General features: G+C 55.7%; 49 protein-coding genes, 1 other RNA gene, 2 pseudogenes and 1 riboswitch. Of the genes and pseudogenes, 26 read left to right on the top strand and 26 right to left on the bottom strand.

Annotation, left to right across the window (positions count from 1 at the left end; all coding sequences use genetic code 11):
* Positions 1 to 22 precede the first annotated feature (22 nt).
* The 9 genes from minC to EDC27_RS00215 form a co-directional block, all read right to left on the bottom strand.
* A complete protein-coding gene (gene minC / locus EDC27_RS00255) occupies positions 23 to 745 on the bottom strand; it encodes a septum site-determining protein MinC (RefSeq protein WP_123288622.1) in 723 nt (240 codons plus the stop codon).
* A gap of 44 nt (positions 746 to 789) precedes the next feature.
* Positions 790 to 1,446 carry a 5' nucleotidase, NT5C type gene (locus tag EDC27_RS00250; protein ID WP_123288621.1) on the bottom strand — a complete coding sequence of 219 codons (657 nt, stop codon included), beginning with the start codon at positions 1,444 to 1,446 and terminating at the stop codon, positions 790 to 792.
* The gene (locus EDC27_RS00245) at positions 1,443 to 3,374 is read right to left on the bottom strand and encodes a GNAT family N-acetyltransferase (protein ID WP_123288620.1); all 1,932 of its coding nucleotides are present in this window, start codon (positions 3,372 to 3,374) and stop codon (positions 1,443 to 1,445) included. The genes EDC27_RS00250 and EDC27_RS00245 overlap by 4 nt, the downstream gene beginning before the upstream one ends.
* Before the next feature lie 93 nt (positions 3,375 to 3,467).
* Entirely contained in the window at positions 3,468 to 4,373 is a 906-nt protein-coding gene (locus EDC27_RS00240; protein WP_123288619.1) for a formate dehydrogenase accessory protein FdhE, read from the bottom strand.
* 96 nt (positions 4,374 to 4,469) lie between these two features.
* The gene (locus tag EDC27_RS00235) at positions 4,470 to 5,201 is read right to left on the bottom strand and encodes a 4Fe-4S dicluster domain-containing protein (RefSeq protein ID WP_123288618.1); all 732 of its coding nucleotides are present in this window, start codon (positions 5,199 to 5,201) and stop codon (positions 4,470 to 4,472) included.
* A gap of 3 nt (positions 5,202 to 5,204) precedes the next feature.
* Entirely contained in the window at positions 5,205 to 8,288 is a 3,084-nt protein-coding gene (gene fdnG, locus EDC27_RS00230; RefSeq protein ID WP_123288617.1) for a formate dehydrogenase-N subunit alpha, read from the bottom strand.
* A gap of 499 nt (positions 8,289 to 8,787) precedes the next feature.
* Positions 8,788 to 10,089: an adenylosuccinate synthase gene (locus EDC27_RS00225; RefSeq protein ID WP_123288616.1), complete on the bottom strand. Its 1,302-nt coding sequence runs from the start codon at positions 10,087 to 10,089 to the stop codon at positions 8,788 to 8,790.
* 195 nt (positions 10,090 to 10,284) lie between these two features.
* The gene (gene htpX, locus EDC27_RS00220) at positions 10,285 to 11,142 is read right to left on the bottom strand and encodes a zinc metalloprotease HtpX (RefSeq protein ID WP_123288615.1); all 858 of its coding nucleotides are present in this window, start codon (positions 11,140 to 11,142) and stop codon (positions 10,285 to 10,287) included.
* Positions 11,143 to 11,166: 24 nt separating this feature from the next.
* Positions 11,167 to 11,616: an Hsp20/alpha crystallin family protein gene (locus EDC27_RS00215; protein ID WP_170161479.1), complete on the bottom strand. Its 450-nt coding sequence runs from the start codon at positions 11,614 to 11,616 to the stop codon at positions 11,167 to 11,169.
* 138 nt (positions 11,617 to 11,754) lie between these two features.
* Here EDC27_RS00215 and EDC27_RS00210 point away from each other — a divergent pair, with 138 nt between their 5' ends.
* Entirely contained in the window at positions 11,755 to 12,636 is an 882-nt protein-coding gene (locus tag EDC27_RS00210; protein ID WP_123288613.1) for a DUF3786 domain-containing protein, read from the top strand.
* A 40-nt stretch (positions 12,637 to 12,676) separates the two neighbouring features.
* Here the strand turns inward: EDC27_RS00210 and EDC27_RS15730 are convergent, their stop codons facing one another.
* A complete protein-coding gene (locus EDC27_RS15730) occupies positions 12,677 to 13,219 on the bottom strand; it encodes a hypothetical protein (RefSeq protein WP_148045613.1) in 543 nt (180 codons plus the stop codon).
* Positions 13,220 to 13,678: 459 nt separating this feature from the next.
* Between EDC27_RS15730 and EDC27_RS00200 the strand changes: the two genes are divergently transcribed.
* A complete protein-coding gene (locus EDC27_RS00200; protein WP_123288611.1) occupies positions 13,679 to 13,930 on the top strand; it encodes an FmdB family zinc ribbon protein in 252 nt (83 codons plus the stop codon).
* Positions 13,931 to 13,976: 46 nt separating this feature from the next.
* Here EDC27_RS00200 and EDC27_RS00195 read toward each other — a convergent pair whose 3' ends face one another.
* The 3 genes from EDC27_RS00195 to ftsY all read right to left on the bottom strand — a co-directional run bounded on the left by EDC27_RS00195 (position 13,977) and on the right by ftsY (position 16,491).
* Positions 13,977 to 15,155 carry a CaiB/BaiF CoA transferase family protein gene (locus EDC27_RS00195; RefSeq protein ID WP_123288610.1) on the bottom strand — a complete coding sequence of 393 codons (1,179 nt, stop codon included), beginning with the start codon at positions 15,153 to 15,155 and terminating at the stop codon, positions 13,977 to 13,979.
* A complete protein-coding gene (locus EDC27_RS00190; protein WP_123288609.1) occupies positions 15,139 to 15,327 on the bottom strand; it encodes a hypothetical protein in 189 nt (62 codons plus the stop codon). The genes EDC27_RS00195 and EDC27_RS00190 overlap by 17 nt, the downstream gene beginning before the upstream one ends.
* Before the next feature lie 126 nt (positions 15,328 to 15,453).
* Positions 15,454 to 16,491 carry a signal recognition particle-docking protein FtsY gene (gene ftsY, locus EDC27_RS00185; RefSeq protein ID WP_123288608.1) on the bottom strand — a complete coding sequence of 346 codons (1,038 nt, stop codon included), beginning with the start codon at positions 16,489 to 16,491 and terminating at the stop codon, positions 15,454 to 15,456.
* 162 nt (positions 16,492 to 16,653) lie between these two features.
* Here ftsY and EDC27_RS00180 point away from each other — a divergent pair, with 162 nt between their 5' ends.
* Positions 16,654 to 17,292 carry a class II aldolase/adducin family protein gene (locus EDC27_RS00180; RefSeq protein ID WP_245994112.1) on the top strand — a complete coding sequence of 213 codons (639 nt, stop codon included), beginning with the start codon at positions 16,654 to 16,656 and terminating at the stop codon, positions 17,290 to 17,292.
* On the opposite strand, the gene EDC27_RS00175 is transcribed toward EDC27_RS00180, so the two are convergent.
* Both EDC27_RS00175 and EDC27_RS00170 read right to left on the bottom strand, forming a co-directional pair.
* Complete coding sequence (locus EDC27_RS00175) at positions 17,287 to 19,302, bottom strand: acetate--CoA ligase family protein (protein ID WP_123288607.1); 2,016 nt, start codon at positions 19,300 to 19,302, stop codon at positions 17,287 to 17,289. The genes EDC27_RS00180 and EDC27_RS00175 overlap by 6 nt on opposite strands.
* A 17-nt stretch (positions 19,303 to 19,319) precedes the next feature.
* Positions 19,320 to 19,730, bottom strand: a complete 411-nt coding sequence (locus EDC27_RS00170) for a thioesterase family protein (RefSeq protein ID WP_123288606.1) — start codon at positions 19,728 to 19,730, stop codon at positions 19,320 to 19,322.
* Positions 19,731 to 20,130: 400 nt separating this feature from the next.
* Here EDC27_RS00170 and EDC27_RS00165 point away from each other — a divergent pair, with 400 nt between their 5' ends.
* Entirely contained in the window at positions 20,131 to 20,625 is a 495-nt protein-coding gene (locus EDC27_RS00165; protein ID WP_123288605.1) for a rubrerythrin family protein, read from the top strand.
* A gap of 318 nt (positions 20,626 to 20,943) precedes the next feature.
* Here EDC27_RS00165 and EDC27_RS00160 read toward each other — a convergent pair whose 3' ends face one another.
* The 10 genes and pseudogenes from EDC27_RS00160 to EDC27_RS00120 all read right to left on the bottom strand — a co-directional run bounded on the left by EDC27_RS00160 (position 20,944) and on the right by EDC27_RS00120 (position 31,675).
* Positions 20,944 to 21,408, bottom strand: coding sequence for a beta-1,6-N-acetylglucosaminyltransferase (locus tag EDC27_RS00160; protein WP_281273091.1), 465 nt, complete (start codon positions 21,406 to 21,408; stop codon positions 20,944 to 20,946).
* Between the two features lie 39 nt (positions 21,409 to 21,447).
* Complete coding sequence (locus EDC27_RS16975; protein ID WP_407923337.1) at positions 21,448 to 21,735, bottom strand: beta-1,6-N-acetylglucosaminyltransferase; 288 nt, start codon at positions 21,733 to 21,735, stop codon at positions 21,448 to 21,450.
* On the bottom strand, positions 21,642 to 21,845 hold the full coding sequence (locus tag EDC27_RS16370; protein WP_245994110.1) for a hypothetical protein: 204 nt from the start codon (positions 21,843 to 21,845) through the stop codon (positions 21,642 to 21,644). Before EDC27_RS16370 ends, EDC27_RS16975 begins: the two co-directional genes overlap by 94 nt.
* A 262-nt stretch (positions 21,846 to 22,107) precedes the next feature.
* Positions 22,108 to 22,912 (bottom strand): annotated as a pseudogene (locus EDC27_RS00150) (CoA-transferase subunit beta).
* A 13-nt stretch (positions 22,913 to 22,925) separates the two neighbouring features.
* Positions 22,926 to 23,804, bottom strand: a pseudogene (locus EDC27_RS16830) (CoA transferase subunit A).
* Between the two features lie 175 nt (positions 23,805 to 23,979).
* Positions 23,980 to 24,423 carry a DUF4442 domain-containing protein gene (locus EDC27_RS00140; protein ID WP_123288659.1) on the bottom strand — a complete coding sequence of 148 codons (444 nt, stop codon included), beginning with the start codon at positions 24,421 to 24,423 and terminating at the stop codon, positions 23,980 to 23,982.
* A gap of 93 nt (positions 24,424 to 24,516) precedes the next feature.
* Complete coding sequence (locus EDC27_RS00135; protein ID WP_123288602.1) at positions 24,517 to 25,488, bottom strand: universal stress protein; 972 nt, start codon at positions 25,486 to 25,488, stop codon at positions 24,517 to 24,519.
* A gap of 152 nt (positions 25,489 to 25,640) precedes the next feature.
* Positions 25,641 to 27,626, bottom strand: coding sequence for an ATP-dependent DNA helicase (locus tag EDC27_RS00130; RefSeq protein ID WP_123288601.1), 1,986 nt, complete (start codon positions 27,624 to 27,626; stop codon positions 25,641 to 25,643).
* Between the two features lie 8 nt (positions 27,627 to 27,634).
* Complete coding sequence (locus tag EDC27_RS00125) at positions 27,635 to 30,043, bottom strand: penicillin-binding protein 1A (protein ID WP_123288600.1); 2,409 nt, start codon at positions 30,041 to 30,043, stop codon at positions 27,635 to 27,637.
* Positions 30,044 to 30,145: 102 nt separating this feature from the next.
* A complete protein-coding gene (locus EDC27_RS00120) occupies positions 30,146 to 31,675 on the bottom strand; it encodes a YifB family Mg chelatase-like AAA ATPase (protein ID WP_123288599.1) in 1,530 nt (509 codons plus the stop codon).
* 138 nt (positions 31,676 to 31,813) lie between these two features.
* Between EDC27_RS00120 and EDC27_RS00115 the strand changes: the two genes are divergently transcribed.
* The 6 genes from EDC27_RS00115 (at position 31,814) to EDC27_RS00090 (ending at position 37,863) form a co-directional block, all read left to right on the top strand.
* Entirely contained in the window at positions 31,814 to 32,458 is a 645-nt protein-coding gene (locus EDC27_RS00115) for a DnaJ domain-containing protein (protein ID WP_123288598.1), read from the top strand.
* Positions 32,459 to 32,529: 71 nt separating this feature from the next.
* Entirely contained in the window at positions 32,530 to 33,102 is a 573-nt protein-coding gene (locus EDC27_RS00110) for an NUDIX hydrolase (RefSeq protein ID WP_123288597.1), read from the top strand.
* A gap of 8 nt (positions 33,103 to 33,110) precedes the next feature.
* Positions 33,111 to 34,832 carry a glutamine--tRNA ligase/YqeY domain fusion protein gene (locus EDC27_RS00105; protein ID WP_123288596.1) on the top strand — a complete coding sequence of 574 codons (1,722 nt, stop codon included), beginning with the start codon at positions 33,111 to 33,113 and terminating at the stop codon, positions 34,830 to 34,832.
* Complete coding sequence (gene dfsP / locus EDC27_RS00100; RefSeq protein WP_123288595.1) at positions 34,829 to 35,521, top strand: DUF166 family (seleno)protein DfsP; 693 nt, start codon at positions 34,829 to 34,831, stop codon at positions 35,519 to 35,521. The genes EDC27_RS00105 and dfsP overlap by 4 nt, the downstream gene beginning before the upstream one ends.
* 30 nt (positions 35,522 to 35,551) lie before the next feature.
* A riboswitch (TPP riboswitch) is annotated at positions 35,552 to 35,653 on the top strand.
* Positions 35,654 to 35,761: 108 nt separating this feature from the next.
* On the top strand, positions 35,762 to 37,039 hold the full coding sequence (thiC, locus tag EDC27_RS00095; RefSeq protein WP_123288658.1) for a phosphomethylpyrimidine synthase ThiC: 1,278 nt from the start codon (positions 35,762 to 35,764) through the stop codon (positions 37,037 to 37,039).
* Positions 37,040 to 37,065: 26 nt separating this feature from the next.
* Complete coding sequence (locus EDC27_RS00090) at positions 37,066 to 37,863, top strand: sulfide-dependent adenosine diphosphate thiazole synthase (protein WP_123288594.1); 798 nt, start codon at positions 37,066 to 37,068, stop codon at positions 37,861 to 37,863.
* 173 nt (positions 37,864 to 38,036) lie between these two features.
* Here the strand turns inward: EDC27_RS00090 and EDC27_RS00085 are convergent, their stop codons facing one another.
* A complete protein-coding gene (locus tag EDC27_RS00085) occupies positions 38,037 to 39,941 on the bottom strand; it encodes a B12-binding domain-containing radical SAM protein (protein ID WP_123288593.1) in 1,905 nt (634 codons plus the stop codon).
* Between the two features lie 100 nt (positions 39,942 to 40,041).
* On the opposite strand from EDC27_RS00085, the gene EDC27_RS00080 reads away from it, so the two are divergent.
* The 16 genes from EDC27_RS00080 to tyrS all read left to right on the top strand — a co-directional run bounded on the left by EDC27_RS00080 (position 40,042) and on the right by tyrS (position 57,464).
* The gene (locus tag EDC27_RS00080) at positions 40,042 to 41,073 is read left to right on the top strand and encodes a rod shape-determining protein (protein ID WP_123288592.1); all 1,032 of its coding nucleotides are present in this window, start codon (positions 40,042 to 40,044) and stop codon (positions 41,071 to 41,073) included.
* A gap of 90 nt (positions 41,074 to 41,163) precedes the next feature.
* Positions 41,164 to 42,021 (top strand): rod shape-determining protein MreC, encoded by an 858-nt coding sequence (gene mreC / locus EDC27_RS00075; protein ID WP_123288591.1) that lies wholly within the window; start codon positions 41,164 to 41,166, stop codon positions 42,019 to 42,021.
* Between the two features lie 3 nt (positions 42,022 to 42,024).
* On the top strand, positions 42,025 to 42,543 hold the full coding sequence (gene mreD / locus EDC27_RS00070) for a rod shape-determining protein MreD (protein ID WP_123288590.1): 519 nt from the start codon (positions 42,025 to 42,027) through the stop codon (positions 42,541 to 42,543).
* A gap of 15 nt (positions 42,544 to 42,558) precedes the next feature.
* The gene (gene mrdA, locus EDC27_RS00065) at positions 42,559 to 44,529 is read left to right on the top strand and encodes a penicillin-binding protein 2 (RefSeq protein ID WP_123288589.1); all 1,971 of its coding nucleotides are present in this window, start codon (positions 42,559 to 42,561) and stop codon (positions 44,527 to 44,529) included.
* A gap of 4 nt (positions 44,530 to 44,533) precedes the next feature.
* Positions 44,534 to 45,649 carry a rod shape-determining protein RodA gene (rodA, locus tag EDC27_RS00060; protein ID WP_170161478.1) on the top strand — a complete coding sequence of 372 codons (1,116 nt, stop codon included), beginning with the start codon at positions 44,534 to 44,536 and terminating at the stop codon, positions 45,647 to 45,649.
* A gap of 238 nt (positions 45,650 to 45,887) precedes the next feature.
* Entirely contained in the window at positions 45,888 to 46,313 is a 426-nt protein-coding gene (locus tag EDC27_RS00055; RefSeq protein ID WP_123288587.1) for an ATP synthase F0 subunit B, read from the top strand.
* Positions 46,314 to 46,357: 44 nt separating this feature from the next.
* On the top strand, positions 46,358 to 46,939 hold the full coding sequence (gene atpF / locus EDC27_RS00050; RefSeq protein ID WP_123288586.1) for a F0F1 ATP synthase subunit B: 582 nt from the start codon (positions 46,358 to 46,360) through the stop codon (positions 46,937 to 46,939).
* Positions 46,936 to 47,487, top strand: a complete 552-nt coding sequence (gene atpH / locus EDC27_RS00045; RefSeq protein ID WP_170161477.1) for an ATP synthase F1 subunit delta — start codon at positions 46,936 to 46,938, stop codon at positions 47,485 to 47,487. The genes atpF and atpH overlap by 4 nt, the downstream gene beginning before the upstream one ends.
* Positions 47,487 to 49,004, top strand: a complete 1,518-nt coding sequence (atpA, locus tag EDC27_RS00040; protein ID WP_123288584.1) for a F0F1 ATP synthase subunit alpha — start codon at positions 47,487 to 47,489, stop codon at positions 49,002 to 49,004. Before atpH ends, atpA begins: the two co-directional genes overlap by 1 nt.
* A gap of 34 nt (positions 49,005 to 49,038) precedes the next feature.
* Positions 49,039 to 49,908: an ATP synthase F1 subunit gamma gene (gene atpG / locus EDC27_RS00035; RefSeq protein WP_123288583.1), complete on the top strand. Its 870-nt coding sequence runs from the start codon at positions 49,039 to 49,041 to the stop codon at positions 49,906 to 49,908.
* 39 nt (positions 49,909 to 49,947) lie between these two features.
* Positions 49,948 to 51,357 (top strand): F0F1 ATP synthase subunit beta, encoded by a 1,410-nt coding sequence (gene atpD, locus EDC27_RS00030; RefSeq protein WP_123288582.1) that lies wholly within the window; start codon positions 49,948 to 49,950, stop codon positions 51,355 to 51,357.
* Between the two features lie 25 nt (positions 51,358 to 51,382).
* Complete coding sequence (locus EDC27_RS00025) at positions 51,383 to 51,787, top strand: F0F1 ATP synthase subunit epsilon (RefSeq protein ID WP_123288581.1); 405 nt, start codon at positions 51,383 to 51,385, stop codon at positions 51,785 to 51,787.
* Positions 51,788 to 51,922: 135 nt separating this feature from the next.
* On the top strand, positions 51,923 to 53,755 hold the full coding sequence (gene glmS / locus EDC27_RS00020; RefSeq protein WP_123288580.1) for a glutamine--fructose-6-phosphate transaminase (isomerizing): 1,833 nt from the start codon (positions 51,923 to 51,925) through the stop codon (positions 53,753 to 53,755).
* 402 nt (positions 53,756 to 54,157) lie between these two features.
* Positions 54,158 to 54,336: non-coding RNA, 6S RNA (ssrS, locus tag EDC27_RS00015), on the top strand.
* A 256-nt stretch (positions 54,337 to 54,592) separates the two neighbouring features.
* The gene (gene rny / locus EDC27_RS00010) at positions 54,593 to 56,140 is read left to right on the top strand and encodes a ribonuclease Y (protein ID WP_407923336.1); all 1,548 of its coding nucleotides are present in this window, start codon (positions 54,593 to 54,595) and stop codon (positions 56,138 to 56,140) included.
* Positions 56,141 to 56,177: 37 nt separating this feature from the next.
* Positions 56,178 to 57,464, top strand: coding sequence for a tyrosine--tRNA ligase (gene tyrS / locus EDC27_RS00005; RefSeq protein ID WP_245994104.1), 1,287 nt, complete (start codon positions 56,178 to 56,180; stop codon positions 57,462 to 57,464).
* Positions 57,465 to 57,671: the final 207 nt, after the last annotated feature.

The following is a 57,671-nucleotide window of genomic DNA, read 5'->3' as shown; positions in this document are numbered from 1 at the left end:
CTTGACCGTGCTTTTGATGATGCTAAAAACGGGTCACCTGAATGCGATCACCCTGAATTTCCGCCACTTCGTAGCGCTTGGGCTTCATGGTGCGTTCTCGAGGAGGGACCGCCACGACATCGGCGATACGCAACTGCTGAGGTTCAATGTGAAGCCCCCAGATCTTGGCGGATCGATCCCCGTAAATTCCGGCATGGGCAATGCCCCGCAATGTCCCAAATACAATGATGTCTCGGGCTGCTAAAATTTCGGCCCCTGGGTTGACATCGCCCAGGATGATCAGTTCGGCAGGCGATTCGATGCGCGTACCCGACCGACATGTCTGACGCACCACCAGAGGAGCGTCCCCAGCGTCAGTCTCCTCCCGCACCTTTACTCCCTTTTCGCGAAAACGCTCTGCGTTTCCTCCATGGCCTTCCATGATCTTGATGGGTATACCCAGCAGTCCCGATGCCCACATGAGAAACGATTGCAGGTTCTTGCCAAGGCGGATTTCATGAAGCTGAATGCCGCCCACATCTTCCAACAGGGTTCGAATGACCTGCACTTCGTCCACATGAAAATCCCGCTCCCGCAAGTCTAAAATCATGCGAGCTTTTTGAAAAAAACCTCGGGATTCTATCACCTTTTTTCGCAATTCGGCGAGCAAATGCTCTAGGGAAACGTGGGCAGGGACGAGCAGCACAAAACCGTCGCGGTCTGCCTTGATCTGAAAAGAGGGCTGGCGAGGGATGCGGTTGAGCATGGCATTCACCCTTCAAGCAGGCGTGCATGGGATGCGTCAAAGGCTTAAGGTTCATGGGGCTTGAGGTTAAGAAGGAGGCTTAGATCCTTCCAGGTGAAGACCCTGGGAAAAGGAGCCGGCGTGCGGTTCCACGGCTGATCAAACAGGATGGGCTGAATGCCGTTTTGCGCCAGAAGATGGCAGGTTTCCAGGCGGTCTTCGACGAAATAGTGCACCTTGAGTTCATGCAGAATGGCGTGTTTGCGTTCGGGATTTCCCGTGGCGATCACGGTGATAGCGCGGCAATCGATGCGCGGAAGCAGAGCGTGCAACCAACGTTCAATGGACTCAGGCCACACGCGGGCCGTTACGAACCGCAAGGGTCCCCACTGCGCCAGGTGTTCCAGCACTTCAGCAGCACCCTCCATGGCGGGAATCTTGGCCGTGTGTTCGTCATCCAATGTCAGGCAGATGAGTTCGTCAATGACGTGGGGAGGCGCCGGCACACAGCGGCGCAGATCGTAGCACGTAAGATGTTCTTTGGTGAGATGGGACAGTCCGAAACGCTCCCGAGCCAAGTCCACAAAGACTTTCATGGTATCCGCCACGACGCCGTCAATATCAAAGGCCAGGTGTCGAGGGTCCACGGGTCCTTTCCAGGGCGTGGATAGCTTCGGGGGCGGTAGTGTGGATAATCCCGAGGCGACATGCAACCCACTCATGGATCTCTGGATTCCTCCGATGGAGATTCTTGACTTTCCGTCAAACAGACTTGGGACGGCTCATCAAAGCGAAAAGAAATTTCATAGATGCCGTCTTCCAAAGAGCTATGCACCACATAGCCGACTTTATGAAAAACCGAGAGCATCTTTCTGTTGGACGCCAACACGTAGGCCGTAAAACCCTTAATGCCTTTGGCTTTGGCTATTTCGCTCAGATAGTGAAGCAGAAAGGTGCCGATACCTTTGCGCTGCCATTCCGCGCGCACGGCAAAGTCCACTTCAGCCATATTGGTCTTTTGGTCGAGGATATAACGGCCCAAAGCGATGATTGTCTCGGCACCGATTTCTCCGATGACCCCCACGATGGCCATTTCTTGTTCGTAATCGATGTTACACATGGCCTGCGTGTCCCGGTGAGGAAAGACGCGCATAGCCGAAAGAAACCGGTAATAGATATCCTGGTCTGGAAGGGAGTAGAAAAATTCTTGAAGAGCCCGTTCATCGGTGGGCTTGATGGGTCGGAAAAAGACCTTTTCGTTTTCTGGAAAAATTTGGTGTGTCTCCCACTGCCCGGGATAGAGAGGCTCAAAGACGGGTGGCAGAATCTGATCCTGATACACGTAGCGAAGTTGCTTGGCTTCTTCTAAAAGCCTCTCTCGGAATTTGGGATGGGCGATATTGATTAAGGCCAAGGCTCTTTCGCGAATGGTCTTCCCATGAAGAGAGGCGATGCCGAATTCGGTGACCACGTATTGAACGACGCTGCGGGAAATGACCACACCGGCACCATCGGTTAAGCGACTGACAATGCGTGATTTTTTGCCGTCGGGGCTGGTGGAAGGCAAAACAATGATGGTTTTTCCGTGGGGCGCGCTGGATGCTCCCAGCATGAAATCCACGTAGCCTCCAATGCCGCTGTAGATCCTTTGACCAATAGAGTCGGCGCAAACTTGCCCGGTGAGATCGATTTCCAGTGCGGAGTTGATGGCCGTCATGCGTTCATTTTGGCTGATTACGCGGCTGTCGTTGACATAGTCGATGGGATGGAATTCCACCTGAGGGTTATTGTGGACGAAATCATAGAGCTGGCGCGAACCCACACAGAAACTGGTAATCACCTTGCCTCGGTGAAGAGTTTTTCGGCGCCCCGTGATGATGCCTTGGTGGATAAGCTCCAAATGGGCGTCGGTGATCATTTCCGAATGCACGCCCAAGTCGTTTTTGTCCGCAAGAAGCCGAAGCACTGCGTTGGTGATGCGTCCCAAGCCCACTTGCAGAGTGGCCCCGTCTTCGATCAGGCTGGAGACATAACGGGCCATGCGTTCCTCCATGGCGCTCTTTTCCCCGTAGCTCATCTCCAGAAGAGGTTCCTCATATTCCACGAAGTGATGAATGCGACTTACATGCACAAAGCTGTCCCCGAGGGTTCGAGGCATGCGCGGGTTCACCTGGCCGATGACCACATGGGAGTGTTCGACGGCAATCTTGGCGATGTCCACACCGATGCCTAAGGAACAGAAGCCGTGATCGTCGGGAGGCGACACCTGCACGAGGCTTACGTCCCGCCCCAGAGCGGTCTCTTCCCTAAACAGTTTGGGGACCTGACTGAAGTAAAGGGGAATATAGTCCGCTAGACCCGAGTTGGCCGCCTTGCGGCTTTTGGGCCCGAGGAAAAAGGTGCGCAATCGAGCATGCTTGGAAAGCTCCGACCATTCTTCCGGAAGGGCTCCCATGGAAAGGGCCTGAAAGATTTCCACGTCATGGTAGTGGGGCAGCACCTCCAGCATGGCTCGAACCAAGTGCTGGGGTTCGGCGGCCGCCGATCCCACGAAGATACGACACCCGTCCTGCAAAACTTGAGAAAGGATCTTTGAAGCGTGCCCGACCCGTTGACGATACAGAGTCAGCCATTGGCGCGTCCAGACCATTCGATCGCCATTCCTTGAACGATGTACGCTTCTCGTGGTGCTCGCCTAAGTACTTCCTTCAAGAAGGCATAATGAAGTCCAGGTTCTGATGAGTCAAGACGGAACGGCGAAACCGTCGGTCTCGTAAACAGCCGGAGCCGGCGAAGGCGGCGTTTTCCAACCTTCCCGTTGGGCCACCAAATCCAGGTGCAGCGTGGTCCATTCTTCCAAAGGAATCCACAAGGGCCAAAGCCTTTCGCGAGCATCGATGGTTTTGAAATAATGTCGGCATTCCATGCAGTAGTCGATGCGGTAGCCTGGCTCTTGTTCCGCATAGAGGTAACCCAAGGAGGCATGGCGGCGATTGTCACACACGGGGCATTGAAACCGAGCCAGGCGCCAGGGTGTGCCGCACCATGAGCAATGGGCCCGTCGCTGTCCTTCCCCTTCCAGGCTGATGAGAGAAGGCAGCGAACCACATACCGGACAGAAACCCGCTTTCCAGTGATCATCGGGGCAGGCCCTTTGCAGCCGTTCTTCTGCCGTTCGTTCGATGCTGGGCCGCAGGCAACTGCGCGCCACGTAAAGCAGGGAAGGAAGATCTACCCCGGCGGTGTCCAGCCATTCCTCCCATGGATTCCAGTCATGATGCAAAAAGCTTTCCCAAATGGCATCCTTGGCCGAAGGGTTTTGGGCTAAGGCTTTGAAGATGGCCGAACAGGCACCGGAAAGTTCGCGATTGTGTTCTGGCACCGCCCGCGTCACAGCCTCCAACACCTCATGCGCGGCCTTCAAGTCCACCGGAAAGTCCCATCGACGCATGAGAGGCAAGCCCGCGGTCCATCGAGCCTTGATGGCTTCCCCATCCATGGGATTCAGGGAAAGCCGGCATCGGGGTTTGACCTGGATTTGCGCTGCGAAGACGCGCTCCAGGAAATCATACAGCTCGTGGTACGCCGGTTTTGAACTGCGGGCAAGGGCCACGGCCTTTCGCATGATGGTTTCCGCATCAGAAAGCATGGAAAAGTCCTTTGCATAGCAAAAGAGGGACGGGGTGCCCGTCCCTCAGCCAAAAGTTTATGTGGAAAAGCTGTACCGTGACGTCATGAGCTTTTTTTAACCCAAAGTGAGCGCCCGGGCCATGGTCTTGGCCGGCTTAAACAGGCGCCGCAGGGCCAACTTGCGGTCAATGCCTGAGCCCAGGCTGGCCACGGCATGGCTGTGATACTTGGTCGGATCGTCCACCACGAGATAAATGACGCGTACCTCCTGGGGATTAAGAAGCTGCGCCTTGGGGTATTTTGCTTTAAGATCCGCAAGGCGCTTCTGAGCCAGTTCCAGCATGCTCTCGCGCGTGCCAAAGTTCATGGCCTGAGTCGGACAGACCTTGACGCATGCGGGAATCAAGCCGTTTTTGACTCGATCTAGGCACATGGTGCATTTGACAATGCGGCCGTCTTCGCGAGCCCGAGGAATGTCGTACGGGCAGGCTTCACGCACATCGTCAATGGGTGCTTCCTTGCTCTTGTCCGTGTAAACCACCGCGCCGGTTTCCTCGTCATGAATCACCCCACCGTCCACGTACCCGGCGATGGCATCCATGCAAGGAGGCTCCAGACAGTGGCGGCATTGGTCAGCAAAGAAATACCAAACCGGTTTACCGTTCACTTCCGATTCGCTGAACCGCACCAGTTTGAAGGTGTTTGCATCCAAATCCGGAGGGTTCTGATGGCTTCCCAGGTTTTTTGTCATGCTGGCGCCGTTTTGGTTCCAGTTCTTGCAAGCGATCTGGCACCCACGGCAGGCCGTACATCGGGTCGTGTCGATGAAAAAGCTCATTCCCGCCATGGCCTAGGCTCCCTTCTTGCGCACATTAACCATAAATGCCTTGGTTTCCGGAATCCGGGTGTTGGGATCCCCCGTGGACGGTGTGAGCAGGTTGGCGCTCTCACCCCCCTGCGGTGGCCAGATCCAACCATAACACCACGGGAGCCCCACTTGATGAATTTCCTGGCCATGGATTAGGAAAGGCCGAAACCGTTTGGTCACTATAGCTACCGCTTCCACAGCACCTCGAGCCGATTCCACAATGACCGTCTCGCCATTCTTGATCCCTCGAAGTTTGGCCAGCTGCTCGCTCATTTCCACAAACACCTGGGGTTCCGCTTCCAGGAGCCACGGCTGCCATCGGGTGAGAACGCCCGTCTGCCAGTGTTCCGTCACACGGTAAGTGGTCCCCACAAAGGGGAATCGAGGATCGCAGGTTTTGTAAATATCCTTATCCGTGCCGTACAAAGGCGCCACCGGGTTGGTGAACTGGGAGCTAAACAGGTTCTTCTCCACTGGACACTCAATGGGTTCATAGTGTTCCGGCAGAGGGCCGTCCGCAAGTCCCGGACCAAAGATGGCCCCGAATCCATCCGGTTTCATGATAAACGGGTACTTAGTGTCCGATCGCGCTGTGCCGTCCGGATTCATCATGGGATACCATCCACCGTCCGGTACATCGCCGAGCCATTTGGAGGACACGTATTTGCCTTCTTTCACTTCACCGGCGAAGCTGATGACCGGCCGCTGCGGATTCCATGGGCGACCCATGAGATCCACCGAAGCGCGATTGTAAAGGATGCGTCGATTCAGCGGCCAACACCACGCCCAGTTGGCATAAAGGCCAATGGCACTGGTGTCCTTGTTGTCCCGGCGGGCCATGTTATTGCCGGCATCCGTGTAGCTTTGGCAATACAGCCAGTTGCCGCTGGTGGTGGACCCGTCCGCCTGAAGGAACGCAAAAGAGGGGACGAGTTGGCCCTTCTTGTACGTCTTTCCCTGGATGGTCACGTCTTTGGTGAATTCCCCGTTGATGGTTCGAGCCACCTTGTGGGGGTCAAAACGACCGTTGGTGGCATAATCCCATTTGAGGTTGAGGATTGGGTCAGGCAGCGCTCCTCCATCCTTGGCGTACAGTTTTCGTATCTCCTCGAACAATTCAACTATAATGTCTCCGTCGGGCTTGGCATCGCCCGGAGGATTCTGCGCCTTGTAGCGCCACTGAGCCCATCGGCCGGAGTTCGTTATGGACCCTTCCTTTTCCATGAAGGCGGCGCATGGCAAGAAAAACACCTCCGTCTTGATCTTTTTGGGATCCATGCCGGGAGCTTGCCAAAAAGAAGCCGTCTCGTTATGGAAAAGGTTCACATTGACCATCCAGTCCAGCCTGCTCAAGGCTAGCCTTGTCTTGACGGCATTGGCCCCGCCGCATGCCGGGTTTTGTCCCCAGGCAAAAAAGCCGCTGAATTGGCCGCGATACATGGCGTCGAAAAGATCCAGCCAGCTGTAAGCCTTGCCGTCATCCAATTTGGGCAGCCATCCATAGCCGAAGTCGTTGGAGGCTTCTGCGGCGTCACCGAACATGGCCTTAAGGAAACTGACCATGTACTTGGGCCGATTTTGCCACCAGTTGGCGCTCAAAGGATCTTTGGACACCGGCGTCAATTTCTTCAGATAATCGGCAAGGGTCGAATGAGAAGCCCTCGGCGTAGGGTTGTAGCCGGGTAAGATGTGAAACAGCAGGGCATGGTCCGTGGATCCTTGAACGTTGGATTCGCCGCGCAGCGCATTCACCCCGCCGCCGGCTACCCCGATGTTGCCCAAAAGAAGCTGAATGATGGACATGGCTCGAATGTTCTGAACGCCCACGGTGTGTTGGGTCCAACCCATGGCGTAAAGGATCGTTCCGGCCTTGTCCGGTTTTCCCGTCGCGCTGTAAAGCTCATAGACTTTCTTGAGATCCTCTTTGGGTGTTCCGGTGACCTTGGAAACTTTGTCCAGAGTATATCGAGCATAGTGTTTCTTCAACAGTTGAAAGACACAGCGGGGATGCTTCAGAGATGGATCTCTCTTTGGGACGCCGTTTCCGTCGACTTCGTAAGCCCAGGTGCTCTTGTCGTACTTTCGCGTCGCGGGATCAAAACCGGAAAACAATCCGTCTTTGAAATGGTACTTGGGCCCAACAATAAAACTGGCGTTGGTGTAATGAACGACATAGTCTCTAAAGAAAAGATTATTGGAAAGAATATAGTTGATCATGCCGCCCAAAAAGGCAATGTCCGTTCCTGAACGCAGAGCAGTATAGAAATCCGCTTTGGCGGAAGTGCGGGTAAAGCGAGGATCCACATGAATAAGGATGGCGCCTTGATCCTTGGCCTTCATAATCCAGCGGAAAGAAATGGGATGGTTTTCCGCCGCGTTGCTTCCCATAATGAGAATGCAATCGCTGTTCTTGAGGTCGATCCAATGATTCGTCATGGCGCCGCGTCCGAACGACTCTGCCAGAGCCGCTACCGTGGCGCTGTGTCAAATACGGGCCTGGTGTTCGATGTAGACCAGTCCGAGGGCACGCAGCATGGCTTGGTAGACCCAGCATTCTTCATTGTCCAAAGCGGCGCTGCCCACCGAAGCGATGCCTTCACACCGGTTCACCACTTGCCCCATGGCATTCTTAACCGTAAAAGACTTGTCCCGGCTGGCCTTGACTCGAGCGGCGATTTCCTTGAGCGCCCAGTCCCAGGATTTTTCTTCCCACTTATCGCTGTAGGGAGCTCGATAAAGAACCTTGGTCACCCTCTTGTCATTGATGGCCAACTGATATGCAGATGCTCCCTTGGCGCACAAGGAGCCTTGATTGATGGGGTGGTCGGCGTCGCCTTCCGTGTAGATGACTTTTCCGGTTTGCCGGTCGGTGTGACAAATAATGCCGCAACCGACGGCGCAATAGCAACAAATGGACGGCGTCTCTTGGGCGTTTTGAGTCCTGATCTTCCAGGCCTGCTCTTCCACGGGTTTCTTTTGAAATCCCATGGTCGTGCAGCCACTCAGAGCCAACCCCGCCGTCGCCGCTCCTGAAATCTTCAAGAAATCCCGACGCGACAGCTTCATCCTTGACCTCCTCTTGCAAAAGACACATGGCTCGGAACGGTCCATCGCTTGCCACGATCTCTGGGCAGCCCAGGGATCTTGTCCAAGAACCCTCGATGGGTGTATCTGGCCGGAGATCGCCTAACAGATTTCCATGGACGACCACCTCCCTTCGCGACCTTTCAGGTTTAAAGGATTTCGTGGTTCGCGGCGTTTTGTGAATTCAGGAAATGGTATGGGGGGGTTATAGCCCTGAATGCGAGATGCATGAGGATGGCGCGTTTGGAGATTCGTAACAGCGGTGCTCAGGACGGACCTCTGGATAACACCAAACCCACCCTTCCTTGCGGTGAGCCCCTCCATCGACATCCTCCCCGCCGTGTTTCTTCTAGCGCAAGGCGTGAGTCCAAAACTTTGAAACAATAATACTTAATGCAAACAAACTCTGTCAACCCTTCCTTCCGGCGCCGTCCCTTTGGGCCACGCCCCAAGATCAGCGTGTTGGATGCCAAAGAGCCTTCTAAGATGCCCGACTAAAGGGGTCCTGAAGCACAATCGTTTGTTCCCGGCCCGGCCCGACGGAAATGATGGAAAAAGGAATGCCCAAGTAATCTTGAGCGGCTTCCAGATAACGGCGCGCGGCGATAGGAAGATCTTCAAATCGGCGCACCTGGCCCAAATCCTCCTCCCAGCCTCCAAAATCTTCATACACCGGTTCGCATTGTTCCATGCGATCCATTTCCGGTGGAAGTCGATCAATCACCGTGCCCTGGCAGCGGTATCCGACAGCCATACGCAGTCGGGGAAGGCCTGTGAGCACATCCAGCTTGGTCACCGCCAGGCTAGCCAAACCGTTCAATCGCACAGCATGCTTGACCACGGACAAATCCAGCCAGCCGCAGCGCCGAGGGCGACCCGTGGTGGATCCGAATTCGCCGCCACAGGTGCGAATGTGTTCCCCGATCTGGTCCGAAAGTTCCGTGGGAAAGGGACCTCCACCCACCCGGGTCGTGTAGGCCTTCATGATACCCAGGACGTGACGAATGGCCGTCGGGCCGATCCCTGCGCCGCAGCAGGCGTTGCCCGCCACGGTATTGGAAGAGGTCACGAAAGGATACGTGCCGTGATCTACGTCCAGGTGCGTGCCTTGAGCCCCTTCAAAAAGAACAGCCTTGTGGGATTTGAGTGCCTCTTCAAGGCGGGTGGAGACGTCGGACACAAAGGGAGCCAATCGTCGGCCATAGTCCGTGTATTCCCTCAGGATGTCCTCAAGGACCACGGGAGCTTGGCCGTAATAGTGGCTTAGCAGAAAGTTTTTTTCCTCCAAGATCTCTTCCAGGCGACGCCGCAAGGCCGCTTCGTTCAGAAGATGGTGCATGCGCACGCCCGTACGGGCCACCTTATCTTCATAGCACGGGCCGATGCCGCGCCCCGTGGTGCCGATTCGGCCCTGCCCTTTGCGATTTTCCCGCGCCGAATCCAAGAGGCGATGATAGGGCATGATCACATGGGCGTAGGCGCTGACCACCAGCCGTTCAGGCGTGACAACCACGCCGAAATCCTTTAAGCGCTCCAGTTCCTCCAGAAGCACTTTCGGGTCCACCACCACGCCGTTGCCGATCAAACAGACGGTGCCGGGGTGCAAAATGCCCGAGGGGGTCAAATGCAAAATGATCTTTCGCCCACCCACTACCAGAGTGTGGCCCGCATTGTTTCCCCCTTGAAAGCGTACCACATAATCGGCACGCGCCGTCAAAAGATCCACCACCTTACCTTTGCCTTCGTCCCCCCATTGGGTTCCAATCACCACTACCGTGCTCATGGCCATATCCTTGGATGACGCCCTGACCGCGCAAGGCGCCGTGATGGGCGTTGAAGATGTGAAACGTGGCACATACCCCGTCGGGAAGCTTTAGTGAAAAAGGTGGGTTCTGTCAAAACGAAAAAAAGGACCTGCAGTAAAACGGGGTCCCGAAGGCCACGATGGGAGACCTTCGGGACCGAAAAATTTCGCCGATTACCAAGTCATGGCGCGCAGTCGCCGAATGCGCTCCTCAATGGGTGGGTGGGTGCTGAATAAATTGACCAAGCCCCCACCTGAGAGGGGATTCACAATGAAAAGATGGGCCGTGGCCGGTTTCGCTTCGACCATGGGAAGGCGTTGGGAAGCGATGGCCAGTTTTTCCAAAGCCCCGGCAAGTCCCAATGGGTCTTGGGAAATCCTGGCTCCAGTTTCATCGGCCAGGTATTCACGAGACCTGGAAATGGCCATTTGAATCAACATTGCTGCCAAGGGTGCCACAATGGACAGAGCCATGGCCCCCAAAAGGCCTACACCCCCGCCTTCCTCATCGTCGCCGCCTCTAAAGCCTCCAAACAGCGCGCCCCATCGCAGCATGTTCGCAATAAACATGATGGCGCCGGCAAGAGAGGCGGCCACGGTGCCCACCAGAATGTCGCGGTTTTTGATGTGAGCCAATTCGTGGGCCAAGACCCCACGCAGCTCATTGGCAGTGAGCAGGCGTAGAATGCCTTCCGTGACGGCGACCACGGCGTTATTGGGGTTTCGGCCCGTGGCAAAGGCATTGGGGGTCTCCGACGGAATGATGGCCACCTTGGGCATGGGAAGTCCCGCTTGCATGGCCAGTTCACGAACCATGCGGTACAGTTCCGGTGCTTCATGCTCGGCGACCCGTTGCGCTCGGTACATGGCCAAAACGATCTTGTCCGAGAACCAGTAGCTTCCGAAGTTCAGCGCCAAGGCAAAGATGAGCGCGACGAGCATGCCGTGGCTACCGCCCAAGAGCTTTCCCAAGAAGACAATGAGCAGAGTCAGGGCTGTGAGAAGTATAAAGGTACGAAACTGATTTCCCATGAATCATCCTCCTTTGAGATGGCCTCATGTTTCGGCGCGCACAGGCACTTTACGTGAGGCGACAGCGTTCTTGGGCACCACGATGGTGAGAACACCGTGTCGGTAGTCTGCCACGACCTTTTCCGGCACGATGTTTTCGGGAAGCGTCCACTGCCTTCTAAAAGGTCCCCAAGGCCTTTCGCAAAGGACGGCTTCGTGGCTCCTGGACGCTCCGTTCGACCTCGTTCCGGAAAGGATCAGGATGTTCTGCACAAGCTCTACGGACAGATCCGCCTTCGAGACTCCGGGAAGATCCACAACTGCCTTCCATTCTTCCTCATTTTCGAAAACATCCGCTGCCGGATTCCACTCTGCCAAAGCGTTTTCCGCATCGGGATCGGATTGCACCGCATGGACGGTCTCCCGATATAAGTCGTCGATGCGTTCTTTCATGGAAAGAAGCTCGTTGACCAGTGTTTCACTTCCTACACTCACTTGATTCCGCCTCCTGTTTTTCCATCGCCGCCAGTGCGCTGAGCGCGCCATACGGCTGGTCATTCCAGCACGGAAAAGTTAAAAAAGCCCGAACGGTCCGTCAAGATAAACCGGTATGCGGCACAGAAAGGATGCATCGTGCAAGAGAAAAGAGAGCTTCTCAAGAATCGCCTCGTCCCTTTGGACATTTACAAGGTGACCCCCAAGACCAACTGCGGACAATGCAGCTACCCCACCTGTTTGGCCTTTGCCACACAGGCCGTTGTTGGAGAAGTGGCCTTGGCGGGTTGCCCGCACCTGGACGACGAGGTGCGGCGAGAATTTGAAGACCGGCTGGCCCGCCAGCTGGATCAAGGGATTGGACGGAAACGGGAAAGTTTTGAGAAAACATTGGAATTTCTTCGTGAATCACTGACCCCGTGGCTCAGCCCCGAAAACGCGGCCGCATTGGGAGCATCATGGATCTTGAAGGCTGAAGGGAACCCCTCACTACGATTCCCCTATCTGGACGATGAAGTGGTGGTCAATGAGGACGATGTGCACTCGGCCAAGGGGCGCGACTTGAGCCCGTGGGAAAAGATCTTTCTTTACAACTACGTCATCGGTGGCGCTGTGGAGCCGTTGGGGCGATGGGTCGGCATGGAAAGCCTGCCCAACGCGGTGTCCAAGATCAAGAGCCTTCGGGCTCATTGCGAAGAACCGTTGGCCAAGGCCTTTCCTCAAGATCTGCAATTGTTGCGTCATTGTGTGGCCCCGTTCTTTGAGGAATTGCCCACCGATATGGGCCATGCCGGCTGGGCCGGAGAATGTCGGCTGTTGCCCAAGGTCCGCCTTCGGTTGCTGTGGTGGCCGGGGGATGATGATGAGGGCTTTGCCCCTCGCGTGAAATTTCTTTTTGACGCACGGGTTTTGGAAACCCTGGATCTGGAATCTTTGGTTTTCGCCTGCGAACAGATCACGGAAAGAGTCCTGGAGGCTCGGCGCCGAGTGCTCTCCCGCAACGGGACACGGGCTTCTTGAACCCTCATGAAGGATGCTCAAGAAGGAGGCGTGCGCGGCCTCATGGCGCCATGGATGCGAGGCTTTTGGCCCTTTGAAGAGCTTTTTCCTTAATACGCTTCAGTTTTTCGGGGTTGCCTCGACGAAGGCCGTGAATGAGACGCAGATAGTTCGCAAAGGCCTCTCCCAAGCCCATCTGGTGCACATAGAGCCCGTCAGAGCCGTGTGGGCCGAATTTCCAATGGTTCAGTTCGGCGCAGACGGTTTCATGAATTTCTTGGGCCATTGCCTCGATCTGTGGATTGTTCCAGAGCTTTCGCTCATGGCCATGCCGAAGCACCGATTCCACCAGAAATCGGTGCCCTCGAGGGACCCATTCCTTCCGGGTTAAGAAGGGATAGGCATAGACGATTTCCGTCACGGAATAGCCTCGAGCCAAGCCGAACTTGGCCAATTTCTCCAAAACAGGTGCACCCCATAGCAGCACGTGAAAGAGAGGGTTTGCTCGAGGGCTTGAATAGTAAAACGAATTCAGCCCCGACGCGAGGCCCAACCAAAAGGCCTGAAACGATGGTGAAAGGCGTTGGAATTGTCTTGCCGGCAAACAAAATTCCCTGGAACATTTTTTTTGATAGCCGGTGCGGTGCCGAAGATCCCGGCCCGCGTGCCGTGCTGGGTGTAGCAAACAGCCGATGGTGCGCCCTTGCGCGTCCAGGTATCCCAAGGCCCAGCAAGAGAACCCGATGATGGGTTTCGGCGAGCCAACATTTCCGGAAAAGGCTTTCCGGTGTTCCCTAAATTCCCGCTTTAGGGAAGAGACCCAGTCCAAGGGGTCATAGCCATGGGGGCGGATCGGAGGGCAGCAGCTAAAACAGCTTTGGTCGGCCTCGGGAGCGCACAGACTTCTTGGGTTTATGGAAAAAACGGGCTGGGCGTTTTCGTGCGGCGTTCCACCAAGATCCATTCCATGAAGCAGAGCGTTCGAAGGATGCATTGACTTGCCCTGTGAGCTTTGCTAGGTTTCCCGAGCGGTTCGCCATCAATTTTTTTGCAAGAGGGGAAAATGCCGATCTACGAATTTCGCTGCGTTCGCTGTGGTCATATTCAAGAAGTTCTGACGTCCAGCTCCCAAAGCCAGGTGACCCTCGTCTGTGAACAATGTCAGGGTGAGGTCATGGAGCGGGTGCTGAGCCGGGTGAGCTACGTCATGGGTCATTCCTCCTCTGCCCGCCACGACGGGCCCAGGGTGACGTCCAAGAGCTGCTCTCCGGGTAGCAGCTGTTCGACCATAGAGCTTCCGGGCCACACGCGCTGACATCAAGGGCTGTCGGTGGTTCTTGGGAGCCGCCAAAGCCATGGCCTCACACCACGCCCTGAGAGTGCAAATGCCGGATCGTTTCCGGAGTGTATCCCAACTCCGCCAGCACATCCGTGGTGTGCTCCCCCAGTTCCGGAGCGTGACGGTGCAGGTCTGGGCGGCTACCAGAAAATTTGGGAGCGCAGCCCAACTGTCGATAGGTTCCCCAAATTTCATGGTGCAGTTCCACCACCATGTGTCGAGCCTTCATGGCCGGGTCGGCCATCACTTCCTCCAGATTTAACACCGGCTCGCAGCAACAGTCTGTTTTTTCAAAAACGGCGATCCATTCCCCCTGTGTTTTCTCTTCAAAGGCTCGTGCAATTTCCTCGTACAGTGGGCGCTGATGAGGACCAGGCTCGAAATAATCCGGCCGATCCCAATCGGGGCGGTTCATGGCCACGCAAAAGGCCTTCCAGAATTGCGGTTCCAGAGCCCCCAAGCTCATAAATCGTCCATCCTTGGTGCGGTAGATGTTGTAGCAGGCAAGGCCGTGGTTCAGGAGATCGTCACCGGGTTCGGGAACTCTGCCGTCGGCCAGGAATTTTCCCCAGCGCAGGCAATTCCACATGGCGGCTCCGTCGGTCATGGAGATGTCGATCATTTGCCCATGGCCGGAGCGTTCTCGAGCAAAAAGGGCTGCCGCGATACTGAAGGCCGCCATGAGGGCTCCACCTCCGAGATCCCCGATTTGGACACCGGGCAAGGATGGCGCCGGCCCTTGGCCGCAATAGGACAAGACACCACTTAAAGCCAAGTAATTGATGTCATGCCCGGCCCGCAGCGCCCTTTTTCCCTCTTGGCCGTAGCCCGTGATGGCACAGTAGATAATTTCGGGGCGAATTTTTTGAAGAGCGGCATAACCCAGCCCAAGCCGCTCCATGACACCAGGGCGAAACCCTTCCAGCACCACGTCCGCCGTCTTAACCAGGCGTCGGAAAATGTTTTGGCCCTGAGGATCCTTGAGGTTAAGGGTCACGGACCGTTTGTTGCGGTTGAGGACCACGTGAAAGCCACTATTGCGGCCGATGCGAGGCGGCCACCATCGAATGTAGTCGCCCACTTTGGGATCCTCGATCTTGATAACGTCGGCGCCGAGATCGGCCAAGAGCATGGAACAAAAGGGTCCGGGAAGCAGCCGTGAAAGATCCAAAACTCTCACACCGTCAAAAGGTCCCGCCATGTGCATCTCCTGGGGTCACATCTTGATTTATGCCATAAGGCTCAAGCTGCGAGTCACCACTTGGGCTTTTGATGGTCAGGTAAAGTATTACCTCATGTTCCCCTTCGCCAGCAGGCTGGCCAACGGCCAACGGGGTCAGATCTGGGTTGATGCCACTAACGTCAAATTCCATGCTCTCGAACCGGTTCCTCAGAGAAAAGGACTTACCGCGGCCTTTGGGTTTCATGGTTTTGAAGCACAGCGGGAGCTGCCCTGGTCTCAAGCCGTTTCGTCGCAGGTGGTCTTTTCAAGAGCGCTGCTAGAGCACGGCTCGAGCAAACGCCGCGGCATCAAAGGGGCGAAGATCGTCCAAGGCTTCCCCAAGGCCAATGTATCGTACAGGCAACCGCAATTCCTGGCAAATGGGGACGATGACTCCACCTTTGGCGGTTCCATCCAATTTGGTCAATATTAAGCCCGTGATTCCCAGGGCGTCCTGAAAGAGACGGGCTTGGTTCACAGCATTTTGACCCGTGGTAGCGTCCAGCACGAGAAGAATTTCATGGGGCGCTTCGGGCAGTTTTCTTCGAATGACGCGGTGCAGCTTTTTCAATTCTTCCATGAGATTCACTTTGGTGTGCATGCGCCCTGCCGTGTCGATGAGAACCACGTCCACATGGCGCGCCATGGCTGCATCCAGTGCGTCAAAGACGACCGCGCTGGGATCGGCGCCACTTTGCTGGCGAACGATGGGCACCTGGATACGCTCCGCCCACCGTTCTAACTGTTCAGCGGCGGCGGCTCGAAAGGTGTCGGCGGCGACCAGCATGGGGGTGAGGCCGTCTTGGCGAAAGCGATGGGCCAGCTTGCCAATGGTGGTCGTCTTCCCGACCCCATTGACGCCGATCATCATGATCACAAAAGGCTTGGCTCGGGATGGATCCATTGGCGGGGCCTGGACCGAAAGGATCGCTTCCATTTCTTCTCGAAGCGCCTGGCGAAGTCTTTCGGGATCTTGCAATTCCTTTCTCTTGACCTTTTCGCGCACGCGATCGAGAAGAAACTGGGTTGTGTGCACGCCAAGATCGGCCGTCACCAGAATTTCCTCAAGATCTTCAATCAATTCGGCGTCGATGTGTTTTTTCCCCAAAACCAGTCGATCCACCCGGTCGGCCAAGCGTTCGCGGCTTTTGGCCAAACGGTTCTTGAGGCGAGCCAAGAAGGCGGCGTGAGTTTCTTGAGGCTCCTCCGTGCCGACCTCTGATTCGGTTTGTGAAGGCGATTCCTGTCGGGCTTCCACCTCCACCGCGGTCTCTGTCGTTGCTTCACCGTCTTTCTTGCGAAACCATTTGAGCATAGAGTGCCTTTCTGTGCCCTTTAAAGAGGGTCGATTGGATCGTTTTTCAACGGCCTGTGCCGGTGGCTTCCCTTTGAATGTTGCGCAAACCGACACGACAACGTAGCATAGGCTTGCGAAAAATTGAAGGATATGCGGCACAGTTCTCTGAGGAGGCGCGACATGGAATCACGGGAAGCAATGGCGCGGGAAGAGATCGTTTGGGCGTGTCAAAAGCTGGCCGCAGCCGGTCTTATTGCCGCCAGTGACGGCAACGTGAGTTGCCGCCTGGGCCGTGGAGTCTACCTCATCACCCCGAGCGGTTTTCCCAAGGCTGAGGTAAAGCCTAAGGATTTGCTGGTCATCGATACCGCGGGGTCCGTGCTTTCTGGCAATGGAAAACCTTCCAGCGAATGGCGGTTGCATTCTCTCGTTTACGAAAAGCGAGCCGATGTGGGCGCGGTGGTTCATGCGCACCCTGCGTTGCTCACCGCCATGACATTGGCCGGCGTGCCATTTTCTTCCGAAGTGTTTCCGGAAGTATGGGTCGCGGTTGGACCTGTGCCAACGGCTCCATACGCGATGCCGTCCACGGATGAAGTTCCCCGGTCCCTTTTGCCCTTTGTGGAAAATCACCACGCGGTCCTGCTCTCCCGTCACGGATCGCTCACCATGGGCCGTGATGTGCGCCAAGCCTATTACCGACTGGAAAAAATGGAACACGCCGCCCGAAGTTTGTTGGCGGCGTGTGTTTTTGGAGGGCGCATGCCCGATTCCTTGTCGGCTGTTCAACTGGAACAGCTGGCCCGTCTGTTTTCATGATTTCCAGACGATGCGCGCGTCGGCGATCAGCACGCCTTCAGAATAGGCGAAGACGGGATTGAGGTCGATTTCCAACAGGTTTTCATGCGTTTCGGCCAGATGCGCCAGTTTCAAAATGACTTCCACCAAGGCGTGCTTGTCCACGGGAGGCATGCCGCGAAAGCCGTTTAGAAGCGGGGCCGCCTGGATTTCTTCCAACATGGCAGAGGCGTCATCGCGGGTGATGGGAAGGATCTTCATGGTGACGTCTCGAAACAATTCCACCGTCACGCCACCCAAACCGAATAAGAGAATGGGGCCGAACTGGGGATCTCGATTCATGCCCAGAATGAGCTCCACGCCCGTAGCCGCCATGCTGGTGACCACCACGCCGCGAATGTGAGCCTGAGGCATCACCTGGCTGGCTCGACTCATCATGCTTTCGTAGGCCGCGCGCACCTCTTGTCCCGATCGAAGGTTCAACCGAACCCCGCCGACGTCGGACTTGTGCAAAATGTCGGGCGAATCAATTTTCAACGCCACGGGAAAACCCAGCTGATGCGCCACATGAACAGCTTTGCCGGGACTTTCCGCAAAGCGGTGACAAATGCATTCAAATCCATGATTTTCCAAAAAGGCCAGGCATTCGCTGAGGCTTGCTGCCCTACCCTGAGTATGACCTTCCACAAAGGTGGTGCGCGCGGGCTTGGTGCGCTTCGCTTTAGAAAGGCGCTGCGCAAGGGCTCGAACTCCCCTTTCCGGCGTGGGAAAAACCGGAACACCTTTTTGATGCATCTTTCGGCGTTCCACTTTTTCGACGTCCGCACCTCCCAGGAAAATGACCAGCTCGTTCGCCTGCGGCGTCACCACCTCGGCGGCTTTGTCCACGGGATCCCCGAAAATGACGCCCAGAACGTCGTAGTAGGGCCGCGCCCGCTCCATCACCGCCTGGTACATGGCGGCGGTGGCATCCCCGGTGAGATCCAAGGGGTTAGCGCGGATGGCATGGGCCGGAATCACCCCCTCAAGGGCTTCGGCCAGCTCCGGTGGCAGCGGCGCTACATCGAGCCCCTCCTTTTCCGCACAATCCGTCGCCAGAATGCCTGCGCCTCCCGAGGTGGTGATAAAGAGAATGCGGTTTCCCGGCGGCTCCTTCAGATAGGCATAGGCTTTGGCCACATCGTAGAATTCTTGAATGGTTTCCGCCCGGACCACACCATGACTTTGAAAAAGAGCTCCATAGACTGCATCGGCTCCAGCCAAAGACCTGGTGTGCGACTCCGCGGCCACCCTTCCTTTGGGGGTCCTTCCCGCCTTCAAAACCACGATAGGCTTTGTGGCTGCGCGGATCGCCTCTCGAAATTCCCGAGGTCTTTTGATACCTTCCACATAAAGGGCGATGACTCGTGTGTGAGTGTCATTTTCAAAGTAGCCGAGCAAATCCGTTTCATCCACGTCGGCCCGGTTTCCGAGGCTCACAAAACACGAAACGCCCAGCTCCTCATCGGAAAACCAGTCCATCATGGCGGCACCCACCGTGCCGCTTTGACTGATCACGGCCACATGCCCTTGCTTTGTTAACAAAGGCCATGAGGCGCACAGGGGATGGTAGGGATTGTTCACCCCTTGACAGTTAGGGCCGATGAGGCGCAGGTTTCCATGTCGAGCGATCTCTGCCACCTGCCGTTGCAAAGATTCCCCCTCCGAACCCGCCTCACTGAATCCTCCCGTGATGATCACCGCCCCCTTAACGCCCTTTTCCACGCATTCGGTGATGGCCTGAGGCACCAGACGGGCCGGAATGATGACCACGGCCAAATCCACCGCATCGGGAATGTCTTTGATACTGCGAAAACACGGCAGCCCTAAAATGGTGTCACTTTTTGGGTTGATGGGATACACGGCCCCTCGAAAGCCGCCGTCAAGAATGTTGCGCAAAATGATGTTGCCGTATTTTTCGGGGCTCTCAGAAGCTCCGATGACCGCCACACTGCGCGGCCGAAAAAAAGCGTCCATTTGGTGGAATCCCATTGATGCCCTCCGTTTTTTCATGAGGGTGAGATTTTCTTGGCCTTTTCCAAGACGTGTGCGTTGAACTTGTCGGCTTTAATAAGGAATCGTTCGTGGGTGGCTTCGCCGACTTTTTCAACCTCATCAAAGGCTTCCAGCTTAAAAGTCACTTTGCGACCTTCGATGGCCGTCACTTCACACACCACCTTGATTTCCATGCCCAGAGGGGTCGGGGCTATGTGTTTGAGATTCATGGACATGCCCACCGATTGCATGCCCGGTTCCAAGTGTTCATCGATCAGCGAGGCGCAGACTTGTTCCATGAACCCTCCCAAAAAAGGGGTGGCAAACACATTCGGCAGGTTTTGAAAGAAGCGTTGCGCGGAGTGTTCCGGAAGAGTTTTTAACGTCAATTCCTTGCTCATGCCAACGGTCAGATTTTTTCCCATGGATTCCTCCTCCCCTTGTAAACATGCAGGTTTTTTGTCTGGCAGCGTTTTAAGGAACCAACGTTGCGCTTCCGCACCTTGTTGAAGATGATGTCGCCAAGGATGAATGCACTGGAATGGGCATCGTGCGAGATCGGCAAAGAACCGGCGCTGCAAAAAGAGGCAATCTTATCTTTTCAGATCTTCAAGCCTCTGTCAAGAAAGCTCCAAAGGCCTTCAAGGCAGAGCCCCATTGACGCAACTGGGTTTCGTTCATCAAACCATTATGTGCCCCAATCTTGTAGACGAGTCGCGCATTGACACGCCTGAAAGCGGTTTTTACATTTATTTTCGATTTTTGATTTTTCATTAAGAGGCGTGTCCAGGAGACGATTTCAGAAGAACTCAAAAGGAGGTTCCCATGTCCAAGACTCAAAGCCATCTCAAAGAAGCTTTTGCCGGCGAATCCCAAGCCAACCGCAAGTACTTGGCTTTTGCCGAAAAAGCTCGCGAGGAAGGTTACCCGGGAGTGGCCAAGCTCTTTGAAGCGGCGGCTGCGGCGGAAACCGTTCACGCGCACAAGCACCTGAGGGTGCTCAAGGGCATTCGAAGCACGCGTGAAAATCTTCAAGAAGCCATCGCCGGAGAAACCCACGAATTCAAGAGCATGTATCCTCAAATGATAGAAGACGCCAAGGCCGAAGGAGAGCGCCAGGCCGAGATCAGCTTCACTTACGCTAACGAGGTGGAAAAGATTCATGCCCAGCTTTACGAAGACGCTCTGAAGGATCCGGAAAACTTTCCGGTCAAGGACTGGTTTGTCTGCCGCATTTGCGGCTACACCATTGCCGAGGAACCTCCGGAAAAATGCCCGGTGTGCGGCGCCAACAAGAAAAACTTCTTCAAAGTGGAATAATCGGCGGATTCTTGAGGTCTTTTCGGATGAATCTCCAGGTTCTTGACCTAGAGTGAGGTGTCGTCTTTGGCTTCATGGTGAAAGGGAGCCTTTTTTCAACACGCGAAAACGCCGCGCGGCGCGATGATTTTTGAGCCTCGCGCCGCTTATCCATGGTGCCTTGACGAATAAACTTCCAGAAGTCTTAAGCGGGAACGGGGCGAGGATTCCTGACTTTTCCAGGGCGGATCGAGAAGGAAGTCTTCACGGGCTTTTTCCCCTTCCCCGTCATCGCCTTGCGTCCAAAAAGTACCCTTTGGAACTCCATCACGGTGTCGTCTAGTCGGTTTCTCTTTCCGCGATGATGCGGTCCAGTTGCCTCACCAGATCGTCCGCATCTTCGGAAAACTTTCGTGCAAAAACAATCTCACCGGGTCCGTATGGATCGTCCGTGGAAAATCGTGTCGTGGGCTTAAAAAACTCGAGATGTCTTCGTTGAATCCATTCCGGGCTGCGCCGCCGAGCGCTCCAGTCGGCATAGGGGAGGTTTCTTTGAATCCTGCAGGCCAACGCCGAATTGCCCAAGATCGTTTGCAACATCATCTCGTCTAGGCCATGGGTATGCCGGTAAAATGCCACAAAGTCCGGACGCCGATCGCAGAAGTCGATGAGAAGCTGCGCAGCTTGGCGTGTCAAAGCCCAGAACATGGAGCCGCCGTAAGGTTGAAAATCCCCAAGGACTTTTTTGTCATTGCGCCGTGTCCACAGGCCGACCTTCTTGAGCTCCTTGGCTGCTAACAGCAACCAGGATGGATTGGCGGGGTGTGGATGATCGTCGATCAGTCAGCTCAGAGGTTTCCCGAGCGCATTGGAGGGCATGGGCACCATGTTCATGTACTCGGTATCCGGGTGTTCCGCCAAGAACTGTTCAATCCACTGCGCAGAGCGGATGGGATCATCGGAGCTGCTCAGGAGCACAAACCGTTGGAATCCTATGGAGCGTTGAAAGGCTTCTCGAAGAATGATGAGAATAGCTTCTACGACGCTGAAGTGGCCCCCGTAGACCGGAACCCGATGTTGGGAAAAGAAGAGGTTGGGCTTTGAGAGCGCGGTATAGGGGGGATGTTGTATTTTCTGTCGATGTGCACGAAAAAGGCGCAGTTGGGCGTCTCCAGTGCCCTGATAAGACGAGGAAAATGTCGAGGCTTGTTATAGGCCACGATCAGGTAGGCAATTTTCATGGCAGCCTTCCTTTTTGCACCAAGGGCTGTGTTGAAAGCACCCACTTGCCCATCTCACCGCCCTGCCCCTCATTATCCACCATCAAGCATGGGGCTCTAGAGGTGTCTTCTTTGATATGAAGGCGACTAAAGCAAAAAGGAAGGCACGGCTCAAGAAAAGCGAGGCCCTTTTCATCTTTCGGCCGAGCCGCGGGTCCCTCTTTTTTCCACTCCTTATTGGCTTTCCATTGAATCTTCGAAGGCTAGTCCTTTCGAGGTTTAGTTAGAAAGATCTGTCCGGATCCAAGACCCCATGGATGAGGTGAATCACTTCATAGGTCGGGGGTACCGTCTCGCCGCTTACCCGCGAGATATCCAAATCAAATTCGCACATCTGTTGAATTTTATCGGGGCTCATTCCCGAATGGTAGGTGTCCAGATACATGCGACCCGTTTCTGCATCAAAACGAAAGACGCCGGCTGTGCTGATGACGGCGCTGGGCCCACCACGAAAAGCCGCGCCACAGAGCTCTCGGCGATGAATCCATTGGCCGGATGGCCAGTTTTTGACGCTCTATCCTGGACTTGTGATGTAGCTGACATTTTTGGGAAAATGCCTTTTCGTGCACCATGATATAGACGGTGCGTTTGGCAAAGGAGTTGGTATCGGGATTGCCGCCGCTTCCCGTGAGCCGAAGTAGCGGGTTTAAGTAATCGTCGATGGCGGTGGTGTTCACGTTGCCGTACTCGTCGATTTCGGCGCCACCTAAAAATCCCAAGTCCACGTCGCCTCTTTGAACGATGCTTAAGGCTTCGTAGAGTCCTGAGGCCACGGAAGCCCCCACTTCGCAGCGCGGGTCCCTTACGGAAGTGGGCAGCTCTTTGGCGCGTCCATCCAGGGTTCCGGCCTCAAAGATGAGCTTGAGGCGCGGGGCATGGGTCCTTTGAGCCAACATAATGGCGATCATGGGCATCCCGCTGCCGGCAGTAACCATTTCATTGTCCCGCACTTCGCGGGCCGCCGCCAGCGTCATGAGATCCCTGAGACTGTATTCGCCAGGCTGTGCTGGAGGCTTCATGTCTTTCATGGCAGATACCCTCTTACGAACGTCCCCGATCGACGCGCGTGCTGTAGTTCAAGAACGTGTTGGCGTTCAGGCGGGTGAGCCGAGGCACGCCGAGCTTGTTCAGGTAGCCGTCGTGGTTCAAGCCAAAGATCCATTCCTTGGCGAATTCGTTGAACCCTTCCTGGTTTCGCGTCTGGACGTAAAAGTTGCGAAGAAACTCGCCGTCCAGGTCGTAGAACCATTACACGCCTGTTAAGTGGGCGCACCGGGGGCATTCCACAATGTAGTCCAATTGAAAGCTGGGGATCTTGTTCAGACTTGTTCAGATGGGATTCATGACGCAGGTACTCTTCGGGAACGATTTCCTCAGCGATGACAATGGTGATGTCCGCCGCACGAGCCACCTCAGGGTCCGTAAAGAATTGCCCTGCGATGCGCGCCGTGCCCTCATCGCCCACCTGTTGGACGGCCAGCACGGCCACGTCCACCTTGGCTGCGGGGACGAGGATTTGTCAGCCGTCGCCAAAAAACGGGTCGTCGATGACGTGGTACTTTTTACGGGGAATCTCGGGGTTTTTGCCGTTTCTCAGTCCTGCTCGCCCCAGCATGTCGTCGTCTGGGTTGTAAATATCCGTTCCCAGGGAGGTCTGCGTGGCCATGAAGGGCATGCCAGAAGCGGCCGCATGAAATCGGAAAGCCAGCTCGCATGGCTGTAGTCTTCGTAGAGGAATTCCGAGTGAGGGCCGCTGTTGACTTCGATCTAGTGAAGATGCCGACGCTTTTGTCGGATGAGTTCATAGACCAGCGCGCAGGGGCGACGCCTTATGGTAAAACCTGAGAAGGTGAGTAGTGTGCCGTCCTTAATGATTTCGGCGGCTTCGCTAAGACGGATTCTCTTGGTTCTGCTTGTCAGGAGTGATTCACTCCATTCCGCACAGGAGCTGTCGCACGGGAGTCTCCTCCCGTTGGGAGAACGAATCGCCGCTTCCTTACGAGTCTCTGCTGAAACCACCAATCGAGGCTTTTTCCTCCTTCCGTTCACTGGTGACATCATCAGCCGTGAGGACGTGACGCCGGCTTGGCGCGCCTCACTTTTTTCTCCTCACATACAAAACCTTTTCCACTCGAGCCACCACCTCACCCTGAGTGTCCCGAACTTCGACGGTGAAGGTGGGCAGAAACTTTCCCCGTTCTTGGACTCTTTCCTTGATCTCTTGAAGCACCTTTTCTTCGAGTTGAAAGTGGGCCCGTACGGTTCCCTTGCCGGGCTTGACGAAGTCGATGGTGGCGGCTTTGTCCCAGACGATGTAATCGGGGCCCAAATTCTTGATGAGCATGAGCATGTAAAAGGGATCGACCATGGCGTAGAGGCTGCCACCGAAATGGGTGCCCACGTAATTGCGGTTGAAGAACCGAAGGGGCATTTCCACAAGAATTTCCCGAAAATCTGGGGAAACGCGGCGCACGCGAATGCCGGCTCCGAGGTATGGGGGATAGAGATTGAGCAGCCAATGGAACATGCGATGGTTCATGAGACAACCTCCGACGAGAGCGCGATAGGTCGCGGAAATCGAAGCCATTATGGTGGTCGAAGCCTCGTTGTCAAGGACCGATCTGGAAAACCTTCAGCACGCTCTGCCCACAAGGCACAAGTGGACCTTGCGAGCGTGCTGCAGGACCTTGTTGGCATGGCTTCCCACAAGAAAGGGTTTTTTCTCGCGAAGACTGCGTTTGCCCATGACGACCGCTTCGTAGTTGCCGCTTTCCATGTGTGCCAGCAGGTCGCGAGCCACCCCCTTTTGCAGGGGAAGGATGCGGCATTCAATGGCGCTGTCGGGAATACCTTGTGAGCCCAGGACTTCACGAGCCTCGTCCATGAACTGATCCACCTGGCGCCGCTTTTCCTCCTCCCAGTGGCGTTTCCATGAGTGCCGTGCCGCGCGCTCCTGTTCATCCAAGATATGGCCGTCATCCCACAGAGCCGGCGGAACGGGGGGCAAAATGTGGAGGAAAGTGTAGCGTTTTCCAGGCGTCGGACCAATCCATTCATTGGCATAGTAAGTCAAAGCGCGACATTCGGGATGCGATTCCACCGCAATGAGCACATGGCCTGTGGGCGGTGCGTCCGGGTCCATGATCCACACCGTTCGGTATTGTTCGTACTGCACCACGCGCGAGGAGACGCTGCCAATGAGAATGTTTTCCGCAGGGGAAAGGCCCCGGCGGCCGACGGCGATACTGGCAATCTTGCGTTCTTCGGCCACCTTGAGAATGTCTTGGCCGGGGTCCCAGGAATCCAACCGGCACACGGTGTCGATGGAATCCTCGTCAAAGCCCAGTTCCATGAAGACTTCACGGTATCGGTTCGTAATGCTGTGGCAGATTTTTTCCTGAGTCGTCTTGGCGACGCGCAGGGACGTGTCCGCATCCCAGAGCTCGCCGGGGTACAACATGAGGTGCTGCTGCACGCAGTGAAGAATCGTCCAATGGCAATCCCTGCGATCCTTGAAAAATTGTCCGAAACGCTTGGCCGCTTCAAGACAGCGCTCGGAGCCGTCCGCGGCCACAAGGAAACACTTGTGATTGGATGGCACCATCGCGTCCCCTCCTTTTCAATCGTGGTTGCCTTGGCCGTCAATGAGCCAGAAGAATCCAACGAATCCTTGGGTCTGCCTTGATGAATTATAACCAATCTTTAAAAGCAAAACCCAGGCGCACTTCTTTTTTGGCAAGATTTTAGGGAGTTGGTTTATGAATTCGAACTGTTAAGATCCTTCAAAGATAGAAGATGCTCCGGTATGGCGTCCAGGCGATGGACGATGGGCATTGCGGGAAGGCTCTCCAAGAAGATACGCCCGTAGGGCTTGGTCAGAACCCGCGTGTCAAAGAGCACCAGCACGCCCTTGTCCTGCCTAGATCGAATCAGACGGCCGAAGCCCTGTTTGAGCTGCAGAACGGCTCGAGGCACTTGATAGCGATAGAAGGCATTGTGTCCAGCCTGGGAAAGTCTTTCCACCCGTGAAGCAGTGATGGGATCATTAGGAACGTCAAAGGGGAGTTTGTCGATGAGCACGCAGCTTAGGCTGTGTCCTGGCACGTCGATACCTTCCCAAAATGAATAGGTGGCCAAAAGCACCGAGTGCGTATCCTCTTTGAACTGAGAAAGGAGTTTTCTTTTGGGTTTTTCCCCTTGACACAACAGCAGGAACGGCAATTGGTCGGCCAAAAGGCGATACGTCTCGTGCATGTGACGGTAGCTCGTAAAGAGAAAAAGAGCGCGCCCTTGGGTCTTGTCCATGATTTTGAGCGCTTCCCGGGCCATGGCTTGACAAAATGAGGGCTCATGGGGAAAAGGAAAAGGCTTGGGAATGTAAAGGGCGGCCTGTTTTTCAAAGGCAAAGGGAGAGGGTACCTGAAGTTCGCGCCCCTCATGTGGAACACCCAGGCGTTCCCGAATGTAGTGAAAGCTGGGGCGTTTGCTTTCTACCGTAGCCAGGGTGGCTGACGTGAGAATCACCGTTTCCTTTGGATGGAAAAGCTTTTCCAAAAGAATGGGCGCGACATCCAAGGGAGTGGCGCGCAATGTAAATCCCACGGGGTGATTGTGAACTTCGTACCAATGGGTCAAGTGCGGATCTTCCTGGCCGAGGATCTGCTCCAGGTTCCAGTCCAGAGCACGGCACCGCGCTTCCAAGGATTCCCAGAGGGGTGAGACGCCAGCCTGCTGTTGGACAAGCTGGCCAAGGTTTTTCAAAGCTTCGCGAAGTGCCGCTGCGCATGCTGGAAGAGGCGATGTGGGTGCGCCGAGGTCCAGGCGTTGGCGCATGCTCAAAGGTCCAGCGGCCGCGCTGAGGATCTTAGCCGCCTCTCTGGTCCGTCGACCCAGATGTTCCAGTGCGGAGGCTATGTTTTTTCGAAAATCCGCTGAAACCTTTGCATGGGCCAAGGCTCGAAGAACGTCGCGAGTCAATTCGGCCACCGACCAGCTTGAGAATTGATGGCCAAAAAACAAGCCGGCCACATCCTCCACATGGTGAGCTTCATCAAAGATTACCGCAGGAAAAGCGGACAGGAAATCCCCCGACCCACGATCTTCCATGGTGAGGGAGGCGAAAAACAAGTGATGGTTGACGATGAGAAGGTCGGCTTTGGCGGCCTGAAGGCGACTTTTTTGAACGAAACATTGCCCGTAATGGGGACATTGCTGGTTCAGGCACTGTTCTGCCCCTGCGGTGATCTCATTCCAGGCTTGATAGTGATCCGGAAGCCAGTCCAGCTCCGAGCGGTCTCCGGTTTTCGTTTCCGCGGCCCATTGATGCAGTGCGCCGAAAAGTTTGGCCTCGTGAGGGTTCAAGAACGACGGCTGGTGGGCAAATTCCCTAAACCGCCGCAGACAGAGGTAATTTTTGCGGCCCTTGAGGGAACACACGCGGGCTTGTGGAAAAAAATGACGCGTGAGGAAAGGAATGTCCTGGTCGAGAATCTGGTCCTGAAGCGCCTTGGTGGCTGTGGACACCACGGTTTTTCGGCCGCTCAAGAGCGCCGGAATGAGGTAGGCAAAGGTCTTGCCGGTGCCCGTGCCGGCTTCCACCACCAGGGGCACGCCATCCATATAGCTTTGCCACACTGCCTTGGCCATGGCCGCCTGCGACGGCCTGTGCTCATATCGAGCCAACAAGCCGGAAAGGAGGCCGCTCGAAGAGAAAAAAGACTCCAGGGAAAGGCCTTCAGGCATGGTCGGTTTCAATTGTTGCCCCAAAACAGATCGGATTTAAAGAAAGAACCGGATGTGATTTCGGCGGCGCTTTCGCTCGAGGGCCCCTCCAAGAACGGCATGTCTTGAGGCCCCTTAGGTTGCGTGCCTTCCACGAAAGCGGCAAAGGTTTCTCGGCCCCTTTCGGCCTGAGACTTATTAGATTTACTAGGGATTTTCGCAAAGACGATGTTTTCCGGAACGGGAAAGTTTTCCGCCGGGGTCTCCCGCAGATACTCTTGCATGAAGCTCAGCCAAATGGGCGCAGCCGCTCTGCCGCCCGTTTCCTTGGGTCCCAAGGACAGGCGATGGTCATCGTGGCCCACCCAGACCCCTGTAAGCAGTTCCGGCGTATAGCCCACAAACCATGCGTCTTTCATCTCATTGGTGGTTCCCGTCTTTCCCGCCGCCGGTCTATTAATGCTTCGCACCGAGCGCCCCGTGCCTTCTCGGATCACCCCCTGTAGGATATCGGTGATTATGTAGGCCGTTTGGGCGGACAAAGCTCTTTCTTGGCGGACCTGGTGCTTTTCCAGAAGCCGTCCGTTGCGGTCATAGACGGCTTCCACCATGTAGGGTTCGACCCGCAGGCCTTGAGCGGCAAAGGCCGAATAGGCGGTGACCAGTTCCCACAGACTGACGCCTGAAGCGCCCAAAGCCAAGGAAAGGGTTGGAGTCAATGGGGATCGAATGCCCAGCCGCCGCGCCATCTCATGCACCTCATGAATGCCCACGCTTTCCAAAAGTTTAATAGCCACCACATTGCGTGAATGAATCAAGGCGTCGCGCAGTGTGATGGGCCCCCAAAAAGCATTGTCGTAGTTGGCAGGTTTCCATGGCCCCACCAGGCTCGGGTCTTCTTTGATGATGGGCGAATCGATGAGCATGGATGACTCGGTGGAACCTTTTTCCAAGGCCGTAGCATAGATGATGGGCTTAAAGGCGGAGCCCGGTTGGCGATAGGCTTGGGTTGCTCGGTTGAATTGGCTCTTGGAAAAATCCTTACCGCCGACCATGCACACCACGCGTCCCGTCTGAGGATTCATGGCCAGCAGGGCGCCTTCGGTTTGCGGCTCTTGTTCCAAAGAAACGAGCCACGGGGTCGTGTCGGAACCTTGCGCTTCCACACGCACCCAGATGAGGTCCCCTTTGGAAAAAAGGTGGCGTCTCGACGAGAAATAGCCGGCCGCCCATGGTGCGGCCTTGAGGTTCAGCACGGCGCTCCGTTGTGCTCCAAGATCGAGTCGGCACCGGCGTTTTTGGGACTCACAGCCCATCACCATCGCTTCCACCACGTCGCCCGAGCTCAGAGTGGCATATCTCTTTGCCAAAACCTCAGAAAAATCGGCGGCTTCGGAATCCGCCACGTGCCCGTGCGGACCTCGATACCCGTGCCTCTTGTCCAACTGGCGGAGTCCTTCCACAATGGCCTTTTCGGCCAGACGTTGCGCGTGCACGTCCATGGTGGTGTGGATGGATAAACCTTCTCGGTAAAGCATGCGAGCCCCGTACTTTTGCTCCATGAGGCGTCGCACTTCTTCCGTAAAACTGTTCATGGGATAGGTAGCCCTTGCGGGGGGCTCCATGAGATGTAAAGGTTCTTGGCGGGCCCGCAAGGCCTCTTCCTGGGAAAGGAAACCGACCTCCACCATGCGGTCCAGAACATAGTGTTGTCGTTTCAGAGCCTTGTCCATGTTCTGAAAAGGGCTGTATCGGCTTGGAGCTTTAGGTAGACCGGCAAGAAGGGCAGCTTGAGCGATGCTCAGATCCCGCGCGCCGATGCCGAAATAGGTGCGTGCGGCGGCTTCCACGCCGTAGGCGCCGGCGCCTAGATAGATTTGGTTGAGATACAAGTAGAGTATTTCGTTCTTGGTCATGGAACGGTCGATGCGGTACGCCAAAATAGCCTCTTTGAGCTTACGCACCCAAGTGCGTTCCGGGGACAAGAGGAACGTCTTAACGACCTGCTGCGTGATGGTGCTGCCGCCCTGAACGATGCCCCCTGCCTCAATGTTCTTAATCATGGCACGAACAATGCCCCCGAAGTCCAGGCCCTTGTGCTCGTAAAAGTTGGCGTCTTCAGCCGCAAGAAAGGCCAGGATCACGTGGCGAGGGAATTCTTCAAGATGGCGAACGTATCGGCGTTCGGCGGCAAATTCTCCGATCACCGTGCCATCCGCCGCATACATGGTGGTGACGATGGAGGGCCGGTAATCGCGCAAGGACTGAATGCTGGGCAGAGATCGTTCTAGCTGAAAGTAGGCCGCGGTGGCTGCCAAAAGCGCCAGCGTTCCAGAAATCAGCAGGACGGCCCCGGCGGCAATAAGTTTGCCCACGCGGTAGGGGCGCTGCAAAGGAGGAAAACCATGTTGGGAGGGGTTTGTCTTTCGGTACTCCATGGTCGATCGCTTTTCAGTATCCCTGATGTTTGCCGATGATTTTGAGCCAGTATTGCTATGCTAGCCAGAAATAGGTTCCAGGGAAAGTAAGAATCTTCGGTTTTACGACCAAAAGGTTCGGTCCAGGGTTCGATATTGCACTGCTTCGAGCAGATGGTGATGGGCCATAGTCTCGGATCCTTCAAGATCCGCAATGGTTCGGGCCACCTTGAGAATTCTGTGGTAGGCGCGGGCACTGAGATGTAGGGTGGCTATAGCCTCCTGAAGAAGGCGTTTTCCCTGGGAATCCAGTGTGCAGTATCGTTCCACTTCCCTGGGCCCCATGGCCGCATTGGCGTGGAGGTTGGTTCGGCGAAATCGAGCCCTCTGGCGTTCTCGAGCCGCCATGACACGTTGCCGCACGTCATGGGACGATTCACAGCGGGATGTCCCTTGCAGATCTTCCACGGACACGGCTGGAACGTCCACATGCAAGTCGATGCGGTCCAAAATCGGTCCGGAGATGCGGTTTCGATAGCGTTGAATTTCCAAGGACGAGCATCGACAGGGCTTTCGAGTGTCTCCGGCGAAGCCGCACGGACAGGGGTTCATGGCGGCGACGAGCGTGAACCGAGCCGGATAGGTCAGGGTCATGGCGGCTCGCGCTATGGTCACGTGGCCGTCTTCCAAGGGCTGGCGCAAAAGGTCGATCACGTTTCGACGAAATTCCGGAAATTCATCAAGAAAAAGGACACCATGGTGGGCAAGGCTCACCTCGCCCGGTCGAGGCACATGGCCTCCGCCGATGAGCCCAGCATCGGAGATGGTGTGGTGAGGATGGCGAAAGGGACGGCGCGCAAGAAGCGGCTGATCGCGAAGCAGGCCGGCTACGCTGTAAATCTGGGAAGTTTCCAGAGATTCTTCCAGGCTCAAGGGGGGAAGAATCGTGGGCAGGCGCTGCGCCAGCATGGTCTTACCGGATCCCGGCGGCCCGATGAGCATAAGGTTATGCGAACCGGCCGCCGCCACCTCCAAAGCCCTCTTGGCATGCTCCTGCCCCTTCACATCCGCCAGATCGAGCGAATTGTCCTCACTCATAGAAAGTAGGTCGGCGCGAGGAATGTTCAGCCGAGTCAGGGGACGGGCACCTCGAAAGTGCTCCACCACCTCCGCCAGGTGACGAACAGGAAAAACCTGTGTTCCATCCACAACAGCCGCTTCCCGGGCATTGTCCACCGGAACGATCAACATCTCTCGGCGCAGCTCCCGGGCTCGTATGGCCATGGGAAGACAGCCAGAGACTGCCTTAACGCGGCCGTCCAAGGAAAGTTCTCCCACAAGGATGGGCCGAGCCACGGCCATAGGGTCCAAAAATCCGGAGGCGGCCAGCACGCCGATGGCGATGGGCAAGTCAAAGGCGGCTCCCTCCTTGCGTAGATGGGCCGGTGCCAGATTCACTGTGACGCGGTCCATGGGAAAAGGATAACCACAGTTGAGCAGCGCACTTTTGACCCGTTCTTTGCTTTCTCGAACAATGTTGTCGGGAAGCCCCACTACGGTAAAGGAAGGAAGCCCGGAGGCCACATCCACTTCCACTTCCACCAGGAAGGCTTGAATTCCCAAAACGCCCAAAGCAAACGTCTTGGCCACCATGGAGCTACTGTCTCCTTTCCCCCAGTTGCGGCTTGTTTTCAGAGGGCAGCCGCATTATGATCCCTTGCGTTCGCCGATTGAGGCGGCTGCAGGGTTTGAAAGCATGACGCACTTGCTGTGTCCAAGGAACTGCGAGATATGAGAGAGTGCTATTATAGCATACTAGGTGTGTCCACCAAGGCATCCCAAGAAGAGATTAAGGGTGCCTTTCGCCGTCAAGCGCTGCGATGGCATCCTGACGTCAACCCCGGATGCGCTGAAGTTGCGGAAAAATTTCGGCGAGTTCTCGATGCTTACGAAGTGCTTTCGGACCCGGAAAAAAGACGTCTCTACGATCAGCAGTGCGGTTACACCAATCGAAGCAACGGCACGCGGCAGTCTGTGTTTCATTGGTCATGGGGCATGGCCGAAGCCGTCTCCGAGGTATTCCAAGACCTTTTGGGTGGAGCACCCCGCCACGACTTCTATCAACCCCGCGTGGACCTTCGGTATGACCTAGAGATTCCCCGAAACAAGGCCATTTCGGGAACTCAAGAGAAAATCTCGTATGAGCGCAGCGTATTTTGCCCGGAATGCGCCCCAAATGGCCATGGAACCGGGACTAAGGTCTGCCAACGCTGCGGTGGGAGCGGGGAAATCTTGGAATTGTGCACGGTCACTGTGGCGATTCCGGCCGGATGTGTGCACGAGATGCGGCTGAGAATCCCTGCGGCGGGGGATCGATTTCGACCGGGTGGGCCGGCGGGTGACTTGGTGATCGTGTGTCACGTGGTTGAAGGCTAGCTCTCGAAAGCCTGTTCGCCTAAGGCCTGGCCTGTTGGGTCTGTGCCGCGGTGCTCAAGAGGAAGCGTTTCATGAACGTTCGAGCGTGGCCCATATTGGGTAGCGAACGCCTCAAAGGTTCCTCCCTTTTCGGCTTTCGTCGAGACCGAGTGGTTTCTCCCAGGACAGGAAAGGAACATGACGTCTACGTCCTGGAAGCTCCCGATTGGGTGAATGTTATTGCCGTCACAGCCAAACGGCACGTGGTTTTCGTGCGCCAGTGGCGCCATGGCGTTCGAGAAGAGACGTTGGAAATTCCTGGAGGCGTGGTGGAAAAAGGTGACAGCCCGGAAACGGCGGCACGGCGCGAGTTGTTGGAAGAAACCGGCTATACGGCCGAATTGTTTTTGTGCCTTGGCTTCACTTTTCCCAATCCGGCCATTCAAGACAACCGCTGCTATACTTTTGTTGCTCTGAATGCCGCACCGCACAAGGATCCACAACCTGATGCCATGGAAGATATTGAAGTGGTTACCTATGCCATAAGTGAGATCCCCGGCTTTGTCGAGCAGGGCAAGATTTCTCATGCCCTGATTATTGCCGCTTTATGGAAGTTTTTTCTATGGACTCGAGACCCCGGGGTCTCAGGCGTTCTTTCTCTATGAGGGGGGGTATGAGCACGGGAAAACAGGTCGCGACGGCATCCAACTTTATCAAAGAAATTATCGAAGAAGATCTGAAAACGGGCAAGTACGGTGGGCGAGTTCATACGCGTTTTCCTCCCGAACCCAACGGGTACCTGCATATCGGGCACGCCAAATCCATCTGCCTGAATTTCGGCTTGGCTCAGGAATACAATGGGTTGTGCAATCTTCGTTTTGACGACACCAATCCGACCAAGGAGGACGTGGAATACGTCGAATCCATCAAGGAAGACGTGCGCTGGTTGGGTTTTGACTGGGGGGATCGGTTGTATTATACATCGGATTACTTTGAGCAACTCTATGAGTATGCCGTGCAGCTTATTCGTTTGGGAAAAGCTTATGTGGATAGTTTGAGCACCGAAGAAATCCGCCAGTATCGAGGAACCCTCACCGAACCGGGACGCAACAGTCCGTACAGGGAACGGTCCGTGGAAGAAAATTTAGATCTTTTTCATCGCATGCGTGCCGGAGAATTTGACGAAGGTGAACATGTTCTACGAGCCAAAATCGATATGGCTTCTCCCAACCTCAACATGCGCGATCCGGTGATCTACCGTATCAAGAAAGCGTCCCATCACAGGACGGGGGACACGTGGTGCGTATACCCCATGTACGACTTTGCCCACTGCTTGTCCGATTCCATCGAAGGCATTACCCACTCCATCTGCACGTTGGAATTCGAAGATCATCGTCCCCTTTACGACTGGTTCCTGGACACTCTGGGCCTCTATCATCCTCAGCAGATTGAGTTTGCGCGTTTGAACCTGAGCTACACGGTATTGAGCAAACGCAAACTGATCCAATTGGTGCAGGAAGGCGTGGTGGACGGCTGGAACGATCCGCGAATGCCTACCATTTCCGGCCTGCGCCGTCGAGGTTACACACCCGAAGCCATTCGCAGGTTTTGCGAACTCATCGGCGTGGCAAAAAGGGACAGCATGGTGGACATGGCTCTGTTGGAGCACTGTGTGCGGGAAGATCTCAACAAGAGAGCTCCACGGGTCATGGCCGTGCTGCACCCTCTGAAGATGGTGATTGTGAACTACCCAAAAGACAAAACAGAGGCGTTGGAGGCCATCAACAATCCCGAAGACCCCACCATGGGGGTTCGAACCGTGCCTTTTTGCCGGGAACTGTACATCGAACGGGACGACTTTCGAGAAGATCCGCCGAAGCAGTATTTCCGCCTGGCTCCCGGACGAGAGGTGCGTTTGCGATATGGGTACTATGTGACGTGCGTGGACGTGGTCAAGGATCCGCACTCGGGAGAGATTCAGGAGATTCACTGCACTTACGACCCCGCCACCCGTGGCGGGTGGTCTCCCGATGGTCGCAAGGTTAAGGGAACCATTCACTGGGTTTCCGCGCGCCATGCGTTGACGGCTCAAGTCCGCCTCTACGACCGTCTGTTCACCAAAGAAAACCCCAATGACACGGAGCCCGGAAAAACTTTTCTGGACTATATTAATCCCGAGTCCCTTCGAGTGCTTGAAGAATGCCGGGTGGAACCCAGCTTGCGCGACGCTCCTTTGGGGCGGCCGTATCAGTTCGAGCGACTGGGATATTTTTGTTTGGACTCTCAAGACAGTTCTCCGCAGCGGTTGGTTTTCAATCGCATCGTGTCCCTCAAAGATACCTGGGCTAAAATTGAAAAGTCCCTAAACCAGGGACATTCGGTGGAGTCGAAATGAATCGGCCGCAGAAGATATGGGTCTTTCAACAAAGAGGCAGTGGAGAGCCGAAGATCGCGGGCGTTCGAAAGTACGGCGATGGGCTGTATGCCCTGGAGGTTGTCAATATCGATGAGCCTCTTCCTCCGGTTTTGGATGACACACAACCCTATCTCCCCAAGACCATTCGGGCAGATTTGGTGTTGGACTATCTAAGACATCCGGATCTCTCCGAGGATCTGGCCAAAAGATGCGCGGCGTTAAAGATTCCCGTGGTGGCCTCGGGCAAAAAAGTGAAGGCCTTGGGCGTCTACACTCCTCCCACCTGCTGCGGCCTGTCTCGGCCAGGTCGGCTCGGGCTGTACGAGGAGCGGTTTGGTGCTCCGGAAATTGAGGTTGAAGTGGCAAACGGGCGCCTGAAAAAGGTTATGGTGCGGCGGGGTGCGCCGTGTGGAGCCACCTGGGAGGCTGCGCAAAAAATGGAGGGTTGGCCTGTGGAGGAGGCGGCGGTGCGGTTTGGGCTGGAGGTTCAGTATTTTTGCGTGGCCGACCCTTCGGGATGGGATCCTTTGTATGGAAAAAGCCCTGTACATTTTGCTGGACACATGCATAAAAGGGCCATGCTTCGCGCCTTAAAGGCCCTCGGCATGACCCCTTCCCGTCATGAGGATTCGGATGACACCCCGCTGGGTGGGGAGGATTGTGTTTGATTTGGTGTTTATGATTTGATAAACATATGTGTGATCGCCAGGGGGCGTCCTCGAGAAAGGCGAGGGCTGAGAAGGTACCCCTTGAACCTGATCCAGGTCATGCTGGCGGAGGGATTGGCGAACGGAGCTTCTCATCGGAATCCCGCCGGCCGCTATTCAAGCGGCTTTTTTCATGTTCTTGCACACCTCAGGGTCTCCGACGTGTTGCCGCCCCTCCTCCACATTCCACAGGAGGAGACCATGCGCACACAACTTGACGAGGCAAAGGCCGGCATCGTGACGGATGCCATGCGTCGCGCCGTCGAAGGTGAACCCGTGACGGCGGAACAGCTGCGCGATCTGATCGCCAAAGGGCACGCCGTCTTGCCCAAGAACAGGCATCACGAATTTGCGACGGTGCGCGCCATCGGCCGAGGGCTGCGCACCAAAGTCAACGCGAACCTAGGTGCCAGTGGCGAATGTGCTGACATGACTGTGGAGCGGCGCAAGTTGGCTGCGGCCATACGGGCCGGAGCGGATTCCGTTATGGACCTTTCCACAGGGGGCGATTTGGAGGCGCTTCGCGCCATGTATTTGCAGGAGGCGGGCACGATGGTCGGCACCGTGCCCATCTATGCGGTTGCCACGGACATGGTTCGGCGGGGTGTTCCCCTAGAAAAAATGGATCCCGACGATCTCTTCTCCGGCATTGAAACCCAATGCCGACAGGGAGTGGACTACATCACGGTGCACTGCGGTGTGACGCGGGCATCGGCAAAAAAGCTTGAGTATTTTCAAAGGATCATGCCCTGTGTCAGTCGTGGGGGGTCCATTCTGTTGTCGTGGATGCGCCGTAACCACAAGGAAAACCCGCTCTATGAAGACTTTGACACGCTGCTGGACATTGCCCATGCGCACGATGTGACCCTGAGCTTGGGCGATGGGTTTCGGCCGGGAGCCATCGCAGACGCCATCGATGGGCCTCAAATCGAAGAACTGCTCGTTTTGGCGGAACTAGCCCAGAGGGCACGAGACAAAGGCGTTCAGGTCATGATTGAAGGGCCTGGCCATGTTCCTTTGGAACACATTCAATCCCACGTGCATTTGGAAAAAAAGCTGTGTGATGGCGCACCCTTTTATGTCCTTGGGCCGCTTCCGACGGATATTGCTGCGGGCTATGACCATATTACGGCGGCCATCGGCGGCGCCCTGGCCGGAGCGGCGGGAGCGGACTTTTTGTGCTATGTCACGCCGGCAGAGCACTTAAGACTACCCGATGAAGACGACGTCTATCAAGGTGTCATGGCGGCCCGTATTGCGGCCCATGTTGCCGACCTGGCCAAGGGCATTCCCCAGGCGCTGGCCCAGGACCGTGCCATGTCGCAGTGCCGCCGAACCCTGGATTGGGAGGGAATGGTCACGGCAGCGCTGGACCCCGAACTGGTCAAACGTCGGTTGCACGTCACAGAGGATCGTCAAGGGTGCACCATGTGCGGCAAGCTATGCGCCGTCAAACTGTCCGTCTCGGCCATGGGGTGAATCCGAAAAAAGAGGAGGAAATCGGCATGCCCTTGGATGAGAGAATCATCACGAAAGCGATCATCGACCGTTATTTTGAAAAGATCAGGGGCATTTTGAACCTGGATGCTGCCATTGTGGGCGCGGGTCCTGCTGGGCTTGTGGCCGGCTATTGCCTGGCTTCGGCCGGAAAGAAGGTGGCTGTCTTTGAGAGAAAACTCAGTGTTGGTGGCGGGATGTGGGGAGGAGGGATGCTTTTTAACGAAATCGTGGTCCAGGAAGAGGCCTGCCATGTGTTGGAGGAGCTTGGGGTGAGCACGCGGCTTTACCAGGAAGGGTACTACACAGCGGATGCCGTGGAAACGGCCTCCACCCTCACTTCACGGTGCGTGAAAGCGGGTGCACCCATTTTCAACGCCCTCAGTGTGGAAGATGTGGTGATGCGGCCTGAAGGCATTGTGGGGCTTGTGGTCAATTGGACGGCTGTGAACATGGCCGGCTTGCATGTGGACCCTTTGGCCATTCGCGCCCGGGCCGTGATCGACGCCACCGGGCATGACACGGAAGTGGTCAGCGTGGTGCAAAAAAAGGTGCCGGGAAGGCTGAAGACGCCCAGTGGGTCGCTGGAGGGGGAAAAGTCCATGTGGTCCGATGAGGCGGAACGGCTCACGTTGGAAAACACCCGTGACGTGTTTCCCGGTCTTTTTGTAGCGGGCATGGCCGCCAATGCCACCTTTGGGGGACCCCGTATGGGGCCCATCTTTGGGGGGATGCTTCTTTCGGGAAAGAAGGTGGCGGAACTGGTTTTCGCCTATCTCGAATCCCTGCCCAAAGAGAGTTCCTGAAGACGCGAACATTTTCTTCTCACCTGTAGGATCGTCACCGTCAAGGGACCGGGCGCCTGTGATCCGCGTTTTGAAGGACGGCCGAAAGGTCGTGCCTTCAAGACCGTGTCCGCCGAAGCTTTTTGCCCTCACAGATTCAGAGTTCTCTTACGCCCGTTATGAAAGGGGCGGGCTCAGGAAAAGATTTCTCCGTCACCCAGGCGAACGTGGGCAATGTGCGATGGGAACATGGACCACAGGGTTTCCATCCACAAGGCATCCTCTTCGGGAGAAGACTGTTCGGGAATTCCGACCCACGCCTGATGGGACGTCGACTGTGAAGCGTCGTGGGGCTTCTGCAAAGTTGCAAAATCGATCACAGGAAAACGCGCGAGGAGTTTCTGAGAAGCCTTGACGGGCATCAGGGCGAAGATCTGGACGGACTTTACCGGATCCAAGGTGGAAAAGACCTCGCGATCCATTACATGAGCGCGGAGGGCCAGCACCTTTTGCGCCACATCAAACACAGCCGTCCACGGAAAGTGGCGATCTCTTGGCGTGAGGACAAAGCTCAGAAGCGTCCAAGGGTTTTCTTTAAAAATGCTCAAGAGGACTTGAACAACTGCAGGGTCTTGCAAGGATTCGACCGTGTCCTGAGATACATAAACCGCAAGGGCTTGGCCCACCGAGGTGTACCCACCGAGGGTGGGGTTCTGGTCCGTGGCGTGCTGGTCACCAAAGAGATCCAAAGTTTTTTCCACAGGAAATGCTGCCAGAAAAGAACCCTGGTGGTGCACATTAGGCGAATCTAAAATGGGTGGCCGGTCGGGTGGAAAAAAATCCACCCCACTCGCGGCTTCCGCATATTCATAGGCGCGTCGAATGTCATCGGGGCTCATGTGGGGTGTTCGAATCACGTGGTAAGGGGGATCCAGGCAGTAATGGAGCCCTAGGGACGCGGCGTGGTGCCGCAATTCTGTGCCGGGAAGAAGACTCAGCGTGTAGACACTCAGTTCGTCGTACAGATCGTGATCCACAACAAAATCCAGGCTTCTTTGGAAATCGGTGAGGGAATCTTCGGGAAGGGCGACCATAATGTCCACCATGACGCGAATGCCGGCGTTTCGAAGAGCTCGAATGCCAGCCACGAACCGGTTTCGATCAAAATGACGGCCAATTCGTGCCAAAGCTTTGGGGTTGATCGTTTGCAAGCCCACTTCGACCTGGCTCAGACCAGCTCGAGCCAAGGCGTGGGCAAGAGCCGGTGTGATGTCTTCGGCGGTGCACTCGCACTGGAACGTGAAGTCGTGAAGGCGGCGTGCCTCCTCGATGGCTTCCAAAAGAGCAGCCAGGTCCTTTCGTCGCGTGAAACAAGGATCCACAAAATAGATTTCCGTAACACCATGATGTGCAGCCCAAATAAGCTCCTGTCGAAGACGGTTTAGGGAAAAGCTTCGCACTCGAGGAAACCGTTTGTGGTAATAGCAATAAGTGCAACGATTGGGGCAGCCCCGCACGGTTTCCAAAAGCATGGTTCTGGCATCTGAAGGACAAAGGGCTCCGGACAAATACGGCGAGGGAATGGCGTCCAGGTGATGTATGGGAGGGCGGGGTTTCGTGGAATGCCATCCGCCGGAGGAGGGAAGCAGAAGCCCGGGAAGATTTTTTATGGTCGAATGGCCGTTGGAGAGCGCCGCAAGCAAGGTGGCAAACGTTTCCTCACCCTCACCCACGATGCCCACGTCAAAACCGCCGGCGGCCTTTAGAAACTCATTTTCCGCAGTGACCTCGGGGCCCCCTACGACGATGAGAGCGTGAGGGAACCGGGCTCGAAGACGACGTGCTATGGCCAGGGATCGTTCCACATTCCATACGTAGCAACTAAACCCGACCAGGTCCGGCTGCTGTGCCACGATCCACGCTTCCAAAGCCGCGTCACCGCCATAATTGACAAGGTTTTTGGGGCCGAGCACAATGCGCACGTCGGGCAACACGGATTCAGCGTAGGCTTTCAGGTATGCAGCGCCCAGAGCCATGTTCTCTATGGGATAGGAATAGTCGTGGGACTGGACGGGCAATTGCAGTAAAACGACGTTCATGGACCGGCTGAGACCTCCTGAAGGAACCGATTGCGGAAAAATCGCCAAAGTGATACAGGTCGCTGGTTCACCCGGATCCTAGCACAGAGAGGATGATTTTATGCTCGTAAATCGAATTTTAGGGTGGTTTTCCAACGACTTGGCCATCGATTTGGGCACAGCCAACACCCTTGTCTATGTCAAGGGTAAAGGGATCGTGCTTTGTGAGCCGTCCGTAGTGGCCGTTAAGCGCACGGCCGGCCAAAGCACCCAAGTGGTGGCTGTAGGCAAAGACGCCAAGCTGATGTTGGGAAAGACGCCAGGGACCATTGAAGCCACCCGACCCTTGAAAGACGGTGTAATCGCGGATTTCGAAGTGGCCGAAGCCATGCTGCGCTACTTTATCCGTAAGGTTCATAACCGGCGCAGTCTGGTGCGCCCGAGAATCATCGTGGCCGTGCCTTCGGGCGTCACGCAGGTGGAACGGCGTGCGGTGCGGGAGTCGGCCGAATCGGCAGGAGCGCGCGAGGTCTACCTGATCGAGGAACCCATGGCGGCGGCCATCGGAGCCGGATTGCCCATTACGGAGCCGGTGTGCAACATGATTGTGGACATCGGCGGAGGAACCACCGAGGTGGCCGTGATTTCCCTTGCTGGAATCGTTTATAGCCGTTCGGTGCGCGTGGGTGGGGATAAGATGGACCTGGCGATCTTGCAGCACATCAAACGCAAATATAACCTGCTCATCGGCGAGCGAACCGCCGAACTCATCAAAACCACCCTGGGCAATGCGTACCCCACGGGGCAAATAGAGACGATGGCCATCAAGGGGCGAGATTTGGTGAGCGGCATTCCCAAGACGATCGAAATCAACTCGGACGAGATTAGGGAATCGATTCAGGAACAAATCGACAGTATCGTAGAGACGGTCAAGACAGCTCTGGAACAAACACCACCCGAATTGGCGGCGGATATTGTGGATCGAGGCATCGTGCTGACAGGAGGGGGCGCTCTTTTGCGCAACTTGGATCATCTGCTTCGGTTGGAAACGGGCCTACCGGTGGTGCTGACCGATGACCCCTTGGCGACCGTTGTGCTCGGATCCGGAAAGGCTTTGGAGGACATCGAAATCCTCAAGGAGGTTCTCGGTTAACGGGTACCTGAAATCGCAGAAACGGTCAAAGGGGCCCACTTCGAGGATTCTTCTCGATTCTCTTTGAATTAGCCCGTAGGTGAGTGGCTTATGCCGGAATGGCTGCGCCGAATGCGGTGGCTGGCCGTGTTTGTGATGATGGGAGGAGCGATGTTCTACGTCCTGTCGCTCAATTTTAGACCCCTTGGACCAATGGATATGGTTCAGAGGGCGGTTGTGGAAACCCTTGCCCCGCTCCTGCTTACTGCCCGAAAGGGTACACAAGCCATAGAAAACTGGGTGCATCGCTATGTAACCCTGCGCCATGTGCAAGAGGAAAATGAGATCTTGAAAAAACAACGCGCCCTCCTGGAAAGCGAGCTGGTGCGATATCAGGAAGCTTTTGTGGAAAACCAAAGGTTGCGACGCCTTTTGGACTTTCGTGACCGTCTTCAGGTGGAATCCGTGGCGGCCGAGGTTGTGGTCCAAAATACCACCGGCTGGTCGAGAACCATCATCGTCAATAAAGGTCTGAAAGAGGGCGTGCGCACCGACATGCCCGTGGTGAGCGATGAAGGGGTGGTGGGCCATGTGCTGGATGTGTCGGATCATTACGCTCGAGTGCTTTCGTTGACTGATCGAGACAGCGCTGTGGACGCTTTGGTGCAGCGCAACAGGGTTCGAGGTGTTCTCGGAGGGTTGGACACCGAAACCTGCGAACTGCGCTACGTTCGAAGCAATCAGGAGGTGCGGCCTGGAGATCTCTTGGTCACCTCGGGAAAGGATGGATTGTTTCCCGCTGGATTGCGCCTGGGCATTGTCAAGCAGGTCAGAAAGGACCCTGCTACCCTCTTTCAACAAATCATTGTGGTTCCGACGGTGCAATTCGGTGTCCTTCAGGAAGTCCTGATTCTCAAGACTTTGCCCAAATTTCCGGCGCTATGGCTGGAGGGGACGTCGAAAGAATAAAACATGCAGATGGGGGGAATTTATCAGAAAGAGCGAGAGCCTTGGGGGGCGATGGCTCTCGTTTTTTTAGGATATTCCCTGATGATCTTTGTGCTGGAGGCGGTTCTCATGACCGGCTTGCCGCGGGCGTGGACGCGGGCAGACCTCATGGTGGCCGTGTGCGTTGAGATTGCAAGGCGGTTTCCTTTTTGGGGAGCCATTGTGTGGAGTTTTTTTTGGGGCTACGTGAGTGATGTCTTTCAAGGGCGCCTGTGGGGTGCCCATGGCGCATCCTATCTGCTCGTGCTCTTCTTGCATCGCGTGTGGAGCAGGCAAATGGACACGGAATCCATGGTCTATCGGATGCTGTTGGTCGGTGTGGGAGTGCTGGTGCAGAGCCTAGTGTCGGTCTTGATTGTGGGCGGCTTGTCCAAGGCGGCAAGTGGCTTTCCGGCTGCGGCGTCCCAAACCGTCTTTTCCATGGTGGCCGCTCCTTTCATCATGCTTCCCGTTCAGTGGATCTTGACTAAGAGAGTTCGCTAAAGGCATCAGACAGAGATGTGGCGCCTTGGAATGAACCACGCCAAGAGGACAAACGATTCGAGCAAAACGCCGCCCGACGCCCACGGCCTTCAACTTATTGCCTGGGAAGGCAACGAACGCGCCGTCTTTGAACGCCAATTTCGCCTTGTGGTGCTCTTTGCCCTAGCCGTTTTCCTGGTGTACCTATTGCAACTATGGTACTTGCAGGTGGTGAAAGGGTCCTACTACCGAAATCGCTCTGAAAATAACCGCATTCGCACCGAAACCATTCAGTCGCCTCGCGGCATCGTCTTTGATCGCTACGGCGTGCCTCTTGTGGAAAACCGTCCAGCTTTTCACCTTATGTTGGTGCGCGAAGATGTCAAAGACCCCGAGACGTTGCACAATGTTCTTGAAACCTTGAGTGTTTTGAGTGGGAAGGGCTTGGCCGAACTGGAAGCTGTCCTAGAGGCCAACAAAAGCAAGAGGGGTTTTGAACCCATTCGGCTCATCGCCGATATTGACCGGGATACCGTGGCCAAGGTGGAAGCGCGGCGTTTGCGGCTGCCGGGCGTTTACGTGGAGGTGGTGCCGCGTCGCGGCTACAAGTTCAGCGGCACGGCCGCGCACTTGGTGGGTTACCTGGGAGAGATTTCCGAGGAAGAACTCAAAAAAGAGGCCTATCGAGGGTATCAACCAGGTGAGTTTGTCGGAAAGGGAGGCGTTGAGAAATCCCTTGAGACCTTTCTGCGAGGGAAAAGTGGTTGGCGGCAGGTGGAAGTGGACGCTTTGGGACGTCATATTCGCTCGCTACAGGAGAATCTGCCGATTCCCGGAAGAGACGTGTGGTTGACTATTGATCTGGACCTTCAAAGAACTGCGGAAGAATGCTTAGAAGGAAAAAAGGGAAGCATTGTGGCGGTGGATCCCAATTCGGGAGAGATTCTGGCCCTGGCCAGCAGCCCCACTTTTGATCAGGAGCGGTTCGTTCGAGGGATGACGCCCGAGGAGTGGAAAAAGCTAATTTCGGATTCCAGCCACCCGTTGCTCAATCGTGCCGTGTCTTCAGCCTACCCCCCCGGATCCATTTATAAACCCTTTGTGGCCGTGGCGGCTCTGGAACAAGGCGTGGTGGACCCGACCAGTGTCGTTTTCTGCCCAGGATATTATCTCTTCGCCGGACGTCGTTACCGATGTTGGAAGGATACGGGGCATGGCTCGGTCGATGCCCATCGGGCCATCGTGGAGTCATGCGATGTCTATTTCTACACCGTGGGAATGAAGCTCGGTGTGGATACTATCGCAGCCTATGCAAAGATGTTTGGGCTCGGGGAGTTGAGTGGGATCGAGCTTCCGTCAGAGCGGGCGGGAATCATTCCCACAAGAGACTGGAAACTTAAGGCTGTGGGCATTCCCTGGCAGAAAGGGGAGACCTTGTCCATCTCGATCGGACAAGGCTTTGATCAAGTCACCCCGCTGCAGGCGGCTATGGCCTATGCGGCGCTGGTCAACGGAGGCACTTTGTGGACGCCCAAGCTGGTTAAACGCCTCGAAGCGGCGGATGATGGGGAGCGAGACCTGGTGAAAGCCAAGGTGCGCCGAAGGCTTGCTGTGCGCAAGGACACCTTGGAAATCGTCAAGAAAGGGTTGGTGGGCGTCGTCAACGAAGCGCGTGGCACCGCTCATGGCATCGCTCTCAGGGAAGTGGCCCTGGCAGGGAAGACCGGGACGGCACAAGTGGTCAAAATGGGCGAAAACGTGAACCGAAAGGTTCACCAGCGGGCTCTGCCCGAGCATCTAAAAGACCACGCATGGTTTGTGGGCTATGGCCCGGCGGAAAGGCCGGAAATTGTGGTCGCGGTCATTGTTGAACACGGAGGCCATGGATCTTCGGGAGCTGCTCCCTTGGCCCAAAAGGTGCTCCGCAGGTATTTGCAAAAGACCTATCCCGAGCTTCGAGGGCGTGAGGGCGCCCAGGTTCAAACCGTCGACGAGGACAGAGACTAGTGCCATGATGGATCGAAGGTTGGTGGAATATTTTGACTGGAGCATCGTGTTCTTGTTTTTTGCCATTTCGTGCCTGGGGCTGGCTTCCCTTTACAGCGCCCTGTACACGGAAATCCAGCTGAATCCTTCACGAAACCTCTTTATCAAACAGCTCATGTGGTTTGCCCTGGGATGCCTCGTTTTCCTGTGTACTCTTTTGGTCGATTACCAAAAGCTCAAAAAAGTAGCCCCATGGCTCTACCTCGCCACCCTGGCGGCCTTGGCCGTGGTCCTTCTTGCAGGAGAAGGCATCAAGGGGTCCAGAAGATGGCTGACCATCGCGGGGTTCAATCTCCAGCCTTCAGAATTCATGAAGCTGGCCCTGGTGTTGCAGTTGGCTCGAACCTTTTCGGCTCAGGACATTGAGCCCTATCCGTCTATCAAACAACTGCTGCGGGCCACAGGCTTGGTGCTTCCGCCCGCCCTTCTCATCGTGGTGGAGCCGGACCTGGGGACCACCCTGTGCCTGCTGGCCGTCGCCTTCACCATGGTGTTTGTGCTGGGGATTCGCTGGCGATACCTCATAGCGGTGGCCCTGGCCGGTGTGCTCAGCGTGTACCCTCTATGGCATTACGGGCTAAAAGAATATCAAAGGGATCGGATTCGGACCGTCATCGCACCGGAACGGGACCCCATGGGCAGTGGGTATCACACCATTCAATCCAAAGTGGCCGTGGGATCCGGTATGCTCTGGGGGAAAGGGTTTCTCAAGGGGACACAAAACAAGCTTCGGTTCCTACCCGAAAAACATACGGACTTCATCTTTTCCGTGTGGGCCGAGGAATGGGGGTTCTGGGGATGCAGTGTCATGATTGCGCTCTTTTTTCTGTTCATCTGCGCTTCCTTTCGCGTTGCCGTGCGCGCCAAGGACCGTTTTGGAATGTTTTTGGTGGTGGGCATGAGCGCCCTGATCATGTGGCAGGCCCTGTTCAACATCGGCATGGTCATCGGGCTTCTTCCCGTGGTGGGCATTACCTTGCCCTTTGTCAGCTACGGAGGATCCTCGCTGCTGAGCCTATGCGCGGCCGTGGGGCTCATTGAAAGCGTGTCGATGCGCCGCTACGCCTACCGACCCAAGTAATCCGCTGAAGCACGCCAAAATCCCGGCTGGTGCATTGTGATTTTTTTTACTTTTTCCCTTGCCAAGACCATTCAGGTGTGCTATGCACTCCACCATCAGAAGGCTCCGGACCTAGATCCGGTCGGAATAAATGGCAAAACCCACTGCGAAGCATCTATGACAGCAAGGTCATGGTGGCCGAAAAGGGAACTCGGCACGGCCGCCAGCAAGAGATTATCAAGAGTGAGGGTGGGGGATCATGATCAACGTCGATGTGACACTGTTCATTCAAATGGCCAACTTTCTTTTGTTGCTGGTGCTCATGAATCTGGTGCTTTATAGGCCGATTCGGCGGCTGGTAGCCCAGAGAAACGAATTGATCAGCAAGCAAAGGGCGGGCATCGATAATGCGGAAAGGGAAGCCCAAAGGGCGATTCAAGAATTTGAAGAGCGCCTCAAGGCGGCGCGGGCCGCTGGCCGCGAAAAGGTGCAGGAGCTGAAAGAAGCCGCGTATCGCGTGGAAAAAGATCTTTTGAGTCAAGCCGCGGAAGAGGCGGCTAAGGAAGTGCAGGCGGTGCGCGAGCAAATTCAAAGAGAAATCGGCCAGGTTCGGGCGCAACTTCAGGCCCAAATTCAGGTTTTCTCCAAAGATATGGCTCAGCGCATTCTTGGCCGCAGTCTTTAGGGCGTTGAAGAAAGCCGGGGTATCTTGACGGTAAGGGGCGATCAATGAAGGGATGGAAAACGACGTTGACGGCAGTGGTGGCAGTGAGTTTTGGTGTGGCAACTGCAGCCTTCGCTTCGGCAGCCGGAGGGCATGAGGCGGCGGGGCTGCCGTGGAAAGATTTCTTTTTGCGGTTGATGAATTTTGCCATCATGGTTGCCATTCTGATCAAGCTGCTAAAAAAGCCCGTGGCCAATTTCTTTTCGTCCCGACGGGAAAACATTCAAAGGCTTTTGACGGAGCTGGAAGAGAAGAAGAAGGAAATGGAGGCCAAGGCCGCGGAGTATCAAGCGAAGCTGGCGGCTTTGGACCAAGAGACCGAGCAGATTTTGGCCGAATATATTCAGGAAGGCGAGGCGGAGAAGCAAAAGATCATTGAGGCGGCGGAAAAGGAGGCCCACTACATCAAGGAACAGGCCCGATTCGCCATTCAGCAGGAGATCAAGGCGGCCAAGGAAAGCCTGCAAGAGGAGATCGCCGAGCTGTCTGTCAATGCGGCGGAGGATCTTCTTAAAAAGAGTATCAGGCCCGAGGACCAGGATCGCTTGATTGATGAATTTATCACAAAGGCGGTGGAGGCAAAGTGAAAAAGTTGATTGTCGCCAAACGATACGCCAAGGCTCTGTTTAATCTCGCCTTAGAGGATGGGAAGCTGAGCGAGTACGGGCAAGAGCTGCAAGGGCTTGCGCAGCTCCTCGACCAGCAGCCGGAGATCATGGATGCTCTGGCTAACCCGCTCTACCCAGAGGATGTGAAGAAATCCGTGTTTCGCACCCTGGCGGAAAAGGCCGAGATGAGTCCCGTGCTGCGCAGCTTCGGCACGCTGTTGGTGGAGAAGGCAAGAATTCGGTATTTACCGGAAATCTCCCAGTACTTTCAGCGGCTGACGGATGAGCACTTCAATGTGGCTCGCGCCAAGCTCAGTGCGGCCGTGAAGCTGGACGATGCGGCCATAGCCAAGATTGCGGAAACCCTGAGCAAATTGACCGGAAAAAAGATCGTCGTCGAGTTCCAGCAAGATCCAAGTCTCATCGGAGGTGCTGTGGCTCGTATCGGCGATCTGGTCATCGATGGCAGCGTGCGAACGCAGTTACAGGCAATCAAAGAATCTTTGAAAAGGGGTGAGTTGGGTTAATGGAGATCAGAGCCGAAGAAATCAGCCAAATTATTCGCGAGCAGATCAAGGACTACGAGAAGAAGGTTGAGCTCAGCGAAACCGGGCGTGTCCTCTCCGTCGGCGACGGTATCGCGCGCGTCTACGGCGTGGAGAAGTGCATGTCCATGGAATTGCTTGAGTTCCCTACGGATCATGGCCCCATGTACGGCTTGGCCCTGAACCTGGAGGAAGACAACGTGGGTGTCGCCATTCTGGGCGAAGACATCCACATCAAAGAGGGTGCGGAGGTGCGACGCACCGGCCGCATTGCGGAAGTGCCGGTCGGCGATGCGATCATCGGGCGCATCGTCGACCCCGTGGGAAATCCTTTGGATGGCAAGGGACCGATCGAGGCCACGGAATTTGCGCGCATTGAGCGCATCGCGCCGGGTGTTATCGCACGTCAGCCCGTCAACGAACCCATGTACACGGGAATAAAGGCCATTGACGCCATGACGCCTATTGGCCGAGGGCAGCGCGAGCTGATCATCGGCGATCGTCAGATCGGCAAGACGGCCATCGCTGTCGATGCCATCATTAACCAAAAAGACAGCGGCATCATTTGCATTTATGTGGCCGTGGGTCAGAAGAAGTCGACGGTGGCCCAGGTCGTGGAAACGCTGCGTCGCCATGGCGCCATGGAATACACCGTTGTGGTGGCGGCCTGCGCCAGCGATCCTGCACCGCTTCAGTACATTGCCCCTTATGCCGGATGTGCCATGGGTGAGTACTACCGCGACAGCGGGCGGCATGCCTTAATCATCTACGACGACTTGTCGAAACAGGCGGCTGCCTATCGACAGGTTTCCCTGCTCCTTAGGAGGCCTCCGGCGCGTGAAGCCTATCCTGGTGATATTTTCTACAACCACTCGCGTCTGTTGGAGCGGGCGGCCAAGCTGAACGATCAGCTGGGTGGAGGGTCGCTGACGGCTTTGCCCGTTATCGAGACCCAAGCGGGCGACGTGTCTGCCTACATTCCCACCAATGTGATCTCCATTACCGATGGCCAGATCTACTTGGAGCCGGGTCTTTTCTTCGCTGGTGTGCGACCAGCCATTAACGTGGGCCTTTCGGTGTCACGGGTGGGCGGTGCTGCTCAGACCAAAGCCATGAAACAGGTTGCCGGGCGTCTGCGCCTGGACCTCGCTCAGTACCGGGAACTGGAAGCCTTTGCCAAGTTCGGAAGCGATTTGGACAAAGCTACCCAGCAACAGCTTAACCGCGGTATGCGCCTTGTTGAACTGCTCAAACAGCCACAATACCAGCCCATGCCCGAAGAACGACAGGTGATGTCTCTATACGCGGGCACGCGTGGTTACTTGGACAAGATTCCGGTGGAGAAGGTTCAAGCTTACGAAAGCCAGATGCTTGCCTTCGTGGAAAGAAAGTACCCCGAGATCCTTCAGGAGATTAAGGAAAAGAAGGTCATCAGCGAGGAATTGGACAAGAAGATAGCCAGCGTGCTGGAAGAATTTGCTGGAGTGTTTCAGGGATAATTCGAGGCGGAGGCCTTTCTGAAAAGAGGCGTGTATGGCGACCCTTCGGGATATCAAGCGCAAGATCGAGGCAGTGAAAAAGACCTCGCAGATCACCAAAGCCATGAACATGGTGGCGGCGGCTAAGCTGCGAGGGGCTCAGGAAAACATGGAGCGCTTCCGAAACTATGCGGAAAAGTTTCGGGAGGTCATCGGGAGGCTTGTGGTAGGGGTGGAGCCGGACGGAAGCTTTCTGCTCATGACCCCGCGGGAAGAGGTCAAAAAAATCGAATTGGTCCTTCTCACTGCAGACCGAGGCCTGTGCGGAAGCTTCAACAATAATTTAATCGCAACGGCAGAGCGGTTCATCATGCAAAAGCGCCGCGAAGGCCTGGAAGTCTCTTTGACGGCCGCGGGCCGAAAAGGGCGGGATTACTTCCGCAGGCGCCACTACACCGTGCGAAGGGAACTTACGGGCTTGCTTAACAAGCCCAATTATGACGACGCCTTTCGGCTTGGGCGGGAGATCATTGAGTTGTTTTTGGACGGCGACGCAGACGAGGTGTACATCATCTACAGCCATTTTCGTAGCATGGTGAAGCAAGAACCAACGATCATACGTTTGTTGCCCGTCGTTCCCGAGACCCATGCGGAGGGTGAAGCGCGCGAATACATCTTTGAACCGTCACATGAAGAGCTTCTGAACGATTTGTTGCCAAACTACGTCTACAATCAACTCCTGGACTGCTTCTACCTGACGGCGGTCAGCGAGCATGCGGCCCGGATGACGGCCATGGAGAACGCCACCAACAACTGCAAGGATATGGTGCACAACCTGACGCTAACGTACAACAAGGCACGCCAGGCGTCGATTACAAAGGAACTTATGGACATCGTCGGTGGCGCAGAGGCTCTTAAGAAGTAGTTGATGGTTCGAAAAATAACAAAGGAGGTATCGGGCCACATGAATATTGGAAGGATAGTGCAAGTCATCGGGAACGTGGTCGACGTTGAGTTCGAAGAGGGTAAGCTGCCGGCAATTTTGACCGCTCTTCTGGTGAGCAATCCCGGACTCAGCGACGAAGAGGACAACTTGGTCCTGGAAGTTGCGCAGCATCTTGGGGACAATGTGGTGCGCGCCATTGCCATGGACTTGACGGACGGCCTAGTCCGCGGCATGCCGGTAAAAGACACGGGCAAGCCCATTCAGATGCCGGTGGGCAAGAAGGTGCTCGGTCGCGTGCTCAACGTAGTTGGCCGTCCCGTGGATGGCTTAGGACCAGTCGAGACGGATGAGTATTCGCCCATTCACCGGCCGGCGCCGCACTTTACCGAACAGGATACATCGGTGAACGTCCTGGAGACGGGTGTCAAGGTCATCGACCTCTTGGTGCCATTTCCCCGCGGTGGAAAGATGGGCATGTTTGGGGGTGCCGGCGTGGGCAAGACCGTTATCATGATGGAGATGATTCATAACATCGCCATGGAGCACGGTGGTATCTCTGTGTTTGCCGGCGTGGGTGAACGGACCCGTGAAGGAAACGACCTGTACCTGGAAATGAAAGAATCCGGAGTCCTTCCTCGGGCGGGACTTGTCTACGGACAGATGACGGAGCCCCCGGGAGCCCGCGCTCGTGTTGCTTTGTCGGCGCTGACGGTGGCGGAATATTTCCGCGATGTGGAAGGCCAAGACGTGTTGCTTTTTATCGACAACATCTTCCGGTTCACGCAGGCCGGAGCGGAAGTCTCGGCGCTGCTCGGCCGCATGCCGTCCGCGGTGGGTTATCAACCCACGCTAGGTACAGACCTTGGCGAACTTCAAGAACGAATTACTTCGACGACCAAGGGGTCCATCACTTCAGTTCAATGCGTGTACGTGCCTGCCGACGACTTAACCGACCCCGCACCGGCGACGACTTTTGCGCACTTGGATGGAACGGTTGTGCTCTCGCGCCAGATTGCGGAGCTCGGTATTTACCCGGCCGTGGACCCGCTGGATTCCACCTCGCGCATCCTCGACCCCAACGTTCTTGGCGAAGAGCACTACCAGACGGCTCGAAATGTCCAGCAGATTCTCCAAAAGTATAAAGATCTGCAGGACATTATCGCGATTTTGGGAATGGACGAACTCTCCGATGAAGACAAGATCATCGTTGGTCGAGCTCGAAAGATTCAGCGGTTTCTGTCCCAGCCGTTTCACGTGGCCGCCCAGTTCACGGGTGTAGAAGGAAAATATGTCAAGCTAGAAGACACCATACGAGGGTTCAAGGAAATCGTGGAAGGTAAACACGACGATCTCCCAGAACAGGCCTTCTACATGGTCGGGACGATCGAAGAGGCCATCGAAAAAGCCAAACAGATGGCTGCGGCGTAACCTACTGAGCGAACGGTGGGCAAACATGGCAGGAAAACTTTTGTTAGAGGTCGTTACGCCGGTCCGTAAAGTTTTGAGCGAAGAAGTAGACATGGTGGTGGCTCCCGGGGAGTATGGCGAGTTTGGAGCGTTGCCCAACCACATCCCCTTCTTAACCAAGTTGAAGATTGGCGAACTTAGGTTTAAGGCCGGCGGCAGCACGAGGTTTGTGGCCATCATGGGTGGGTATGCTGAGGTTTTGCCCGATAAGGTGACCATTCTTGCGACGGCAGCGGAAGAGGCCACCGACATCGATGTGATTCGAGCTCAGGCGGCCAAGGAACGGGCGGAGCGGCGTTTGCGCGAGGCAAAGGACCGTGTGGAATTTGCCAGGGCTCAGGCGGCGCTGCAGAGGGCTCTCACTCGACTCAAAGTTGCCGCCCGCCGCTAGATTCGACATAGTGAGCTCTAAATTAGAAACCCCGTCGTCACGCGACGGGGTTTTTTCGTTAAAGGTGACAGGCGCCGATTCCGATGATATGACTGGCACGGCGAGACCAGGAAACGAGGAATAAGGAGACGGTTCATGTGTGGAATCGTCGGCTACATCGGTCAGGAAGACAGCGTGGAGTTGCTCGTCGAAGGGCTTCGGCGTTTGGAATACCGAGGCTACGACAGCGCGGGAATCGCGGTGGTTGACCTCGGAGGGAGAATCAAAACCGTCCGATGCGTGGGGAAGATCAGCCAGCTGGAAAAGAGGTTGGCGGAAAACCCGGTCCAGGGCACGATTGGCATTGGACATACGAGATGGGCAACACACGGCGCACCAAGCGATGAAAATGCTCACCCTCATCGATCGGGCCCGTTTGCCGTGGTGCACAACGGCATAATTGAAAACTATGGTGAAATCAAGGACCGTTTGCTGGCGAGGGGGTACGAGTTTACTTCAGAGACGGACACGGAGGTCATTGTCAAACTTCTGGAAGATCAGTGGCACCGGTGCGGGAACTATGTGGAAAGTGTGCGGGCGACCCTGTGCCAACTGCGAGGTAGTTTTGCCGTAGTTTTTCTAAATGAGCAAGCTCCAAATCTTCTCGTAGGGGCCCGGCGCGAGAGCCCGCTAATTCTTGGTCTTGGCGAGGGGGCCTACTATCTCGCTTCGGATATTCCCGCCATCTTGCATGTCACCCGCAGTATTGTTCTTCTGGAAGATGACGATCTGGTGGTGTTGCGCCGAGACGGCTATCAGATCGAGACGCTGGAGGGAAAGCCTCGCTTCCACACCGTGCAGACCGTGGATTGGAATCCTGTGGCCGCAGAAAAAGCTGGCTACAAGCACTTCATGCAAAAAGAAATCTTTGAGCAGCCTCGAGCCATCATCGACACGTTGCGCAGCGTCGTCGATTTGAACCAAGAGCGGCTTCGATTATCCGACCTCAATATTTCACAAGACCTGGTCAAGACCGTCAAACGCATCCATTTGGTGGCCTGCGGCACATCCTATCATGCATGCCTTGTGGCCAAATATTTGCTTGAGCAACTTTGTCACGTGCCTGTGGATGTGGATCTTGGTTCGGAATTCCGATACCGAGGACCGCTTCTCAACAGCAACAGCCTACTATTGGTGGTCAGCCAATCAGGAGAGACGGCGGACACTCGAGCTGCGCTCAAGGAAGGCCTGGAAAGGGGAGCGCATTGCAGAGCCGTGGTCAATGTGGTGGGAAGCACTTTGGCGCGCATGGCCCACGGCGTCCTCTACACGCACGCCGGACCGGAAATCGGCGTGGCCTCCACAAAAACCTTTACGACCCAGCTGGTGGCTTTGTACCTCTTTGCCTTGCACTGGGCTCATTTGTCTGGAAGGATTCAACCGCGACAACTTTCTTATCACATTCAAGGACTTCGGGAGCTACCTGGAAAGATTGAGGAGGTTCTGAGCGCAGAGCAGACGCTGCGGGAATGGGCGCGTCGATTCATGGACCGGGAACACTTTCTCTACTTGGGCCGCGGTCTCCTCTACCCCATTGCTCTGGAAGGGGCGCTCAAGATGAAAGAAATCTCCTACATTCATGCGGAGGGCTATGCTGCCGGCGAGATGAAACATGGTCCCATCGCGCTCGTTGACGAAAAGATGCCGGTGGTAGCTCTTATCCAAAAGGGCCCCCTCTACGAAAAAATGCTCTCCAACGTGCAGGAGGTGAAGGCTCGAGGCGGCAAGGTCTTGGCGTTTGTGGAGGGGGACCGTGATGTGCGGCTAGACGACGATGTGCTTCAGTTTTGCGTGCCCCAAACCGCGCCATGGCTGGCTCCCATCGTGTTCACCGTCCCTTTGCAGCTGCTGGCTTATCATATGGCTGACCTTCGCGGCACGGACGTGGACCAACCGAGAAATCTGGCTAAGAGCGTCACCGTGGAATGAAGAAGCGAAGGTTTCTCGAGTTTCATCTTGACTTTCCACCAAGGCTACGCATAGAATGCATTGACGCCGAGAAATCTGGTGGAATTTAAGAGGTTTACTAAAGACGGCGTTGCAGCGTAACATTGGACCTGAGGGTGTGACCCGAAGGGGCGCCATAAGTCGGGATAGCGGAACGACGGGCGGCAAAGCCTACATGCTTTTTGTTGCTTTCGCCGTACCGAGCCTTGCAGAGATAAATTGTCAAGGCCACGGTACGGTCATCTTGCGATATGAGGAACAGGGTAGGGTCCGGTGTCCGGGCACAAGGGACAGCGGAGGGACCGTACGGAGCCAAAGGAGTTAAAGTGCTAAACATCATGACGCGGGGCTTCGAAGGATCCAGCCCGGGTGAGAGTTTTCCATACGCCCCTGCGGTGCCCGTGATTGGTAGAGCGTTCCTGAGCCAACACCAACAAACAGGGAGTTCTCTCTCATGCTGGTGTGCGCGTCGCTTGGTCGACGGGCCTAAAGGCATGACGGAACACCCACTTTGCTGAATCGGTTCAAGACCGACTGCCGACACGGCACATAGCGGGGGCATCCCCTTCATATGATCCTCAAAGGCCAGCCTGCCGACTGCTCGACCACGAGCGCCCGAGGGGTATAAGGTATTAGCTTATCCCGCGGGTCTTCCTAGACTCAGAAGCCAACCTCTTACGCATGCATCTGACCGTCAGTGTTCGTGTGGGGTGACCCATTTGCACTCGGCGCTCATAGCGCCGTTCATGTGGCTCAAGCTCCAAGGCGCCGAAACTTTGGAGCCTAAAAAGAGAAAGGAGCCCTATGGAACCGTTGGGAATGGTTATGGTGGCCTTTGTGGCGCTCGTGGTGGGTTTGGGCGCAGGCGCCCTCGGCTGGCGTCTGATGCTTCAGAGGAAGACCCAAAAGGAGCGGCGAGAGTCCGAACTCCTGCTGGAAGAGGCTCGCAAGGAGGCGGAAACCCTCAAGAAGGAGGCGATTCTTCAAGCCAAGGACAACATCTTTCGTCTCAAGGCGGATTTTGAGAAAGAAACCAAGGAGACGCGAAGGGAGCTGCAAAGTCTCGAAAAACGGCTGTTACAAAAAGAAGAAAACTTGGAGAAGAAGTCCGAGGCCTTGGACAAGCGTGAAAGTGTCATCGCCAAGAAGGAAAAGCAACTTCAGGAAAAGGAAAGAGATCTTGAGCAGCGATCCAAGGAGGTTGAGGACCTGATTGAAGCCCAGCGTCTGAAGTTGGAGTCCTTGTCGGGAATTTCTGCTCAGGAAGCCAAGGAGTTGCTCATCAAAAGCATCGAGGATGAAGCGCGACACGAGGCGGCCTTAACGGTCAAGCGCCTGGAGGCGGAGGCGCGCGAACAGGGGGACAAGAAGGCCAAGGAAATCATTGCGCTGGCCATACAAAGGTACGCCGGAGATTACGTAGTGGAAAAGACGGTCTCAGTGGTCAATCTGCCCAGCGACGAAATGAAGGGGCGCATCATTGGCCGAGAAGGACGGAACATTCGGGCGTTGGAAGCCACCACGGGAATCGATCTCATCATCGATGACACGCCGGAGGCGGTGATTTTGTCCGGGTTTAACCCCGTCCGTCGGGAAGTGGCGCGCCTTTCTTTAGAGCGGCTCATTTCCGATGGGCGCATTCATCCGGCGCGCATTGAGGAGATTGTGGAAAAGGTAGGCCAGGAGATCGACACGGCCATTCGAGACGCCGGGGAACAGGCGGCCTTTGACGTGGGGGTTCACGGCATCCATGCGGAACTCATCAAGCTTGTGGGCAAACTGAAGTATCGCACCAGTTACGCCCAAAACGTTCTGCAGCATTCCCGCGAGGTGGCCTTCTTGTGTGGAGTCATGGCCGCGGAGCTAGGACTCAACGAAAAGCAGGCCAAGCGTGCAGGCCTTTTGCACGATATTGGCAAGGCCGTGGACCATGAAGTGGAAGGGCCTCATGCACTGATTGGCGCGGATCTGGCCAAGAAGTATGGAGAATGTCCTGAGATTGTAAATGCCATAGCTGCGCACCACGAGGATGTGCCGGGGGAAAGTGTGCTGGCCATTCTGGTTCAGGCAGCAGACGCTCTGTCCGGAGCCCGCCCGGGAGCACGTAAGGAACTTTTGGAATCCTACGTGCGAAGGCTGGAAAACCTCGAAAAAATAGCCATGTCCTTCAAGGGTGTTTCTAAGGCCTACGCCATTCAGGCTGGTCGAGAACTGCGCATCATTGTGGAGAATGAATCGGTGGGCGATGCGGAAACGGTGCTACTGAGCAAAGATATTGCCAAGCGCATTGAAAGTGAACTGACGTATCCCGGCCAGATCAAAGTGACGGTCATTCGAGAGACCCGAGCGGTAGAGTATGCCAAGTGAGAATGGTTAACGGTTGGGCATGAGGAAGGGGAAAACGGTGACACCGGTAAAAAATGCACTGGATATATTAACCGAACGGGGATTTGTGGAACAGGTCACGGACCGGGAGGCGTTGCGCGAACGATTAAGCAAGCCCATGACATGCTACATTGGGTTTGATCCCACGGCGGACAGTCTGCATGTGGGAAGCCTTGTGCCCATCATGGCCCTGGTGCACATGCAACGCTCAGGCCACCGTCCCATTGTGCTGGTGGGTGGCGGCACGGGCATGGTGGGCGATCCCAGTGGTCGCACGGAAATGCGTCAGATGCTCATGAAAGAACAAATTGAGCACAATGTGCAGGCTTTGAAGATCCAGCTTTCCCGGTTTCTGGACTTCGCTGAAGGCAAGGCGCTCCTTTTGAACAACGCCGATTGGCTTATGGAGCTGAGATACATTGATTTCCTCAGAGACATTGGGCGCCATTTCAGTGTCAATCGCATGCTGGCTGCGGAAAGCTACCGCGCTCGCTTGGAAACCGGGCTCAATTTCATCGAATTCAACTACATGCTTTTGCAGGCCTACGATTTTTACCATCTGGCCAAGACCTACGGCTGTTTTCTTCAGATGGGCGGCAACGACCAATGGGGCAACATTGTGGCAGGAATCGACCTCATTCGAAAGAAGCTACATCAGGAAGCCTTTGGCATCACCTTTCCTCTCCTGACCACGGCAACAGGCGCCAAGATGGGAAAGACGGCGGCGGGGGCTGTGTGGCTGAGTGCTCAAAGGACATCACCTTACGATTTCTATCAATACTGGATCAACGTGGACGATCGAGACGTGGTGCGGTTTCTCAAGCTCTATACCCTGCTGCCTGTTGAAGAAATCGATGCGGTTTCGCAACTCGAAGGCGAACAGTTGAATGCGGCCAAATCCGTGCTGGCTTATGAGGTTACGTGCCTTGTGCACGGCCGGCAAGCCGCAGAGGACGCCCGCCGGGCGGCCTTACGGGTTTTTGGAGGGCGCCGCCTTCCGGAAAATCTTTTGCCGTCCAGCACCGTTTCCAGGGACGCCGACAGTGACGAAGGGTCGGTGCCGACCGTCCATGTGGAGCGCTCGCGGATGGAAACGGGAGTCCCGGCTTTTGAACTGTTTGCCGATGCGGGTCTCTGTGAAAGTCGAAGCGCCGCGCGGCGGCTCATTCAGCAAGGGGGTGCCTACGTCAACGGCCGGCGCCTGGAGCGCTTTGATGCGCTCATTTCCCTGGACTGGTTTAAGGACGGAGCGGTGCTGTTGCGGGCGGGAAAGAAAAAAGTGAGGCGCGTGAGCGTGGCCCCTTGATTTTTTCCCTTGACCTGGCATCGGCCTTTTGCTACATAGGCCGAGCCTTTCGGGAGGGCAAAAAAACTCTTGACTCTCCAAAGGCAAAAGGGTAAGAAAGAAAAAACTCTGCTCTTTGAAAACTAAATAGTGAGGAGCGTGCTGGGCCATTGAGAAAGGGACCGCGCCTTTTGGGGTGTGGTTGAAGGGAAAAACTGGAGAGTTTGA

This window comes from Desulfosoma caldarium, assembly GCF_003751385.1.
Lineage (GTDB): Bacteria > Desulfobacterota > Syntrophobacteria > Syntrophobacterales > DSM-9756 > Desulfosoma > Desulfosoma caldarium.
This window is presented reverse-complemented; position numbering and strand designations above follow the sequence as displayed.

Excerpts from the sequence above, each read along its gene's own strand:
- EDC27_RS00175 (WP_123288607.1), bottom strand. The coding sequence starts at position 19,302 with ATGGGATTCCACCAAATGGACGCTTTTTTTCGGCCGCGCAGTGTGGCG.
- EDC27_RS00245 (WP_123288620.1), bottom strand. The coding sequence starts at position 3,374 with ATGGTCTGGACGCGCCAATGGCTGACTCTGTATCGTCAACGGGTCGGG.
- EDC27_RS00225 (WP_123288616.1), bottom strand. The coding sequence starts at position 10,089 with ATGAGCACGGTAGTGGTGATTGGAACCCAATGGGGGGACGAAGGCAAA.
- atpD (WP_123288582.1), top strand. The coding sequence starts at position 49,948 with ATGAATATTGGAAGGATAGTGCAAGTCATCGGGAACGTGGTCGACGTT.
- EDC27_RS00235 (WP_123288618.1), bottom strand. The coding sequence starts at position 5,201 with ATGGCGGGAATGAGCTTTTTCATCGACACGACCCGATGTACGGCCTGC.
- htpX (WP_123288615.1), bottom strand. The coding sequence starts at position 11,142 with ATGGGAAATCAGTTTCGTACCTTTATACTTCTCACAGCCCTGACTCTG.
- EDC27_RS00170 (WP_123288606.1), bottom strand. The coding sequence starts at position 19,730 with ATGGGAAAAAATCTGACCGTTGGCATGAGCAAGGAATTGACGTTAAAA.
- mreD (WP_123288590.1), top strand. The coding sequence starts at position 42,025 with ATGCAGATGGGGGGAATTTATCAGAAAGAGCGAGAGCCTTGGGGGGCG.
- rny (WP_407923336.1), top strand. The coding sequence starts at position 54,593 with ATGGTTATGGTGGCCTTTGTGGCGCTCGTGGTGGGTTTGGGCGCAGGC.
- atpG (WP_123288583.1), top strand. The coding sequence starts at position 49,039 with ATGGCGACCCTTCGGGATATCAAGCGCAAGATCGAGGCAGTGAAAAAG.
- mreC (WP_123288591.1), top strand. The coding sequence starts at position 41,164 with ATGCCGGAATGGCTGCGCCGAATGCGGTGGCTGGCCGTGTTTGTGATG.
- EDC27_RS00190 (WP_123288609.1), bottom strand. The coding sequence starts at position 15,327 with ATGGAATTTGACGTTAGTGGCATCAACCCAGATCTGACCCCGTTGGCC.
- EDC27_RS00115 (WP_123288598.1), top strand. The coding sequence starts at position 31,814 with ATGAGAGAGTGCTATTATAGCATACTAGGTGTGTCCACCAAGGCATCC.
- EDC27_RS00085 (WP_123288593.1), bottom strand. The coding sequence starts at position 39,941 with ATGAACGTCGTTTTACTGCAATTGCCCGTCCAGTCCCACGACTATTCC.
- rodA (WP_170161478.1), top strand. The coding sequence starts at position 44,534 with ATGATGGATCGAAGGTTGGTGGAATATTTTGACTGGAGCATCGTGTTC.
- EDC27_RS00140 (WP_123288659.1), bottom strand. The coding sequence starts at position 24,423 with ATGAACCATCGCATGTTCCATTGGCTGCTCAATCTCTATCCCCCATAC.
- EDC27_RS00195 (WP_123288610.1), bottom strand. The coding sequence starts at position 15,155 with ATGGCGGGACCTTTTGACGGTGTGAGAGTTTTGGATCTTTCACGGCTG.
- EDC27_RS00055 (WP_123288587.1), top strand. The coding sequence starts at position 45,888 with ATGATCAACGTCGATGTGACACTGTTCATTCAAATGGCCAACTTTCTT.
- atpA (WP_123288584.1), top strand. The coding sequence starts at position 47,487 with ATGGAGATCAGAGCCGAAGAAATCAGCCAAATTATTCGCGAGCAGATC.
- dfsP (WP_123288595.1), top strand. The coding sequence starts at position 34,829 with ATGAATCGGCCGCAGAAGATATGGGTCTTTCAACAAAGAGGCAGTGGA.
- EDC27_RS00240 (WP_123288619.1), bottom strand. The coding sequence starts at position 4,373 with ATGCTTTCTGATGCGGAAACCATCATGCGAAAGGCCGTGGCCCTTGCC.
- ftsY (WP_123288608.1), bottom strand. The coding sequence starts at position 16,491 with ATGCTCAAATGGTTTCGCAAGAAAGACGGTGAAGCAACGACAGAGACC.
- atpF (WP_123288586.1), top strand. The coding sequence starts at position 46,358 with ATGAAGGGATGGAAAACGACGTTGACGGCAGTGGTGGCAGTGAGTTTT.
- EDC27_RS00135 (WP_123288602.1), bottom strand. The coding sequence starts at position 25,488 with ATGGTGCCATCCAATCACAAGTGTTTCCTTGTGGCCGCGGACGGCTCC.
- minC (WP_123288622.1), bottom strand. The coding sequence starts at position 745 with ATGCTCAACCGCATCCCTCGCCAGCCCTCTTTTCAGATCAAGGCAGAC.
- EDC27_RS00165 (WP_123288605.1), top strand. The coding sequence starts at position 20,131 with ATGTCCAAGACTCAAAGCCATCTCAAAGAAGCTTTTGCCGGCGAATCC.
- EDC27_RS00120 (WP_123288599.1), bottom strand. The coding sequence starts at position 31,675 with ATGGTGGCCAAGACGTTTGCTTTGGGCGTTTTGGGAATTCAAGCCTTC.
- EDC27_RS00250 (WP_123288621.1), bottom strand. The coding sequence starts at position 1,446 with ATGAGTGGGTTGCATGTCGCCTCGGGATTATCCACACTACCGCCCCCG.
- EDC27_RS00105 (WP_123288596.1), top strand. The coding sequence starts at position 33,111 with ATGAGCACGGGAAAACAGGTCGCGACGGCATCCAACTTTATCAAAGAA.
- EDC27_RS00090 (WP_123288594.1), top strand. The coding sequence starts at position 37,066 with ATGCCCTTGGATGAGAGAATCATCACGAAAGCGATCATCGACCGTTAT.
- glmS (WP_123288580.1), top strand. The coding sequence starts at position 51,923 with ATGTGTGGAATCGTCGGCTACATCGGTCAGGAAGACAGCGTGGAGTTG.
- EDC27_RS00130 (WP_123288601.1), bottom strand. The coding sequence starts at position 27,626 with ATGCCTGAAGGCCTTTCCCTGGAGTCTTTTTTCTCTTCGAGCGGCCTC.
- EDC27_RS00025 (WP_123288581.1), top strand. The coding sequence starts at position 51,383 with ATGGCAGGAAAACTTTTGTTAGAGGTCGTTACGCCGGTCCGTAAAGTT.
- EDC27_RS00200 (WP_123288611.1), top strand. The coding sequence starts at position 13,679 with ATGCCGATCTACGAATTTCGCTGCGTTCGCTGTGGTCATATTCAAGAA.
- EDC27_RS00080 (WP_123288592.1), top strand. The coding sequence starts at position 40,042 with ATGCTCGTAAATCGAATTTTAGGGTGGTTTTCCAACGACTTGGCCATC.
- mrdA (WP_123288589.1), top strand. The coding sequence starts at position 42,559 with ATGTGGCGCCTTGGAATGAACCACGCCAAGAGGACAAACGATTCGAGC.
- EDC27_RS00180 (WP_245994112.1), top strand. The coding sequence starts at position 16,654 with ATGGAATCACGGGAAGCAATGGCGCGGGAAGAGATCGTTTGGGCGTGT.
- thiC (WP_123288658.1), top strand. The coding sequence starts at position 35,762 with ATGCGCACACAACTTGACGAGGCAAAGGCCGGCATCGTGACGGATGCC.
- EDC27_RS00125 (WP_123288600.1), bottom strand. The coding sequence starts at position 30,043 with ATGGAGTACCGAAAGACAAACCCCTCCCAACATGGTTTTCCTCCTTTG.
- EDC27_RS16370 (WP_245994110.1), bottom strand. The coding sequence starts at position 21,845 with ATGAAAATTGCCTACCTGATCGTGGCCTATAACAAGCCTCGACATTTT.
- EDC27_RS00110 (WP_123288597.1), top strand. The coding sequence starts at position 32,530 with ATGAACGTTCGAGCGTGGCCCATATTGGGTAGCGAACGCCTCAAAGGT.